This window comes from Streptomyces sp. NPDC025833 (assembly GCF_055558055.1).
On record NZ_JBVHNF010000021.1, the window covers coordinates 1 to 56943 of the forward strand.

At 74.9% G+C, this 56943-nt stretch carries 49 protein-coding genes and 1 pseudogene (1 of these 50 only partly in view); 21 read left to right on the top strand and 29 right to left on the bottom strand.

Going from position 1 to position 56943, the window contains the following annotated elements:
* The 3 genes and pseudogenes from ACZ4K2_RS31255 to ACZ4K2_RS31265 all read right to left on the bottom strand — a co-directional run.
* Positions 1–91 (bottom strand): annotated as a pseudogene (locus tag ACZ4K2_RS31255) (electron transfer flavoprotein subunit beta); the annotation flags it as partial.
* A 217-nt stretch (positions 92–308) separates the two neighbouring features.
* Positions 309–818, bottom strand: a complete 510-nt coding sequence (locus tag ACZ4K2_RS31260; protein WP_467478295.1) for a flavin reductase family protein — start codon at positions 816–818, stop codon at positions 309–311.
* Positions 819–1026: 208 nt separating this feature from the next.
* Complete coding sequence (locus tag ACZ4K2_RS31265) at positions 1027–1353, bottom strand: thioredoxin family protein (protein WP_467478298.1); 327 nt, start codon at positions 1351–1353, stop codon at positions 1027–1029.
* A 326-nt stretch (positions 1354–1679) separates the two neighbouring features.
* Here ACZ4K2_RS31265 and ACZ4K2_RS31270 point away from each other — a divergent pair, with 326 nt between their 5' ends.
* Positions 1680–2408, top strand: coding sequence for a lysophospholipid acyltransferase family protein (locus tag ACZ4K2_RS31270; protein WP_467478301.1), 729 nt, complete (start codon positions 1680–1682; stop codon positions 2406–2408).
* Between the two features lie 43 nt (positions 2409–2451).
* Here ACZ4K2_RS31270 and ACZ4K2_RS31275 read toward each other — a convergent pair whose 3' ends face one another.
* From ACZ4K2_RS31275 to ACZ4K2_RS31290, 4 genes are all read right to left on the bottom strand, one after another.
* Complete coding sequence (locus ACZ4K2_RS31275) at positions 2452–3042, bottom strand: transglutaminase-like domain-containing protein (RefSeq protein WP_467478303.1); 591 nt, start codon at positions 3040–3042, stop codon at positions 2452–2454.
* A 78-nt stretch (positions 3043–3120) separates the two neighbouring features.
* A complete protein-coding gene (locus tag ACZ4K2_RS31280) occupies positions 3121–4191 on the bottom strand; it encodes a threonine aldolase family protein (protein ID WP_467478305.1) in 1071 nt (356 codons plus the stop codon).
* The gene (locus tag ACZ4K2_RS31285) at positions 4188–4934 is read right to left on the bottom strand and encodes an SDR family NAD(P)-dependent oxidoreductase (RefSeq protein WP_467478567.1); all 747 of its coding nucleotides are present in this window, start codon (positions 4932–4934) and stop codon (positions 4188–4190) included. Before ACZ4K2_RS31285 ends, ACZ4K2_RS31280 begins: the two co-directional genes overlap by 4 nt.
* Before the next feature lie 56 nt (positions 4935–4990).
* Positions 4991–6388: a DUF6421 family protein gene (locus tag ACZ4K2_RS31290; RefSeq protein WP_467478308.1), complete on the bottom strand. Its 1398-nt coding sequence runs from the start codon at positions 6386–6388 to the stop codon at positions 4991–4993.
* 439 nt (positions 6389–6827) lie between these two features.
* Here ACZ4K2_RS31290 and ACZ4K2_RS31295 point away from each other — a divergent pair, with 439 nt between their 5' ends.
* The gene (locus tag ACZ4K2_RS31295) at positions 6828–7511 is read left to right on the top strand and encodes a glycerophosphodiester phosphodiesterase (RefSeq protein WP_467478311.1); all 684 of its coding nucleotides are present in this window, start codon (positions 6828–6830) and stop codon (positions 7509–7511) included.
* Positions 7512–7576: 65 nt separating this feature from the next.
* Here ACZ4K2_RS31295 and ACZ4K2_RS31300 read toward each other — a convergent pair whose 3' ends face one another.
* Positions 7577–8116 (bottom strand): GNAT family N-acetyltransferase, encoded by a 540-nt coding sequence (locus tag ACZ4K2_RS31300; RefSeq protein ID WP_467478313.1) that lies wholly within the window; start codon positions 8114–8116, stop codon positions 7577–7579.
* Positions 8117–8186: 70 nt separating this feature from the next.
* Between ACZ4K2_RS31300 and ACZ4K2_RS31305 the strand changes: the two genes are divergently transcribed.
* Positions 8187–8579 carry a VOC family protein gene (locus ACZ4K2_RS31305; protein WP_467478316.1) on the top strand — a complete coding sequence of 131 codons (393 nt, stop codon included), beginning with the start codon at positions 8187–8189 and terminating at the stop codon, positions 8577–8579.
* A gap of 360 nt (positions 8580–8939) precedes the next feature.
* Here the strand turns inward: ACZ4K2_RS31305 and ACZ4K2_RS31310 are convergent, their stop codons facing one another.
* The 3 genes from ACZ4K2_RS31310 to ACZ4K2_RS31320 all read right to left on the bottom strand — a co-directional run bounded on the left by ACZ4K2_RS31310 (position 8940) and on the right by ACZ4K2_RS31320 (position 13307).
* Positions 8940–10241 (bottom strand): cation:proton antiporter, encoded by a 1302-nt coding sequence (locus ACZ4K2_RS31310; RefSeq protein ID WP_467478320.1) that lies wholly within the window; start codon positions 10239–10241, stop codon positions 8940–8942.
* Between the two features lie 817 nt (positions 10242–11058).
* Positions 11059–11640: a MarR family winged helix-turn-helix transcriptional regulator gene (locus ACZ4K2_RS31315; protein ID WP_467478322.1), complete on the bottom strand. Its 582-nt coding sequence runs from the start codon at positions 11638–11640 to the stop codon at positions 11059–11061.
* Positions 11637–13307, bottom strand: a complete 1671-nt coding sequence (locus ACZ4K2_RS31320) for an FUSC family protein (RefSeq protein ID WP_467478325.1) — start codon at positions 13305–13307, stop codon at positions 11637–11639. The genes ACZ4K2_RS31315 and ACZ4K2_RS31320 overlap by 4 nt, the downstream gene beginning before the upstream one ends.
* 172 nt (positions 13308–13479) lie before the next feature.
* Here ACZ4K2_RS31320 and ACZ4K2_RS31325 point away from each other — a divergent pair, with 172 nt between their 5' ends.
* The 6 genes from ACZ4K2_RS31325 to ACZ4K2_RS31350 all read left to right on the top strand — a co-directional run bounded on the left by ACZ4K2_RS31325 (position 13480) and on the right by ACZ4K2_RS31350 (position 19094).
* A complete protein-coding gene (locus ACZ4K2_RS31325) occupies positions 13480–14034 on the top strand; it encodes a DUF5134 domain-containing protein (protein ID WP_467478327.1) in 555 nt (184 codons plus the stop codon).
* A 113-nt stretch (positions 14035–14147) separates the two neighbouring features.
* Entirely contained in the window at positions 14148–15083 is a 936-nt protein-coding gene (locus ACZ4K2_RS31330) for a M56 family metallopeptidase (protein ID WP_467478330.1), read from the top strand.
* 149 nt (positions 15084–15232) lie between these two features.
* The gene (locus ACZ4K2_RS31335; RefSeq protein WP_467478332.1) at positions 15233–15952 is read left to right on the top strand and encodes a phosphatase PAP2 family protein; all 720 of its coding nucleotides are present in this window, start codon (positions 15233–15235) and stop codon (positions 15950–15952) included.
* Positions 15953–15962: 10 nt separating this feature from the next.
* Entirely contained in the window at positions 15963–16652 is a 690-nt protein-coding gene (locus ACZ4K2_RS31340) for an HAD family hydrolase (protein WP_467478334.1), read from the top strand.
* Positions 16653–16811: 159 nt separating this feature from the next.
* Positions 16812–17480, top strand: a complete 669-nt coding sequence (locus tag ACZ4K2_RS31345; RefSeq protein ID WP_467478336.1) for a TetR/AcrR family transcriptional regulator — start codon at positions 16812–16814, stop codon at positions 17478–17480.
* A 279-nt stretch (positions 17481–17759) separates the two neighbouring features.
* Entirely contained in the window at positions 17760–19094 is a 1335-nt protein-coding gene (locus tag ACZ4K2_RS31350) for an FAD-dependent oxidoreductase (RefSeq protein WP_467478338.1), read from the top strand.
* A 100-nt stretch (positions 19095–19194) separates the two neighbouring features.
* Here ACZ4K2_RS31350 and ACZ4K2_RS31355 read toward each other — a convergent pair whose 3' ends face one another.
* Complete coding sequence (locus tag ACZ4K2_RS31355; protein ID WP_467478342.1) at positions 19195–19551, bottom strand: ArsR/SmtB family transcription factor; 357 nt, start codon at positions 19549–19551, stop codon at positions 19195–19197.
* 148 nt (positions 19552–19699) lie between these two features.
* On the opposite strand from ACZ4K2_RS31355, the gene ACZ4K2_RS31360 reads away from it, so the two are divergent.
* On the top strand, positions 19700–20779 hold the full coding sequence (locus ACZ4K2_RS31360; protein WP_467478344.1) for an NADH:flavin oxidoreductase/NADH oxidase: 1080 nt from the start codon (positions 19700–19702) through the stop codon (positions 20777–20779).
* A 65-nt stretch (positions 20780–20844) separates the two neighbouring features.
* On the opposite strand, the gene ACZ4K2_RS31365 is transcribed toward ACZ4K2_RS31360, so the two are convergent.
* The 8 genes from ACZ4K2_RS31365 to ACZ4K2_RS31400 all read right to left on the bottom strand — a co-directional run bounded on the left by ACZ4K2_RS31365 (position 20845) and on the right by ACZ4K2_RS31400 (position 33356).
* A complete protein-coding gene (locus tag ACZ4K2_RS31365; RefSeq protein ID WP_467478345.1) occupies positions 20845–25149 on the bottom strand; it encodes an HAD-IC family P-type ATPase in 4305 nt (1434 codons plus the stop codon).
* Positions 25150–25159: 10 nt separating this feature from the next.
* Complete coding sequence (locus ACZ4K2_RS31370) at positions 25160–25672, bottom strand: hypothetical protein (protein ID WP_467478348.1); 513 nt, start codon at positions 25670–25672, stop codon at positions 25160–25162.
* Positions 25673–25952: 280 nt separating this feature from the next.
* Positions 25953–27275 carry a benzoate/H(+) symporter BenE family transporter gene (locus ACZ4K2_RS31375; protein ID WP_467478351.1) on the bottom strand — a complete coding sequence of 441 codons (1323 nt, stop codon included), beginning with the start codon at positions 27273–27275 and terminating at the stop codon, positions 25953–25955.
* Positions 27272–28474 carry a trans-sulfuration enzyme family protein gene (locus ACZ4K2_RS31380; RefSeq protein ID WP_467478352.1) on the bottom strand — a complete coding sequence of 401 codons (1203 nt, stop codon included), beginning with the start codon at positions 28472–28474 and terminating at the stop codon, positions 27272–27274. The genes ACZ4K2_RS31375 and ACZ4K2_RS31380 overlap by 4 nt, the downstream gene beginning before the upstream one ends.
* A complete protein-coding gene (locus tag ACZ4K2_RS31385; protein ID WP_467478354.1) occupies positions 28471–30327 on the bottom strand; it encodes an FAD/NAD(P)-binding protein in 1857 nt (618 codons plus the stop codon). Before ACZ4K2_RS31385 ends, ACZ4K2_RS31380 begins: the two co-directional genes overlap by 4 nt.
* Positions 30321–31322, bottom strand: a complete 1002-nt coding sequence (sbnB, locus tag ACZ4K2_RS31390; RefSeq protein WP_467478357.1) for a 2,3-diaminopropionate biosynthesis protein SbnB — start codon at positions 31320–31322, stop codon at positions 30321–30323. The genes ACZ4K2_RS31385 and sbnB overlap by 7 nt, the downstream gene beginning before the upstream one ends.
* Before the next feature lie 59 nt (positions 31323–31381).
* A complete protein-coding gene (gene sbnA / locus ACZ4K2_RS31395; RefSeq protein ID WP_467478359.1) occupies positions 31382–32329 on the bottom strand; it encodes a 2,3-diaminopropionate biosynthesis protein SbnA in 948 nt (315 codons plus the stop codon).
* Between the two features lie 229 nt (positions 32330–32558).
* A complete protein-coding gene (locus ACZ4K2_RS31400) occupies positions 32559–33356 on the bottom strand; it encodes a PaaX family transcriptional regulator C-terminal domain-containing protein (RefSeq protein ID WP_467478362.1) in 798 nt (265 codons plus the stop codon).
* A 71-nt stretch (positions 33357–33427) separates the two neighbouring features.
* Here ACZ4K2_RS31400 and ACZ4K2_RS31405 point away from each other — a divergent pair, with 71 nt between their 5' ends.
* Both ACZ4K2_RS31405 and ACZ4K2_RS31410 read left to right on the top strand, forming a co-directional pair.
* On the top strand, positions 33428–35107 hold the full coding sequence (locus tag ACZ4K2_RS31405; protein WP_467478365.1) for an acyl-CoA dehydrogenase family protein: 1680 nt from the start codon (positions 33428–33430) through the stop codon (positions 35105–35107).
* A gap of 145 nt (positions 35108–35252) precedes the next feature.
* Positions 35253–37274, top strand: coding sequence for a HEAT repeat domain-containing protein (locus tag ACZ4K2_RS31410; protein WP_467478368.1), 2022 nt, complete (start codon positions 35253–35255; stop codon positions 37272–37274).
* Between the two features lie 190 nt (positions 37275–37464).
* Here the strand turns inward: ACZ4K2_RS31410 and ACZ4K2_RS31415 are convergent, their stop codons facing one another.
* Positions 37465–38049 (bottom strand): Rv1733c family protein, encoded by a 585-nt coding sequence (locus ACZ4K2_RS31415; RefSeq protein WP_467478370.1) that lies wholly within the window; start codon positions 38047–38049, stop codon positions 37465–37467.
* A 272-nt stretch (positions 38050–38321) separates the two neighbouring features.
* Here ACZ4K2_RS31415 and ACZ4K2_RS31420 point away from each other — a divergent pair, with 272 nt between their 5' ends.
* The 4 genes from ACZ4K2_RS31420 to ACZ4K2_RS31435 all read left to right on the top strand — a co-directional run bounded on the left by ACZ4K2_RS31420 (position 38322) and on the right by ACZ4K2_RS31435 (position 42252).
* Positions 38322–39410 carry a WD40/YVTN/BNR-like repeat-containing protein gene (locus ACZ4K2_RS31420; RefSeq protein WP_467478372.1) on the top strand — a complete coding sequence of 363 codons (1089 nt, stop codon included), beginning with the start codon at positions 38322–38324 and terminating at the stop codon, positions 39408–39410.
* A 126-nt stretch (positions 39411–39536) separates the two neighbouring features.
* On the top strand, positions 39537–40214 hold the full coding sequence (locus ACZ4K2_RS31425; protein ID WP_467478374.1) for a uracil-DNA glycosylase: 678 nt from the start codon (positions 39537–39539) through the stop codon (positions 40212–40214).
* Positions 40211–41185, top strand: a complete 975-nt coding sequence (locus ACZ4K2_RS31430) for an N-acetylglucosamine kinase (RefSeq protein WP_467478376.1) — start codon at positions 40211–40213, stop codon at positions 41183–41185. Before ACZ4K2_RS31425 ends, ACZ4K2_RS31430 begins: the two co-directional genes overlap by 4 nt.
* 143 nt (positions 41186–41328) lie before the next feature.
* Positions 41329–42252, top strand: coding sequence for a sirohydrochlorin chelatase (locus ACZ4K2_RS31435; RefSeq protein ID WP_467478378.1), 924 nt, complete (start codon positions 41329–41331; stop codon positions 42250–42252).
* 94 nt (positions 42253–42346) lie between these two features.
* On the opposite strand, the gene ACZ4K2_RS31440 is transcribed toward ACZ4K2_RS31435, so the two are convergent.
* Positions 42347–43384: a lactonase family protein gene (locus tag ACZ4K2_RS31440; protein ID WP_467478381.1), complete on the bottom strand. Its 1038-nt coding sequence runs from the start codon at positions 43382–43384 to the stop codon at positions 42347–42349.
* Positions 43385–43518: 134 nt separating this feature from the next.
* On the bottom strand, positions 43519–45009 hold the full coding sequence (locus ACZ4K2_RS31445; RefSeq protein WP_467478383.1) for an FUSC family protein: 1491 nt from the start codon (positions 45007–45009) through the stop codon (positions 43519–43521).
* A 228-nt stretch (positions 45010–45237) separates the two neighbouring features.
* Between ACZ4K2_RS31445 and ACZ4K2_RS31450 the strand changes: the two genes are divergently transcribed.
* Together ACZ4K2_RS31450 and ACZ4K2_RS31455 are read left to right on the top strand one after the other, a co-directional pair.
* Complete coding sequence (locus tag ACZ4K2_RS31450; RefSeq protein WP_467478385.1) at positions 45238–45714, top strand: Lrp/AsnC family transcriptional regulator; 477 nt, start codon at positions 45238–45240, stop codon at positions 45712–45714.
* 76 nt (positions 45715–45790) lie between these two features.
* Positions 45791–47290 (top strand): MFS transporter, encoded by a 1500-nt coding sequence (locus tag ACZ4K2_RS31455; protein WP_467478387.1) that lies wholly within the window; start codon positions 45791–45793, stop codon positions 47288–47290.
* A 23-nt stretch (positions 47291–47313) separates the two neighbouring features.
* Here ACZ4K2_RS31455 and ACZ4K2_RS31460 read toward each other — a convergent pair whose 3' ends face one another.
* Positions 47314–48099, bottom strand: a complete 786-nt coding sequence (locus tag ACZ4K2_RS31460) for a LysR family substrate-binding domain-containing protein (RefSeq protein ID WP_467478389.1) — start codon at positions 48097–48099, stop codon at positions 47314–47316.
* A gap of 82 nt (positions 48100–48181) precedes the next feature.
* Here ACZ4K2_RS31460 and ACZ4K2_RS31465 point away from each other — a divergent pair, with 82 nt between their 5' ends.
* Complete coding sequence (locus tag ACZ4K2_RS31465) at positions 48182–48583, top strand: DUF5997 family protein (RefSeq protein ID WP_467478391.1); 402 nt, start codon at positions 48182–48184, stop codon at positions 48581–48583.
* A gap of 96 nt (positions 48584–48679) precedes the next feature.
* Here ACZ4K2_RS31465 and ACZ4K2_RS31470 read toward each other — a convergent pair whose 3' ends face one another.
* From ACZ4K2_RS31470 to ACZ4K2_RS31480, 3 genes are read right to left on the bottom strand one after another with little or no spacing between them, the layout of a single operon-like run.
* On the bottom strand, positions 48680–50212 hold the full coding sequence (locus tag ACZ4K2_RS31470; protein WP_467478393.1) for a methylmalonyl-CoA mutase family protein: 1533 nt from the start codon (positions 50210–50212) through the stop codon (positions 48680–48682).
* Positions 50209–51210 (bottom strand): ROK family protein, encoded by a 1002-nt coding sequence (locus tag ACZ4K2_RS31475; RefSeq protein ID WP_467478569.1) that lies wholly within the window; start codon positions 51208–51210, stop codon positions 50209–50211. The genes ACZ4K2_RS31470 and ACZ4K2_RS31475 overlap by 4 nt, the downstream gene beginning before the upstream one ends.
* Positions 51211–51229: 19 nt before the next feature.
* A complete protein-coding gene (locus ACZ4K2_RS31480) occupies positions 51230–52546 on the bottom strand; it encodes an FAD-binding oxidoreductase (RefSeq protein WP_467478395.1) in 1317 nt (438 codons plus the stop codon).
* Between the two features lie 375 nt (positions 52547–52921).
* Here ACZ4K2_RS31480 and ACZ4K2_RS31485 point away from each other — a divergent pair, with 375 nt between their 5' ends.
* A complete protein-coding gene (locus ACZ4K2_RS31485; RefSeq protein ID WP_467478398.1) occupies positions 52922–53695 on the top strand; it encodes a thioesterase II family protein in 774 nt (257 codons plus the stop codon).
* Between the two features lie 90 nt (positions 53696–53785).
* Here the strand turns inward: ACZ4K2_RS31485 and ACZ4K2_RS31490 are convergent, their stop codons facing one another.
* Both ACZ4K2_RS31490 and ACZ4K2_RS31495 read right to left on the bottom strand, forming a co-directional pair.
* Complete coding sequence (locus tag ACZ4K2_RS31490; RefSeq protein WP_467478402.1) at positions 53786–55261, bottom strand: MFS transporter; 1476 nt, start codon at positions 55259–55261, stop codon at positions 53786–53788.
* Between the two features lie 110 nt (positions 55262–55371).
* Positions 55372–56544 carry a 3-deoxy-7-phosphoheptulonate synthase gene (locus ACZ4K2_RS31495; RefSeq protein WP_467478570.1) on the bottom strand — a complete coding sequence of 391 codons (1173 nt, stop codon included), beginning with the start codon at positions 56542–56544 and terminating at the stop codon, positions 55372–55374.
* 225 nt (positions 56545–56769) lie between these two features.
* Here ACZ4K2_RS31495 and ACZ4K2_RS31500 point away from each other — a divergent pair, with 225 nt between their 5' ends.
* A protein-coding gene (locus ACZ4K2_RS31500; RefSeq protein WP_467769987.1) for a hypothetical protein crosses the window boundary here: on the top strand, positions 56770–56943 show its beginning. The gene runs 606 nt beyond the window's last position; only the first 174 of its 780 coding nucleotides appear in the window; its start codon is at positions 56770–56772; the stop codon falls past the right edge of the window.

Below are 56943 nucleotides of genomic sequence, written 5' to 3' on the forward strand. Positions count from 1 at the left end.
CGTCGCGGTCGACGGTCAGGTCATCGGCGAAGTGCCGGTCGCCAGTGGCGTCGGGCACGTACTTCACAGTGACAACGATCCTCAAGCTCACGCCGGCTCTCCTACTGCATCGTCATTTCCGGGCTGCCTCTTGGAGGCAGCATAGGCGCCTCAAGCGGCCGATCCCGATCGGGGCGTCGGCGCGCTCCGACCGAGATATTACTCGCCAGTACACTCAGTTCCTGCCCGCTAAGCAAGCGCTTTGAACTGTGACCTTCGCAACGCAGCGTAACCGGAACCCGACGGCGACGCCGAGGCGGACGGCGGGCTCAGTCCCGCAGGCCGTTGAAGCGGCCCTCGTGGTACAGCAGCGGGCGCCCGGGGCCGCCGGGATCGCCGAGGAGCACCTCGGCGAGCACGATCCGGTGGTCGCCGGCCGGCACCCGCGCCACGATCCGGCAGACCAGCCAGGCCGGCACGTCGTCGAGCACCGGCACGCCCTCCGGACCGTCACGCCAGGAGGTCGGCGCGCCGAACCGGTCGGCGCCGCTGCGCGCGAAGACCGCGGCCAGGTCGCCCTGGTGCTCGCCGAGTATGTGCACGCCGACGTGGTCCGCCTCGGCCAGCACGGGCCAGCTGGAGGCGCCCGTGCCGACACCGAAGGAGATCATCGGCGGCTCGGCGGAGACCGAGGTGAGGGAGGTGGCGGTGAATCCGACGGGACCGGAGGCGCCGCGCGCGGTGATCACCGCGACACCGGCGGCGTGCCGGCGGAAGGTGGAGCGCAGCAGTTCGGGGGAGGCGAGCCGGGGGGTGCCGAGGCCGGGCGTTGCCGTCATGGAATTGTCCTTCTGCGAGGGGAGACGAGCGGGTCCGTGGCTTCTCAGCAGCCGGGACAACGCGCGCTCGCGGTGCGGGCCAGGTCGATGTGGACCCGCCCGTGGAGAAGGAGTTCGGTGGGCATACGGGCAGGTTGACGATAGGTGTGGCGTGCAGTCAAGCCGGTTCCGCGATCCGGAAGATGCCGCACTGTCCGCTGAGGCATGCTCAGACCGCCTCCCCCAGGGCCGCGATGACGTCGGCCTTGCGGGGCAGGCCGGTGGCGCGCCGGACGACCCGCCCGCCGGCGTCCAGGACGAGGACGGTGGGCGTCTTCAGGATCTCCAGCTCGCGCACGAGGTCCAGGTGGGCCTCCGCGTCGATCTCCACGTGCACCACGCCCGGGACCATGGCGGCGACCTCGCCGAGCACGCGCCGGGTGGCCCGGCAGGGCGCGCAGAAGGCGCTGGAGAACTGCACGAGCGTGGCCCGGTCCCCCGGTTCACGGCCGAGTTCGGCCGCCCTGATCCGCCTGCCGTCGTCGCGCCCGCGCACCCGCGCTCCCCCGTTCCGCCGCCCGTGCGGCTCGTCGCGGCCGAGGCCCGCGCGGGGCCGTCGCCGTTTCCGGTCGTTCCCCACTGGAGCGCGCGCACGGCCGCGGTAATTCCCGGCGCCGGCCACCGCCGGGCAAAGGAAACACAAAGATCCGAGGTGGGGTGTAGGCCGACGTGACGAGGATCTCGCCGTGGCGGGGCACGAGGACTGGCTAGCCGTCCGTTCTTCGGGCACGATCTGCGATACGCCGTAAACCTACGGCTGCGTAACTTTCCCGCCGGGAGCCCTCCCTTTCCCGAGCAGAGCAGAAAGGGTCCACCCCGCCCATGGCAGAGCTGGTCTACCGTCCCGTCATCGGTTTCGCCAAGACGATGTTCAAGGTCTGGGACCTGAAGATCGACTGCAAGGGGTCGGAGAACATCCCGCGCTCGGGCGGCGCCGTGCTGGTGAGCAATCACATCAGCTACCTGGACTTCATCTTCAACGGCCTGGCCGCGCTGCCGCAGAAGCGCCTGGTGCGTTTCATGGCCAAGGAATCCGTCTTCCGCCACCGGATCTCCGGGCCGCTGATGCGCGGGATGAAGCACATTCCGGTGGACCGCGACCAGGGAGAGGCGGCGTTCGCGCACGCGCTGGACTCGCTGCGTTCCGGTGAGGTCATCGGCGTCTTCCCGGAGGCGACGATCTCGCAGTCGTTCACGCTCAAGAGCTTCAAGTCCGGTGCGGCCCGGCTGGCCCAGGAGGCCGGCGTCCCGCTGGTCCCGATGGCGGTGTGGGGCACGCAGCGGCTGTGGACCAAGGGGCACCCCCGCAACTTCAGGCGGGAGCACCTGCCGGTCACCATCCGTGTCGGCGAGGCGGTGGAGGCGCCCCGCGACCAGTACGCCGGCGCCCTCACCCGCCGGCTGCGCGAACGCGTCCAGGAGCTCCTGGAGGCCGCCCAGCGCGCCTACCCGGGCCGCCCGCGGGGCGCCGAGGACTCGTGGTGGCTGCCGACGCACCTGGGCGGCACGGCACCGACGGTGGAGTCACTGCGCGCGGCCGAGGCGCACTGACCCCGCGGCGCTCGAGAGCGGGCCGCACGGGCCCCGGGGCCGGTCAGAGGGCGTCGGGGAGCGCCTTCCACAGGGCCGGCCGGTCGGGCGCGGCCCGCAGGGAGGCCAGGACCGCCGGGTGCGGCTCGGCGTACAGGTGCGGATAGTCCACCTCGCCGGCGGCCGGGTCCACGGGCCAGGCGAGCCGCTCCCCCGCCAGGGAGAACCGGGCGTCGACGCCCGGCTTGTTGCCGCGCGGGTCCTGCCGGTGCCAGGCGCCGGCGAGGCGGACCGCGACCAGACCGTGGACGGCGTGGCCGCCCTCGTCGTCGGACAGGCGCTGGTAGCACAGGGCGGTGGGGATGTCCTCCGCCCGCAGCAGGGCGGCCAGGGCGTGGGACTTGGCGTAGCAGATGCCGGTGCCCAGGGCCAGCACGTCGGAGGCGCGCCACGTGACGCGGAGGTCGCCGGAGTCCTGGGAGTGCGGGATGGCGTCCCGGACGTATTCGAAAGCGGCGCGCGCATACTCATACGAGTCCGCGACGTCCGCGGCCAGGCGCGCGGAGGTCGCCCGCACCACCGGGTGGTGGTGGTCGATGACCTCGTCATCCGCCAAGTAGGCGGACAGATCGGGTGTGTTCTGGATCAGCTCCATGCCCGCAGAGCATAGGAATGCGACCACCCGAGAGTCAATGACTTTTCAGGTGGTCGCATAATTATGCGGACCATGCGGTCAGCGGGCCATCTCCTCCTTGACGGCGGCGACGAACGCGTCGACGTCGTCCTCCGTGGTGTCGAAGGAGCACATCCAGCGCACCACCCCGGCGGCCTCGTCCCAGAAGTAGAAGCGGAACCGCCGCTGGAGCCGCTCGCTCACGTCGTGCGGGAGCCGGGCGAAGACGCCGTTGGCCTGCACCGGGTAGAGGATCTCCACGCCGTGCACCGCCCGGACGCCCTCGGCGAGCCGCTGGGCCATCTCGTTGGCGTGGCGGGCGTTGCGCAGCCAGAGGTCCTTCGCGAGCAGGGCCTCCAGTTGCACGGAGACGAAGCGCATCTTGGAGGCGAGCTGCATCGACATCTTGCGCAGGTGCTTCATCCGCGGCACCGCGCCGCGGTCGAGGACCACGACCGCCTCGCCGAACAGCGCGCCGTTCTTCGTGCCGCCCAGCGAGAGGATGTCGACGCCGACCGCGTTGGTGAACGTGCGCATCGGCACGTCCAGGGAGGCGGCGGCGTTCGCTATCCGGGAGCCGTCCAGGTGCACCTTCATGCCGTGCGCGTGGGCGTGCTCGCAGATCGCGCGGATCTCCGCGGGCGTGTAGAGGGTGCCCAGCTCGGTGCTCTGGGTGATCGAGACGACCTGCGGCATCGCGCGGTGCTCGTCCTCCCAGCCCCAGGCCTGGCGGTCGATCAGCTCGGGCGTGAGCTTGCCGTCGGGCGTGGGCACGGTGAGCAGCTTCAGGCCGCCCATCCGCTCCGGCGCGCCGCCCTCGTCCACGTTGATGTGCGCGCTCTCGGCGCAGATCACCGCGCCCCAGCGGTCGGTGACCGCCTGGAGCGCGACCACGTTGGCGCCGGTGCCGTTGAAGACCGGGAAGGCCTCGGCGCCGGCCCCGAAGTGGCTGCGGATGATCCGCTGGAGGTTCCCGGTGTAGTCGTCCTCGCCGTAGGCCACCTGGTGGCCGCCGTTCGCGAGCGCGACGGCGGCCAGGATCTCCGGGTGGGCTCCCGCGTAGTTGTCACTGGCGAAACCGCGGACCTGCGGGTCGTGGTGGCGACGCGCGTCGGTCTTGGGAGGGTTCACGGCTTCTCGGTCAGCCACAGACGGTTTCCGTTCACTTCGGCGGCGGACCTGCTCCAGACGCCCTCGACGGCCTCGGCGAGGTCCTTGACGTCCGTGAAGCCCGCGAACTTCGCGTTGGGGCGTTCGACGCGCATCGCGTCGTGCACCAGCGCCTTCACCACCAGGATGGCAGCCGCCGAGCGCGGGCCCTCCTCGCCCCCGGCCTTGCGGAAGCCGTCGGCCATCGCGAGCGTCCACGCCTCGGCCGCGGCCTTGGCCGCGGCGTACGCCGCGTTGCCGGCCGTCGGCTTCTGCGCGCCGGCGGCGCTGGTGAGGACGTACCGGCCGCGGTCACTGCGCTGGAGGGCGTCGAAGAAGGCGAGCGAGGTGTGCTGCACGGTGCGGACGAGCAGCTTCTCCAGCAGGTCCCAGTCCGCCAGGTCCGTCTCGGCGAAGTTGGCGCTGCCGCGCCAGCCGCCGACGAGGTGGACCAGGCCGTCGACCCGGCCGTGGTCCTTCTCGATGCGCGCGGCCCAGTCCCGGGTGGACCGCAGGTCGAGCAGGTCGACGGTCTCGCCGGTGACCGTGGCGCCGCCCCGGGCGTAACGGGCCGCGTCGACGGCCTCGGCCAGCCGCTCCGGGTTGTTGTCGGCACCGACGACGACCGCGCCCGCCTCGGCGAGCCGGACCAGCGTCGCGTGCCCGGCGGGACCGCCCGCGCCGGCCACCGCGATCACCGCACCACTGAGAGACCCGTTCCCCACCATGTTCTTCCCCTCTTGAGCCGTGTTCTCCTGAGCCCTGCCCCGCAGGCGGTCGCTCACGCGGCGAGCCGCTCGGCGCCGTCCGCCGTGATGCCCTTCGTGGAGGCGATCACCTTCTTGAGCTTCTTGGACAGGGCCTCATAGAACATGCTCAGCGGAAACTCGTCCGGAAGCACGTCGTCCACGAGCTTGCGGGGCGGCAGGCCGAGGTCGAGGGCGTCCGGCCCCTTGGCCCACTTCGAGCCGGGGTGCGGGGCCAGGTAGGTGGAGACCAGTTCGTAGCCGGCGAACCAGTGCACCAGCTTGGGGCGGTCGATGCCGTCCTTGTAGAGCTTCTCGATCTCGGCGCACAGCTGGTTGGTGACCCGCGGGGCGCGCTCCCAGTCGATGGAGAGCTTGTTGTCGGTCCAGCGGACGACGTCGTGCTTGTGCAGGTAGGCGAAGAGGAGCTGGCCGCCGAGGCCGTCGTAGTTCCGGTCGCGGTCGCCGGTGACGGGGAAGCGGAACATCCGGTCGAAGAGCACCGCGTACTGCACGTCACGGGCCTGCGCGACACCGTCCGCCTCGAGTTTCACGGCCTCCTTGAAGGCGGTGAGGTCGCAGCGCAGCTCCTCCAGGCCGTACATCCAGAACGGCTGGCGCTGCTTGATCATGAACGGGTCGAACGGCAGGTCGCCGTGGCTGTGCGTGCGGTCGTGGACCATGTCCCAGAGCACGAAGGCCTCTTCACAGCGCTTCTGGTCGTGGACCAGCGCGGCGATGTCCTCGGGCAGCTCCAGGCCGAGGGTCTCGACGGCGGCCTCGGTGACACGGCGGAAGCGGGCGGCCTCGCGGTCGCAGAAGATGCCGCCCCAGGAGAATCGTTCCGGCGCCTCGCGCACGGCGATGGTCTCGGGGAAGAGCACGGCGGAGTTGGTGTCGTACCCCGCGGTGAAGTCCTCGAAGGTGATGCCGCAGAACAGCGGGTTGTCGTAGCGCGTGCGCTCCAGCTCGGCCAGCCACTGCGGCCAGACCATGCGCAGCACGACCGCCTCCAGGTTGCGGTCCGGGTTGCCGTTCTGCGTGTACATCGGGAAGACGACCAGGTGCTGGAGGCCGTCCGCACGGGTCGCGGCCGGCTGGAAGGCCAGCAGGGAGTCCAGGAAGTCCGGCACCGCGAAGCCGCCCTCGGCCCAGCGGCGCAGGTCCCGCACGAGGGCCTGGTGGTAGTCGGTGTCGTGCGGGAGCAGCGGGGAGAGCCGCTCGACCGCGTCGGCGACACGCTCGACGGCGGCGACGGCGTCGGCCCGCCGCGGGGCGCCCTCGGCCTCGAAGTCGATCGACCCGTCCGTCGACTGCCATGGCCGGATCCGCTCCACGGCATCCTTGAGCACGGGCCAGGCCGGGTGCTCGATCACCCTGGTCGACGAAGGAACCCGCTCCTCCGTACCCGCCTGCACAAGAATTTCCGTCATGTCCCATCCTCCACGGGAGAACCTCGCGTATGGATACCGTATGCATACCCTGTTTCTTCCAGCAAGACCGGGTGCGGGAAAATATTCTGCGCGACCCCTTGGTCACCGATGTTTTTCCTGTGGTAAACCGTGAGGACGCTCACTTGCGTCAACGGCGCCCGGCGCCACCGCCACCTCGGCCGGACCGGGCGGCGCGGGGCCGGCCCGACCGCTCCCCGACCGGTCAAGGACGCGCGGGACTCGCCCACGCACGGGTGATGGCCTGGGCGGATACCGGCCAACTGGCGCCTGTCCCGGGGCCCGAATGCCCGGCGCAGCCGCGGGTTCAACGCCCGGTCCGGCCATTAGGCTGCGACCCTGCCGCGTGGACGACGACGTCCAGGACGCCTCCGTCGGTCCGCGCGTCGCCGAGCCGCCGTCGACGGAAGCGAGTTGAACCTTGAACTTCCTTACCATCGGTCACCGCGGGGTCATGGGCGTCGAGCCCGAGAACACCCTCCGCTCCTTCGTCGCCGCGCAGCAAGCCGGCCTGGACCTCATCGAACTCGACCTGCACCTGAGCAAGGACGGCGCCCTGGTCGTCATGCACGACGCGGAGGTGGACCGCACGACCGACGGCTCCGGGCGGATCGCCGACAAGACGCTGGCGGAGCTGCGCGCCCTGGACGCGGGCCGCGGGGAGCGGGTCCCGGTGTTCGAGGAGGTCCTGGAGACGGTGCGGGCGCCCTTGCAGGCCGAGATCAAGGACGTGGCGGCCGCGCGGGCGCTGGCCGAGGTGATGCGGGCGCGGGACCTCACCGCGCGGGTGGAGGTCTCCTCGTTCCACGACGAGGCGGTCGCCGAGATCGGGCGGCTGGTGCCGGGCGCGCGCACCGCGCTGGTCGCGAGCCGCTACGGCACCGACGTGGTGGACCGCGCGGTGGCCGTGGGCGCGGCGACCCTGTGCCTCAACGTCCGCCGGCTCACCCTGGAGGTCGTCGAGCACGCGCGCGCGTCCGGGCTGCGGATCATCGGCTGGGTGGTCAACACGCAGGAGCACCTGCGGCTGGTGCGCGCGCTGGAGCTGGACGGGGCCACGACGGACTACCCGGAGATCAAGCGGACGGGGCGCTTCACGGCGTAGCGGCCGCGGCGGCGCCCGGGCGCCCCGCTCCGTGCGGAGCGCGGCGCCGGGTCACGGCGGACCGGTCAGACGAGTTCCTTGACCAGCAGCTCGAACCGGAGGTCGTCGCGCTGCGGGATGCCGAAGCGCTCGTCGCCGTACGGGAACGGGGACGTCCTTCCCGTACGGCGGTAGCCCCGGCGCTCGTACCAGGCGATCAGGTCCTCCCGCACGGTGATCACCGTCATGTGCATCTCCGCGACGCCCCACATCTCCCGGGACCGGCGCTCCGCCTCCGCCATGACCGCCTTGCCGACGCCCGCGCCCTGCAGGGCGGGGCTCACCGCGAACATGCCGAAGTAGGCGTGATCGCCGCGGTGCTCCAGGTGGCAGCAGGCGACGATCCGGCCGTCCTGCTCGACGGTGAGCAGCCGGCCGTCCGGCGACTTGATCACTTCGAGCACGCCCTCGGGGTCGGTGCGCTGGCCCTCCAGGATGTCCGCCTCGGTGGTCCAGCCGGCCCGGCTGCTGTCGCCCCGGTACGCCGACTCGACCAGGGCGACGAGGGCGTCGACGTCGGCGTCGGTGGCGTCCCGGAAGGTGAGTCCGGCGGCGGGGCTGTCCATGGCGGGGATCTCCGTTCTCGGCGTGGCTGAGCCACGGATGAGAGTAACGCCGCCGCTAGGCTCCGCCCGCATGGTGCATGTACTCAGCAGCCGGATCCTGATCCGGCCCACCGATCCCGAACGGTCCCGCACGTTCTACGGCGAGCGGCTCGGGCTGTCCGTCCACCGCGAGTTCGGGACCGGACCCGAGCGGGGCACGGTCTACTTCCTCGGCGGCGGGTTCCTGGAGCTCTCCGGCCGGTCCGACGGCCCGTCCCCGCCGGCGGCACGGCTGTGGCTCCAGGTCGAGGACGTGACGGCCGCGGGCGAGGAACTGCGGGCCCGGGGCGTCGAGATCGTCCGGCCCCCGGTGAAGGAGCCGTGGGGTCTGGTGGAGATGTGGATCGCCGACCCGGACGGCACCCCGATCGTCCTCGTGGAGATCCCGCCCGACCATCCGCTGCGCTACCGGCCCGGGATCTAGACGTCGCTCGGGCCGGGGCTCTGTGTGCGGGGTCTCTGTGTGCCTAGGGGCTGTGAACTTGGGCCCTGTGTGCCTGGGGGCTGTGTACTTGGGCCCCATGTGCGGGGACTCTACGTGCGGGACCCTCTGTGCGCGAGCCTTATGTGGCGGGTGCCTACGTGCGGGGGCCCTGTGTGCGGGGGCTCTGTGTGCGGGGGCTCTGTGTGCGGGGGCTCTGTGTGCGCGAACTCTACGTGCCGGGGCCCTGTGTAGCGGACGGGGCCCTACGTGCCTGCCGGGGGGCGTCGCACGGACGCGCTCCCTCCCCTGCCGCCGGGGCGGTGTGTCCGCCCGGCGCCGGCCGGCGGACACACCGCGCGGCTACGCGGCGGGACCCGTCGCGCGCTCGGCGGAGCCGGCCCGGCCGGCGGCCCCGGCCGGTTCGTCGGTGCCGGTCGCGCTCCCGGTGGCGTCCTCACCGGTGGGCCGGCCGAGGAGCAGCGTCAGCAGAGGGCCCGCCATCGCGGTCGTCACCACGGCCATGACGACCATGAGCGAGTAGAGCTCCTGCTGGAGGAAGCCCAGTTGCAGGCCCACGTTCAGGACGATGAGTTCGGTCAGGCCGCGGGTGTTCATCAGGGTGGCCAGCGCCGCGGACTGCCGGAGCGGCATCCTGTTCGCGCGGGCGGCGGCGAACGCGCCGACGAACTTGCCGCCCACGGCCACCAGCAGGATGAGTCCGAGCGCTCCGAGCCCGCTCGCGTCGATCCCGGACAGGTCCACCTTGAGGCCGGCGACCAGGAAGAACACCGGCAGCAGCAGGGTGTTGCTCATGTGGGCGAGGCGCTCGTGCACGTCACGGCGGAGCCGGTCGGTGCCGGAGCGCGGGAGGACCACGCCGAAGAGGAAGGCGCCGAAGATGTAGTGCAGGCCGAGCCACTCGGTGGCGGCGGCGGAGAGCAGCAGGCCCGCGAGGACGCCGGCGAAGACGGCCGGGCTGAGCCGGAGCGCAGGCCTGCGGTCCGCCAGGCGGCGCAGCACGGGGCGCACCAGGAAGAGCATGCCGAGCAGGTACGGGACGGCGAGCAGTATCCGCCACTGGTCGGGGCCGGCCGAGCCGCTGATCGCGACGACGGCGGCGAGCAGGGACCAGGCGAGGACGTCGTCGATGGAGGCGCAGGCCAGCGCGACGGCGCCCAGGGGGGTGCCCGCCATGTTCCGGTCGGTCAGGATGCGGGCCAGCACCGGGAACGCGGTGATCGACATGGCGATGCCCATGAAGAGCATGAACGCCGTCCTGTCGCCGGTGCCGTAGTCGTCCATCAGGTAGAGGCCGAGGCCGGCGCCGAGGCCGAAGGGCAGCAGGATGGAGCTGAGCGAGACGCTGGGGGCGATGGCCCCGCTGCCCCGGATGAGGGCCGCGTCCCACTCCAGCCCGACGATGAACATGAAGACGGCCACACCGACCGCGGCCAGCGCGCTGAGCAGGGGCCGTGTGTCCGCGGGCAGGAGGGTGTCGGAGATCGCCCCGTGGAAGAGCGTCGGGCCCAGTGCGATGCCCGCCAGGACTTCGCCGATCACCGCCGGCTGTCCCAGCCGCCGGGCCAGTGCGCCGAGCAGCCGCGCGAGGACGACCATGGCGGCGAGGCCGATGAGGAGTGAGGTGGTCTGTTCGGTGGTCATGCGGTCTGTCTCCGTCCGGTGCGCTCCGGTCCGCACCTGCTGTGCCGACGACGGAGCGGGGTGGGCAGGTAGACGTTCTGGGCGGTGCCGGGCGGACTTGACCGATTCGGATCACGGCGCCGGCCATGAATATGACAGGCCGGTCTGGTCGTTCTCTGGAGGAATTCTGGCCGAATGCGGGCGCCCGAACCGACCGTTCCGGACAGGGACGGACGACCTGGCGGCGGTCGTGGTGGACACCGCGTCCCCGGCCGTCGACAATGACCGCCCGCCGTGCACCGGGGCGTCCGGCCGGTGACGGATGCGGTGCGGGGCGCGTTCTCCGCCGTACGGCAACGGCCGTCTCCCCGGTGCCGGGCGGCGGTCGGTTCCCGGCCCCGCGGAGGGCAACGCGGCTCGCCGCGGCCGGACGGCGCCGCTCACTCTGGCCGGAACCGGTCCCTGCCGCGCGGCGCGTTCCCGTCGCCGAGGGGTATCGATCTCGCCATCGGTGCCCTCCCCGGCGCCTCGCGGGCCCTCCGCACCCGGACGCCGCCGCGCGCAGCCCACCGCGTCCGCGGTCCGTGCTGGACCGTCTCCCGTGCTCTCCCCGGTGCGCGCCGGCACGGTCACGGCACCGGTCCGTCCCGGCCCGGGCGTCCTCGCGGAGCGGCGCGGAGAGCGCGGCGGTCTCCGGCCGGACGGTCCGCGTGCCCGGAGCCGAACGCACCGCCGCCCCGGCGGACTTCCCGCACGCCGACGACCACCACCGCTGCCACACCGCACACGGCGGTCACCCACCGGTCAGCCGCGTGAACCGCGCCTCGGGTCGACACGCCTAGGCGCGCAGGGTGCCGCCCAGGCTTTCCAGGCGGCTCAGCAGCTCGGCGAGCAGGCCGGAGAGTTCGCCCTGGCCGTCGGGGGCGAGGACGGACAGTACGGCCGTCTCGTAGGCGAGTTGCTCGGGGAGGATGCCGTCGACCAGGTCACGGCCGGCGTCGGTGAGGCGGACGTGGGCCACGCGGCGGTCGCGGGTGTCGCCGCGCCGCTCGACCAGCCCCCGCTCGGTGAGCTGCTTGAGCCGCTTGGTGACGGCGGCCCCGGAGGAGAAGGTCTCCCGGACCAGTTCGCCCGGGGTCAGCTCGTGGCCGGTGCGGCGCAGCGCGCCGAGCAGGTCGAACTCGGCACGGCTCAGCCCGGCCCGCCGCAGCGGCGCGTCCTCGGCCTGCTGGAGCAGCGCGGCGCAGCGGTTGATCCGGCCGATGACCTCCATCGGCCCGGTGTCCAGCCGCGGGTGCACGGCCCGCCACTGGCGGACGACGGCCGAGACGGTGTCCGTCCGCGCGGGCCCGGTACCGGCCCCGGGCCGGGCACCGGTCGCGTCGCCTCCGGCCGTCGGTCCGCCGTTCGTCGCCGTCATGGCCGCATGTCCTCCGTCGTCCTGTCCGGCCCCTGGTCCCGGGACCGGTCCCGCGGTACGAGCCCCTGCCGCCGTACCGTCGCCGCGAGCGTACGGTGTCCGGACTGCTCGGTGAGCACGACCCTCTCCTCGGGCAGGGCGCGCTGCCACCACTCGCCCGCGGCGGCGTCGGCCGTGGCCCGCAGGTCGGCCAGGGCGGCGGCGAGGGCACGGCGGGCGGACTCCAGGGCGCCCGGCGCAGGGTGCGGCTCGGCCAAGAGGCGGGCGGCGCTCTCCCGGGCCCGCTCGGCCGTGGTCAGCGCGTGTTCCAGGCGGTCGCCCGCGCGCCGGTTGGTGACGGCGACGGCGGCGACGAAGCCCACCAGCGCGCCGACGAGGGTGTCCACGACCCGGTCGGTGATCAGCCCGGCCGGGTCCTGGGTGCGGGCGAACTCGGTGATCAGCAGGGCCATGGGGGTGACGCAGACGCTGCCCAGCCAGTAGTTGCGGCCGATGAGCGCCTCGGCGCCGAAGTTCAGCGCGACGCAGAGCAGCACCAGGACGGCCGGGTGCAGGTGGGCCAGCGGGGCGAGCGCGGCGAAGGCGAGGACCCCGACGAGGTTGCCGACGACCCGCTGGACGCCCCGGTTCCAGGTGAGCGTGACGTTGGCCTGGTAGAGGGAGGCCGCGGTGACCAGCGCCCAGTACGGGCGGCCCACGCCCAGGGCGAGGGCGGCGTATCCGGCGAGGGCGCAGCCGAGCGCGGTGCGTACGGCGATCGGCGCGAAGTGGGCCGGGCGGTGCCAGGGCGACCGGCGCGGCGCGGTGCGCTCGGCGGCCACGCCGAGGAGTTCGTCGGCGGCTTCGCGGGGCTGCTCGACGCGCGGGACGCGGCCGGTGCCGCGCAGCTCGCGAGCCCAGGCGCGCAGCCGTGCGGGATCGCTGTCGGCGGGCGCGGCGAGCGCGACCTCGGCGCGGACGAGGAGCTGTTCCAGGGCGTGCCGGGTGGGGTCGGGACGGGCGGCGAGCAGCGACTGCCAGGCGGCGTGGACGGCGGCGGCGGTCGCGGCGCGGGTCCGGGCGTGGCCGTCGGCGGTGCCGCGCGTGTCGGCGTACGCGGCGGCGGCGTTCAGGGCCTGGGCGGTGGCGCGGCGCTCGGGGCCGTGCGGGCGGAGCAGCCCGGGAGCCATGCCGACCAGCCAGGCCCAGACGCCCGCGGCCAGGGCCAGCCCGACGTGCCCGGGGATCTGGCCCGGGGTCTGCGGCACGAAGAGCGAGGCGGAGGTGATGAAGGCGAGGACCACGTTGCCGGGCGGGCCGACGCGGGTGGCGTCGCACACCGCCTTCTGCGCCGCCGCCAGGACGGCGCCCACGGTGACGAGGACGACGGCGTCGCTGGTGAGGGCCGCGGCGAGCAGTGCCGCGGCGAGGCCGCCGACCATGCCGAGCACCACCCAGGCCAGGACCCGGGCGCGGGCGGCGTAGGGCCGGTTGTGGCCGTACAGCGCGCACAGCGAGCCGGCCATGGTGTACATGGCGAGATCGAGGCGGCCCAGCGCGAGCAGGGTGAGGTTGGGCGGGGCGACCGAGGCGACCACGCTCAGGGCCGGTTTGAACCAGATGTCGGAGGGGCGTCCGAGGCGGAGGGTTCCGGCCAGGGGAAGACGGTGGGGGGTGGCACTGCTCATGCGTATCAATTTAACATATGTTTTACTCGTAAATTAGTTACCCGGGGCCGGATGCGCCGACAGTGACCGTCCGTGCTCCTCCACGTGCTCCCCGTGTACGCCCGTGCGCTTGCGTGCGCGCCGCCGCCTCCGGGCATCGCATCCCTCGACGTCCGTCGAGCGGGAGGTGCGTGTGCACGGACCGGTGTCGACAGCCTGGCTGCTGGTCGCGCTGTGCGCGGCGACCGGCGCCTACTGCCTGCTACGCATGCGCAGCGGTGTCGAGGAGCAGCGCCGGGCCGCGGGCGGCGAGGCGCTGATGGGTTTCGGGATGGCGGTGATGGCCGTGCCGGCGACCGCGTTCACGCCGCCGGGCTGGGCGTGGCCGGTGTACGCGGCCGTGTTCGGCGCGGCGGCCCTGCGCGCCCTGTGGGCCGTCCGCGGCGACCGGCACCACCTGCACCACCTGGTGGGGAGCGCCGCGATGGTCTACATGGCGGTGGCGATGGCGGCGGCCCCCCGCGCCGCCGGCCACCACGCGCACGGCGGTACGGGCCTGCCGGTGGTGACCGGCGTGCTCCTGCTGTACTTCGCCGGCTACGTGCTGCTCTCCGGCGCCCGTCTGGTGCCCGCCGCCGTCCCGGTGGCCGGGTCCGGGCCGGCCGGCTGGGGCGACCGGCCGGAGCTGGCCCGGGCGTGCCGGCTGTCCATGGGGATCGGGATGCTGGCGATGCTGCTGGCGATGTGAGCGCCGGACCGCGGACGAGCGGGCGGGACCGCCGCCGAACTCCCGCGTTGTGTACGTCACTTGCCGCCGGGGGCCGTACCGCCGAGCGGCCCCGCGCTCATAGGGTGCTGTCCATGATGGTCCCCGTCGCCCTGCTGCTGCTCGGCGCCCTGACCGCCGTCGCCGGACCGCGGCTGCTCGCCCGGGCCGACTGGCCGGACCGCGAGCCGGTCGTCGCCCTCTGGGTGTGGCAGTGCGTCGTGGCGGCCGTCCTGCTGTGCTGCGCGCTGTCGATGACGCTCAGCGCGGCGGCGGCCTGGCAGGCGGTGCGCTGGCACGTCTTCGCCACCGCGCCGCGCGCGGTCGTGGACGCGTACGCCCTCGGCACCGCCGGCCCCTGGGCCGCGCCCACCGCCGTGCTGCTCGCCTGCGGCGGCCTGTGGAGTCTGGGGATGCTGCTCCGCGAGGTGGCGCGGGCCCGGGCGCGGCGGCGGGCACGACGGGCCGAACTGCTGGTGCGCGCACCGCTGTTGCCCGGCGAGAAGCCGGGCGGCGACCGGCTGGTGGTACTGGAGGGCGACCGTCCCGGCGCCTGGTGGCTGCCCGGCCCCGCGCCCCGGATGGTCGTCACGACGGCCGCGCTGCGCCGGCTGGGGGGACGGCGGCTGGACGCGCTCCTCGCGCACGAGCAGGGGCACGCGCAGGCCCGGCACGACTGGCTGCTGCACTGCTCGGCCGCGCTGGCGGGCGGGTTCCCCCGGGTGCCGGTGTTCGCCGCGTTCCGCGCCGAGATGCACCGGCTGGTCGAGCTGGCCGCCGACGACGTGGCGTCCCGGCGCTTCGGCCGGCTGACGACGGCCCTGGCCCTGGTCGAACTCAACGAGGAGCGGGGCGTGTTCGGGCCCGCCCCGGCGCCCCAGGCGCACGTGCCGCAGCGCGTGCACCGGCTGCTGACCGCGCCGGACCGCCTCCCGGCGCCGCGCCGGCTGCGCCTGGCGGCGGTCGCCGCACTGGTGCCGGTCGCGCCGGTACTGGTGACGCTGATCCCCGGACTGCGGGCCCTGGGCTGACCCGGCTCCGGCGGACCGGGCCGGACACCCCCCACCCCACACCCCCGGGAGGTCGCGGTACGGCGATCGGCCCGTGCCCCGGGCAGGTCCGGCCCGGTTCCGGCCATGCCGGTCTTGGCCACAGCCGTCCGATCAACAAAGATCGCGTCATGCACCGTCCCCCCACCGCTCCCCCGCCGCCCGCTTCCCCCCGCCCCCCGGCGCCGTCCCGCGCGGCCGCCCGCACCGCCGCCGTACTCGCCTGCTGCTCCGCCCTGCTGCTCGCCCTCGTCGCGGCGCGCTGGCACCCGCTGCTCGCCGTGGACGGCGAGGTCTCCCGCGCCGCCCACCGCGCGGCCGTCCGCGAGCACGGGGTGACCGCGGCCTTCCGGGTGCTGACCGACTGGGTGTGGGACCCGCTCACCATGCGGCTGCTGGCCGCCGCCGCGGCGGTGTGGCTCATCCGGCGCCGGGCGGCCTGGTGGACGGCGCTGTGGCTGGTAGTCACCTGCGCGGTGGCCGCGCTCGCGCAGCAGGCGGTGAAGGCCGCCGTCGACCGTCCCCGCCCGGTGTGGCGCGACCCCGTGGACACCGCCCACTACGCCGCCTTCCCCTCCGGGCACGCGATGACCGCCACCGTGGTCTGCGGCCTGCTGCTGTGGCTGCTGCACCGCCACCGCCCGGGCCGCGCGCTGTGGCGCGCGGCGGTCGCGGTGGCGCTCGTCTCCGTGGCCGGCGTGGGCGCGACCCGGGTGTGGCTGGGTGTGCACTGGCCCTCGGACGTGCTCGGCGGCTGGCTGTTCGGGGCGCTGCTCGTGGCCCTGGCGGTGCTGGTGCACGAGTGGCCGCCGAAGCGCCGGCCGGGCACGGCGGTGCGCCGGCGCGGGTAGAGTCCCGCGCATGGCTGCCGTGTTGTTCGACTTCTCCGGGACGCTGTTCCGCATCGAGTCCACCGAGTCCTGGCTGCGCGCGGTGCTGCCAGGGGCCGGTCACCCCCTGCCGGAGCCCGAACTGCTCGCCGTCGCCCGGGCCCTGGAGGAGGCCGGGGCGCTCGCGGGCGGTGCCCCGCCGGTGGAGGTGCCGCCGGACCTCGCGGACCTGTGGGCGGTCCGGGACGAGAGCGCGGAGCTGCACCGGGCCGCGTACACGGCCCTGTCCCGCCGGGTGGCGCTGCCGGACCCCGGACTGCACGACGTCCTGTACGACCGACACATGTCCCCCGCCGCGTGGTCCCCCTACCCCGACGCCGCCGAGGTGCTGCGCACCCTGCGCGAGCGCGGGATCGGCGTCGGCGTGGTCAGCAACATCGGCTGGGACCTGCGCCCGGTGTTCCGCGAGCACGGGCTGGACGCCTACGTGGACACCTATGTGCTGTCGTACGAGCACGGAGTGCAGAAGCCGGACGCGCGGCTGTTCTCGGTCGCCTGCGAGGCGCTCGGCGCGGATCCGCGGCAGGTCCTGATGGTCGGCGACAACAAGGAGGCCGACGGCGGCGCCGCGGCCCTCGGCTGCCGCGTGCACTTCGTGGACCACCTGCCGGCGGCCCGGCGTCCCGACGCGCTGCGGCCGGTGCTGGACCTGGTCGGCTGAACGGCTCGGCGGCCGCTTCCGGGCATGCGGAACCGTCCGTCTGAGACGATCCCCCGCGTCGCCTCAGACGGACGGCCTGCCGGGCACGTCCCAACCACCGGACGGGCCCGCTGCGTTGAGTATAGTTGGCTGGCAGCCAGTCAACGCAGGAGTTACAGGATGTCCCCGCGAAGCGCCTCGGTCAATGAAGAACTGCGGCGGCGTTCCCGGGAACGGCTGCTTCAGGCGGCCCTGGAAGTGGTCGCCGAGCGCGGGTTCGAGGCCACGACGCTGGGGGACATCGCGGACCGGGCGGGTTCGGCGCGCGGCCTGGTGTCGTACTACTTCCCCGGCAAGCGCCAGTTGGTGCAGTCCGCAGTGCACCGCCTGATGCACCGCACGCTGGAGGAGGCGCTGGAGCGGGAGCCGCGCACCGAGGACGGGCGGGAGCGGCTGGCCCGGGCCGTCGACGCGATCCTCGGCCTCGCCCGGGACCGGCCGGTGCTGATGCGCCAGCACATGGCGGGCCTGTTGCAGGCGGAGGGTTTCGTGCAGTGCCCGGAGCAGCGGCGGCTCGCGGAACTCCTCGGCGACACGGTCGCCCGGTGCGGCGCCCCGGACGCGGCGGCCGAATACCCCATGCTGCGCGCCCTGTTGATGGGCGCGGTGTACGCGGCGCTGGTCCCGGGCGTGCCGATGCCCGTACCGACACTGCGGGCCGAGCTGTTCCGGCGGTACGGGCTGGCCTGGGAGATGGGCCTGCCCCCGGAGAACGCCCCGGACGACCGGGAGCCCGACGCGGACCTGTCCCGCTTCTTCGCAACGGAGCGGCGGCGGAACGAGCCCTGACGGCAGCGGAGGTGGCGGGCGGCCGGGCCACCCGGCCGCCGTCCGGCCGTCGTCGGCCGGCGCCGGGACGCCGGGGCGCCGGCGGGGCCGCAACCAGTGATCCACCGCGGGTGCACCGCCTCCGGCCCCGACGATCCACCGGCACACCGTCGGTCACCGGCCGCTCACCGGGGCACGCGCCGCGCGGCCGGGTCACTCCACCGGCCCCTGCCCGCCGGTCGCCGGGGCTGCCATGCTGGAAGTGTCCGCACGCCCCTCCTTCGGGCAAGGAGTACCGCTGTGCTGCGTGTCGCCGTCGTCGGTTCCGGACCGAGCGGGTGCTACACCGCCCAGAGCCTGGTCCAGGGGGATCCCGGGGTCCACGTGGACGTACTGGACCGGCTGCCGTGCCCGTACGGGCTGGTCCGCTACGGCGTCGCCCCCGACCACGAGAAGATCAAGTCCCTCCAGGGCAGCCTGCGCACGGTGCTGGAGCACGATCGGGTCCGGTTCCTCGGCGGTGTCCGGGTGGGCGGCCCCGGCGGCCTGCCGGTGGAGCGGCTGCGGGAGCTGTACCACGCGGTGGTGTACTGCGTGGGCGCCGCCACCGACCGGCGGCTCGGCATTCCCGGCGAGGACCTGCCGGGGAGCTGGTCGGCGACCGAGTTCGTGTCCTGGTACAGCGCGCACCCGGACGCGGCCGACGCGGGCTTCCTGCGCGGGGTGCGGTCGGCGGTGGTCATCGGGGTGGGCAACGTCGCGGTGGACGTCGCCCGGATGCTGGTGCGCGGGGTGGCGGAGCTGCGCCCCACCGACATCCCGCAGGCCGTGCTGGACACACTGGCGGCGAGCGGGCTCACCGAGGTGCACGTGGTGGGCCGGCGCGGCCCCGCGCAGGCCCGCTTCACCACCAAGGAGCTGCGCGAGCTGGGCGCCCTGCCCGGCACCGCGGTGACCGTGGACAAGACCGACCTCGCCCTCGATCCGGGCGATCCCGGCGCGCTGCCGGCCGCGCAGCGGCGCAACGTCGAGGTGCTGCGCGACTGGGCCGCGCGGTCCTCCGCAGCGGCGGCCCGGCGGATCAGGCTGCGCTTCTTCCTGCGCCCGGTCGAGCTGCTCGGCGTCGGCGGCCGGGTGGGCGCGGTCCGCTTCGAGCGGACGGAGCCCGACGACCGGGGCGGCGTGACCGGCACGGGCCGGTACGAGGACCTGCCCGCGCAACTGGTGCTGCGCTCGGTGGGCTACCGCGGGGTGCCGCCGGCCGGGCTGCCGTTCGACCCGGCGAGCGGCACGGTCCCGCACCGGGAGGGCCGCGTCCTGCGGGACGGCGCGCCCTCCCCCGGCGAGTACGTCGCCGGATGGATCAAGCGCGGTCCGACCGGGGTCATCGGCACCAACCGGCCCTGCGCCAAGGAGACGGCGGCCTCGCTGCTCGCGGACGCTCCCGCCCTCGCCCTGGCGGACGTGCCGGCGGACCCGGTCGCGGGGCTGCGGGCGGCGGGCGTCGATCCCGTGCCCTGGGACGGCTGGCTGGCGATCGAGCGGGCCGAGGCCGAGCTGGGTGCGCGGCTGGGGCGGGGCGTGGTCAAGCTGTCCGACTGGGACGCGCTGCTCGGGGCGGCCGGGGTGGCGTAGCCCGCGGTCGTGCGCCCGCGGTCCCGCACGGCGCCCCCGCTGCCCGGCCGCCTCCGGTCGGGGGCGTCCCCGCCGCAGCCGGTTCAGGCGCCGAGCCGGTTCAGGCGCCGTCGCCGGGCCGGGCGGCCTGCCGGTCCGCGGCGGCGAGGAGGCTGTCGAGGAGCCCCGGGAAGAGCGCTTCGAGATCGTCCCGGCGCAGCCCGTTCATCTTGGCCGTGCCCCGGTAGACCTGCCGGACGACCCCGCTCTCGCGCAGGACGCGGAAGTGGTGCGTGGTGGTGGACTTGGTCACCGGAAGGTCGAACTGAGAGCAGGACAACTCCGCTTCGTCGGCGGCGAGTTCGCGGACGATCCGGAGCCGCATCGGATCGGCGAGGGCGTGCAGCACCGACTCCAGCCGGATCTGCGCCCGCTCCGGGTGCGGCAGCACGCGCCCGGTGGTGGCGGTGTCGGTCACGGCGGCTGCCCCTTCGTCGCGGGAGGCCCTCGGCACGGCGTCCCCTCACTGACGGACATTGTACGAGGAGCATCGTAGTTTGACATCTCTCGTAGTACGAGGAGTACCGTACGAATCCATCAGTGGTCCGTGACGAATGGAGTCCGTCGTGAGCGCGCTCTTCGAGCCCATCACCCTGCGCGAAGTGACCGTCCCGAACCGGGTCTGGATGGCCCCGATGTGCCAGTACTCGGCCGAGCCGGAGGGCCCGCTCGCGGGAGCCCCGCACGACTGGCACTTCGCGCACTACGCGGCGCGCGCCACCGGAGGCACCGGCCTGATCCTCGTGGAGGCCACCGCGGTGGCGCCCGAGGGCCGGATCTCCCCGTACGACCTCGGGCTGTGGAACGACACCCAGATGGAGGCCTTCCGCCGGATCACCCGCTTCCTCACCGCGCAGGGCACCGTGCCGGGGATCCAGCTCGGCCACGGCGGCCGCAAGGCGTCCACCGAGCGGCCGTGGAAGGGCGGCGCGCCCGTCGGACCCGACGCGCACGGCTGGCAGCCGCTCGCCCCGAGCGCGGTCGCGTTCGACGAACGCCACCCCGTGCCCACCGAGCTGACCACCGATCAGATGGCGGACATCGTGCGGCAGTTCGCCGACGCCGCGGGCCGGGCGCTCGCCGCGGGCTTCGAGGTCGTCGAGATCCACGGCGCCCACGGCTACCTCGTCAACGAGTTCCTCTCCCCGCACTCCAACCGGCGCACCGACGCCTACGGCGGGTCGTACGAGAACCGCACCCGGTTCGCCCTGGAGATCGTGGACGCGGTCCGCGAGGTGTGGCCCGCGGACAAGCCGGTGTTCTTCCGCGTCTCCGCCACCGACTGGCTCCCGGAGAACGGCTGGACCCCGGACGACACGGTCCGCCTCGCCCGGGACCTGCACGCCCACGGCGTGGACCTGCTCGACGTCTCCACCGGCGGCAACGCCTCCGGCGTCGGCATCCCGACCGGGCCGGGGTACCAGGTTCCGTTCGCCGCCCGGGTGAAGGCGCAGACCCCGCTGCCGGTCGCGGCCGTCGGCCTGATCACCGACCCCGCGCAGGCGCAGAAGATCCTGGCCAACGGCGAGGCCGACGCGGTGCTGCTCGGCCGGGAACTGCTGCGCAGCCCGTCCTGGGCCCGGCAGGCCGCCCGGGAGCTGGGCGCGGAGGTCCGGGTCCCGGACCAGTACCACCGGTCGGTCTGAGCCCCGCCTCCCGGCGTGGCCGGCGGGCGCCGCCCGGCGGAGGACGGCCCGGCGGCGCCCGCCGGTCACGCCGGGAGCAGCCGGCCGATCGTCTCCTCCAGACGGGGCAGGGTCCGCTGGCCCGCCAGCGCCAGCGCGATCGCCGCCACGACACCGGCCCAGGCGACCGGTCCGAGCGGGGTGCAGCCGAACAGCCGGCTGACGCCCGGGGTCTGCACCAACGCGACCAGGGCCGCGGCGGAGCCGAGGGACGTGACCTGCACCAGCCGGCTGTCGCGCCGGTCGAGCAGGGTCTGCGCGAGCTGGGTGCCGACCACCCCGCACAGCGCCATGGTGCTGGAGCGGCGGGCGGTGCCCGGGGTGAAGCGGCCGATCAGCCAGGCGGTGAGCGCGCCGAGGCAGGTGGTCAGCGCGCGGTGCCGGATCTGCCGCAGCAGCGGCTCGCCCAGCACCCCGGCGGCCTCCTCCACCTTGGTGAGGTCCGCCTCGCCCTCCTTCTCGGTCACCGCCACCGCCATCGACGGGAACAGGTCGGTGAACAGGTTCACCATGAGCATCTGCCGGGTGGACAGCGGCGCCCGCCCGGACAGCAGCGTGCCGAGGATGCCGAAGCCGATCTCGCCCGCGTTGCCGCCGATCAGGATGGCGATCGCGTCGGCCACGCTGTGCCACAGGGCGCGGCCCTCGCCGACCGCGTCGATCAGCACCGTCAGGTCGTCGTCGGTCAGCACGATGTCCGCGGCGTTGCGCGCGGCGGCCGAGCCCCGCGCGTTGATGCCGACGCCGATGTCGGCGGCGCGGATCGCCGCCGCGTCGTTGGCGCCGTCGCCGACCATGCCGACCACCCGGCCCGCGTCCCGCAGCGCCTCCACCACCTGGAGCTTCTGCTCGGGCGCCACCCGGGCGACCACCCCCGCGTCGCGCAGCATCCGGGCCCGGGTCGCCCGGTCCGCCGCGGCCAGCTCGTCGCCCGTGACCACCACGGTGTCCGCGGGCCAGCCCAGGTCGGCGGCGATGGACCGCGCCGTCTGCGGATGGTCGCCGGTCAGCATGACCGGCCGTACGCCGGCCCCGTTCAGCCCCGCCACCAGCGCCGTGGACGTCTCGCGCGGTACGTCGGACAGCGCCAGCAGACCCGTGTACTCCAGGTTCTCCAGCGGCCGGTCCAGGACCTCGGACGCCCGCTCGTCCGCGCCGAGCCGCCGTTCGGCCACCGCCAGCATCCGCAGGCCGTCCCCGGCCAGCGCGTGCGCGGCGTCGGAGGCGTGCCCCGGCAGCCCGGCGCAGGCGGGCAGCACCGTCTCCGGCGCGCCCTTGACCACGAGCACGGCCGGGCCGTCCCCGCTGCGGCCGACGGCGGCGGCGTAGCCGCGCGCGGCCTCGAACGGCAGCCCGGCCAGCTGGGTCCAGTCCGGATCGGGGGCCGCGGCGGTCAGCACGGCCTCGTCGGTGGCGTGCACGGGGTGCTCGGAGCCGCCGTTCAGCCGCGGGCAGGCCCGTGCGGCGGACCGCAGCGTCCGCTCGGAACCGGGGTCGTCCACCGCGTGGACCGTGCTCTCGGCGTCGGTGGTGCGCACCAGCCGCAGCCGGTTCTCGGTGAGCGTGCCGGTCTTGTCGAAGCAGATGGTGTCCATGCGGCCCAGCGCCTCCAGCGTGCGCGGTGTGCGCACCAGGACGCCGCCCCGGCTCAGCCGCCGGGCCGCGGCAAGCTGTGCCACCGTCGCGACCAGCGGCAGCCCCTCCGGTACGGCCGCCACGGCCACCGCCACACCGCCGCTGACCGCCTCGCGGATCGGCGTCCCGCGCAGCAGGGCCAGGCCGGTCACCGCGGCACCGCCGGCCAGGGTCAGCGGCAGCGCCTTGCGGGTGAGTTCCTGGAGCCTGACCTGCACACCGCCCGCCGGGGGCGTGCGGGCGGCGAGGTGGACGGCGCGCGCGGCCTCGGTGCGGTCCCCGATGTCGACGACGACGGCCCGGGCCTCCCCCGCCACCACGGTGGTGCCCTCGAAGACCATGCAGCTCCGGTCCGCGACCGGGGCGTGCGGGGTCGGGTCCGTCTGCTTCTCCACCGGCAGCGACTCGCCGGTCAGGGCGGACTCGTCGACCTCCAGACCGTCCTGCCACAGCAGCCGGGCGTCGGCGGGCACCACGTCGTCCCCCTGGAGCCGGATCACGTGGCCCGGCCGGAGCCGGCCCGCCTCCACGGTCCGGGTGCCGCCGGCCGGGGCGTCGCCCTCGGGGTCCTCGGAGTCCTCGGACGGCACCAGGCGCGCCTTCTGCTCCTGCTCGGCGACCAGCCCGGACAGCGCCCGCTCGGCCCGCAGCCGCTGGACGCCGCCGACCATGGCGTTGAGGTCGAGGGCGCCGACGACGAGCAGCGCGTCCACCACGGAGCCGAGGATCGCCGACGCCGCCGAGCCGACCGCCAGCACGGGGGTGAGCGGGTCCTGGAGCTCCTCCCGGACGGCCCGGCCGAACCGGTAGGTCCAGCGGGCGGGCGCGGCGGCCGGATGCCGGACGACGCCGTCGGCCGCCTTGCGCATCCGGGTGGTCAGCGTGTCCGGGCCGGTGCTGGCCGCCGGTTCCCGGGCGAGTCGCTCCCGGGCCTGGTCCGGGTCCAGTTCGTGCCAGTGCACCCGGGGGCGGGGGTGCGGGGCGCCGGCCGTCGCGACGCCGAGCGCGGCACGGATGCCGGACACCAGCGCGGAGGCGGCACCGGCGTCGACCGGCGCGTGCCGGAGTCCGGGCAGCACGGCCCGGCGCCCGCGCCCGCCGCCGGACTCGCCGACGGCGACGAGCAGGCCGGAGAGGGCGGCGCCGGAGCGGGCCAGGGTCTGGGCGCGGCGGCCGACGGTGCGGGCGGCCGGGATCGCGGTCAGCACCCGCCACACGTCGGGCAGGCCGTGCAGGGCGAGGAGGTCGGCGCCCCAGACGACCGCGCCGTCCCGGTCGGTCAGGGCGACGGCGACGTCGGCGGCGTTCAGCGCGGCCAGGACGTCGTGGTCGCCGGCCCCGCCGACCCGGGCGACCACCAGGACGGCCCCCTCCTCGCCGCGCGCCTCGTGCACGACGTCGTCCAGGGGCCGGCGGGCGTCGACCACCTGGTCGGCGAGGCCCGTGAAGTCCTCCAGGGCCGGGTCGTCCACGAGGACGACCCGGAGCCCGGCCCGGCGGGCCGCGTCGAGCACCGGTTCCGCCCAGGCGTCGGGCTCGCCGTCCGCGGTGCGCAGCGCGCCGGGGTGCAGGACGACCGTACCGGTCATCTCCAGTTGGCGCAGCCGCTCCGGGGCGCGCACGAGCACGCCGGTGCGGGACAGCGCGGCGCCGAGCACGGCGTGGAAGGCGGCGGGGCCGTACCGGGCGGCCTTCGGGGAGCCGGCCAGCACCGCTTCCGCCGCCTCGGCGGCGTCGTGCTTGACCAGCAGGGTGGCCGCCGCGCCCAGCACGCTGCCGGCGGAGGCGTGGGCCGCGTACTCCTGGGCCGGCGGGACGCGCAGCGGCGGCCGCGGGGTGCCCTCCGGGGCGAGGCTGACCCGGTCCGGGGCGCACAACTGGTCGTGCACCGTGTCGAAGGCGGCCGAGCGGGCCACCGTCTCGGCCACCTGGCAGGCGCGCAGGACGCCGTCGAGGACCAGCGAGGCGGGGCTCTGGCCGGCGCCGTGCACGGCGGCGTTGGCGCACGCGAGGGCGAGGTCCATCCGGGTGTCGCCGAGGCGGCCGCGCAGCCAGGACCGGAAGCGCGGGTTCTCGCGCAGCAGGGTCACGACCGCGGTCACCATCCGGGGCGAGGGCGGCAGCCGCAGCGAGTAGGCGGTGAGGGCGACGGCGATGCCGACCCCGTCGGCGGCGAGCGTGGCCGCGGCGGCGCGCACCCCGGCCGGGTCGGCCGGGTGGGTGGTCTCCTCCACGTCCGCGGCGGACAGCACCAGGCCGTGCCGCTCCGCCAGTTCGGCGGCGTGGTCCATGACCCGGTCGGCGGCCTCCTCGCCGGTCGCGGTCACCACGAGGCGGGCCAGGCCCTGGTCCCAGTAGGCGAAGAGCACGTCGGGGTGGTCCTCCAGCGCCTCGGCCACCCGGCGCGCCAGGTGGCCGGTGCCGCCCGCGCGTCGCGCCACCGCCTGCTCGGCGGGGCGCACGGCCAGGTGGGCGCGGGCGCCGGAGCGCCAGTGGTCGCCGGCGCCGGGCAGCGCGTTGCGGGCCACCCGCGCGATCCGGGTGGCCGCGTCCGCGCCGCGCACGCCCGCGCGCACCGTTCCGGCGGCGGCACCGGCGGCCAGTCCGGCCGCCGGTGCCGCGGCTCGCGCGAGCAGCCGGGGCGCCGAGGGCAGCAGGCGGGCGGCGGCCGACGGCACCGTCAGCAGTCCGGGCAACGTGGCCTCCTCAGAGCGTGGTGCGGTCGGGCCGTGCGGTGGGCCCGAGGGGACCGGAGGACGGCTTGGCCGCCGACGCCCTGGTGCCGTGGGCGGGGCCGGCTGCCTCCGTGCGGCCGGGCGGCGCGGCCTCGGCCGTCGTACCGTGCCCGGGGTGCGGGGTGCCCGCGTTCCCGGCGGGGCCGTGGCCCGTTCCCGCGGACCGCAGGGCGGCGGTGCCCAGGTCGTGGGCGGGCTCGGGCTCCGGCGGGCCCGCGTCCGCCGGCCGGTCCGGGCGGGGCTGGGTGAGCCAGGCCACCGCCGCGCCGGTGACCGCCACGGGCCACTCCACCACTCCGGCGACGCCGAGCACCCCGGCCCCGGCGTACACCGCCATGCGCCGCCCGCGGGGGGAGACGGCGCCGACCTTGTCCAGTGTTTCCTCCGCGGCCCTGGTCACCGTTGTGGCGCCGGGCACCCTGCGCAGTACCGAGGCGGCGCCGCGCAGGGGCGCCGTGAGGACCGACGACTTCTGCTCAGCCATGACTCTCCTCGGGTGAGATCGCCTTCGTGGCCCACCGAGTTCCCGCGCCCGCGCCTGTCACCCGCTTTCTTCCGGGGACGCCCGCAGTCACCAGGGAACGTCACGCCGCACCCGCGCGCCACCGGCCCCACGCGCCGCACCGGCCGCCCGGGGCGCGGGCGGCCGGTGCGGACCGCGGTCGGCGGCATGGCGAAGGCGGGGTCCGGCGCGCGCCGGATCCCCGCCTGTACGAGCGGGCGCCGGGCCGGGCCGCCCGCGGGCGGCCCGGCCCGGTGCCCGGTCAGGCCGCGGCCGTCCGCCGGCGCCACCGGCCCGACAGGACGAGGTGGGCGGCGACCCCGAGGACCAGGCCCCAGAACGCGGAGCCGATGCCGAACAGGGTGACACCGGAGGCGGTGGCCAGGAACGTGATCAGCGCGGCCTCCCGGTCCTTCTCCTCCTTGACCGCGCCCGTCAGGCCGCCCGCGAGCGCCCCGAACAGGGCGACACCGGCGATGGCGGCGACCAGTTCCCCGGGCAGCCCGGCGAAGAAGGCCACCAGGGTGGAGCCGAAGGCGCCGATCAGCAGGTAGAAGGCCCCGCACGAGACACCGGCCACGTAGCGCCGCCGCGGGTCGGGGTGTGCCTCGGGACCGGTGCAGATCGCCGCCGTGATCGCGGCCAGATTGATCGCGTGGCTGCCGAAGGGGGCCAGGGCGGTGGACACCAGGCCGGTGCTGCCGATCAGCAGCCGGTCCTCCGGCTCGTAGCCGGAGGCGGAGAGCACGGCCATGCCCGGGGCGTTCTGCGAGGCCAGTGTGGCCAGGATCAGCGGCACCGCGATGCCGACGAGCGAGGCGACGGAGAACTCCGGGGCCGTGAGCACCGGCCGGGCCAGCTCGATCGAGTCCACGTGGACGTGCAGCCGCGAGCCGGCCGCACTGGCGGCGACCCCGACGGCGAGGGCGATCAGCACCGCGTACCGCGGCAGCAGCCGCTTGGCCACCAGATAGGCGACCAGCACGGAACCCGCGATGAGCGGCGCCGTCTTCAGCGAGGTGAAGACGTGGGTGCCGAAGCCGAACAGGATGCCCGCCAGCATCGCCGAGACGACCGCCGTCGGCACCTGGCGCATCAGCCACCCGAACACCCCGGTCAGGCCGATCAGGGTGATGACGGCGCCGGTGACGAGGAACGCGCCGACGGCCTCGGCGTAGGAGTACGCGCCGAGGCTCGTGACCAGCAGGGCGGCGCCCGGTGTCGACCAGGCGGTGATGACCGGCATGCGGGTGCGCAGGCTCAGCACGATGCAGGTCAGGCCGCTGCCGATGGAGATGGCCCACACCCAGGAGCTGGTCTGCGCGCTGTCGAGGTGGCCGGCCGAGGCCGCCGAGAGCACGATGACCAGCGGTCCGGAGTAGGACACGACGACGGCCACGAAACCCGCCAGTACGGCGGACAGCGACGCGTCGCGCAGCAGCCGGGGCCGGTCGTCCGGGCCGGGTGCGCCGGCCGGCCGCGGTTCCCCGGGCCGCCGGGGTGTGCGGCGGCCCGGGCCGGAGGGCGGCGCGGCGGTGTGCGCGGCGCCCGGGGTGGTGTCTGTGTCGGGGGACTCGGGGCTCAACTGTCTTCCTTCGCAGCCCTTTCCAGGGCCTGTTCCAGATCGGCGACGAGATCGTCCGGGCTCTCCAGGCCGATGGAGAGGCGGATCATGTCCTTCGGTGCGGTGCTGCCCGGCCCCTCGAAGGTGTAGCGGTGTTCGACGAGGCTTTCCACACCGCCGAGCGAGGTGGCGCGGATGAACAGCCGGCAGTGCCGGGCGACGCCCAGCGAGCGCTGCCAGTCCCCGGCGACGTGCAGGGAGAGCATGCCGCTGAAGCCGCCGGTCATCTGGCGGGCGGCGACCTCGTGCCCGGGGTCCGCGGGCAGGCCCGGATAGGCGACCCGGCTCACCAGGGGGTGCTCGGCGAAGTGCGTGGCGAGCGCGAGGGCGGTGGCCGATGTCTGCCGCATGCGCGGGAACAGCGTGCGTATGCCGCGCATCAGCAGGTACGTCTCCAGCGGGCCGAGGATCGGGCCGGTCAGCCTGCGGTGCAGCCGGAGCCGCTCCCACAGCGTCTCGCGGGCCTCGGTCCGCTCCGGCGCCAGCACGAGGAAGCCGGCGACGACGTCGGTGTGCCCGTTGAGGTACTTGGTGCCCGAGTGCATGACCACGTCGGCGCCGAGGCCGAACGGCCGGCTGTGCACCGGGGTCGGGACCGTGTTGTCGACGCCGAACAGGGCGCCCGCGCGGTGGGCGATCTCGCCGACGGCCGCGATGTCGGTGACCGTCCAGGTGGGGTTGGCCGGGCTCTCCGCCCACACCAGGGCGGTGGGGGCGGCGGAGACGGCCGCGGCGACGGCCGCCAGGTCGTCCATGGGCACCCGGACGACCTCCAGGCCGCGCGAGGGACCGAACTCGGTCAGCCACTTGGTCAGCCCGAAGTACATGGTCCTCGGCACCACCACCCGGGAGCCGCCGGGCAGCACCTGGAAGACCGCGGTGGCCGCCGCCATGCCGGAGGAGAACACGAGGGCCTCGGAGCCGCCCTCCAGGCCCGCGACGACGTTCTCGACCTGCTCGTAGCCGGGGTTGCCCTGGTCCCGCAGGTACGCCAGGTCACCGGGGAGGCGGTACCCGGTGTCCCGGGCGAAGGTCGCGGCGAGGCTGACGGGCGGCGGTACGGCGCCGGTCGCCGGGTCGCGCCAGCCGTCGCCCTGCGCGGCCCGGGTCTCGGCCCGGTACTCCGTCGTCCAGGGCGTGAACTTCTCGCTGTTGGTCATCGCTTCCTCGTGATCACTGACGGCAGGGAGGTGCTCAGGGCGAGTTCCGCGTCCCTCAGGGCGCGGGACGGCAGGCCCGGAGAGGGGACGTAGTGGTTGTAGTAGCTGGATCCCTCGGTGTGCGGGCCCAGGAAGAACAGCCGCGGCTGGACGGTCCCGGCGCGGTCGACGCCCCGGCCCTCCCGGGTGACGTCCAGTCCGTGGGCGGGACCGCCGCGGGAGCCGAGGGTGCGGATCCGGCCGGCCGCGGCGAGGGTGTGGAGCAGGGACCCGGGGACGCGTTCGGGGGCGGGCTCGCCGATGTGCGCGTGCACCACGTGGTCGACCTCGACGGAGGTGTGCCGCAGCAGACCGGTGGATTCGAGGATCCAGGGTCCGTGCCCGGCCGGGGCGACGACCTTGGGCCGGGGTCCGGGGCCGAGCCGGACGACGCCCGCCCCGACGAGGGCGAGCAGTTCGGCCGAGCGGTCCAGTTGCGGGCCGATGACCAGCCGGTTGACGGTGGCGTCGAACTCGCCGAAGAACCCGGCCAGGGAGGCGTCGTCGAGGCCGGGCGCGTCGACGGCCGTCCGCAGGACGTCGCGGTGGTCCCGCAGGACCTCCAGTGCCTCCTTCAGGGGGCTGACGCCCAGTCCGGCCCGGGCCTCCGCCAGGTCCGCGGCCACCTCGCCGGTGAACCAGCGGGCGTACGCGTCGTGGTCCGCCCACCGCCGGGCGGCCGGGGAGAGGACGCCGGCCAGCGGGCTCGGCCCCCGGCGGGCCCGGCATTCGCGCAGCACCGCCTCGTGCCCGCGCTCCCGGACCCGGTCGGCGAACTCGCGGCCCGCCTCCGCCGCGTCGCCGCACTCCCGGGCCCGCAGGGTGCGGTGGTAGGCCAGTTCCATCTCGGCCTCGACCAGCGGCAGCACGTCCTCGGTGAAGGCGAGGCGGCCGTCGGCGCGCCGCTCGCGCAGCCGTGCGACCGCGTCGGCCGTCAGGGCGAGCGGCGCGTGCCGCACCCGGTCCGGGGCCAGGTACGGCCGGCTGCGCGAGGGCAGGCCCGAACGGTTGGCCAGGACGAGCACGGGTTCCCGCCCGCTCGGCACGTAGCGCGTCCCCGGGCCGTGCGGCTCGTGCCGGCCGCCGCGGCCCAGGGTCAGGCTCGCGATGACGTCCATCGCGGTCAGTCCCATGCCGAGCACGGCGACGCGCTCGCCCGGCGCGATGGCGTCGAGCGCCCCGGGCAGCGGGTAGGGGCGGGTGACCAGCCGGGGTTCGGCGGCCGGTGCGGCCGGGCGGTACAGCGAGTGGTGGCCGACGGTGACGAACACGGCGTCGGCGTCGACGCGGGCGCCGTCGGCGAGTTCGACCACCTCCGTCCCGGCGGCCCCGGGCCGCACGTCGACCGCCTCGCACCGGTGCCGCACCACCGTCAGGCAGTCGGGCGCGGCGGCGGCGATCTCGCCGGCGGCCCAGGCGAGGTACTCGCCGAGCAGCCTGCGGGGCAGGAAGTCGTTCGCGCGGACCGGCCGGCCCTCGCCGGGGCGGACGGTGCAGCCGTCGTCGGCGAGGCGCAGGTCCCGCTGCCGGCACCACTCGGCGAGCGAGGGCCCGGACAGCGGCGCGGGGCCCTCGACCATCCGCTCGTCGGCGAAGGCCGTCAGCTGGGAGCAGACGGTGTTGAGCAGCAGGTGGTCGGGCTGGTCGCCCAGGTGGAAGCCGGGTCCGCAGGGCCGCGGGTCCACCAGGTGGACGGTCACCGGAGCGGGCCGGGTGAGGCAGTGGGCGACCAGGCGTTCCAGCAGGCCGAGGCCGCGGGAGCCCATGCCGATGATCGCCACGGTGGCCGTGGCGGGCCGTGCCGGGGTCACCATCGGCGCGTCTCCCCGAAGAAGTCGGGGATCTCGACCGTCGTGCCGTCGCGGCGGGCCTGCTCCAGGACGAAGGCGCCGACGGCGAGGTCCAGCACGCCGAGGCCGAACGGCGAGAAGACCACGGGCCGTGCGGCGTCCACGGCCACCTCCGCGTCGAGTACGCCGGCGAGCGTGCCGGTGACGAAGTCCCGGGATCCGGTGGCTTGTTCGGCGAGGTGCGGCGAGGTGTCGGCCTTCAGGCAGTGGTCGACGTCGTCCAGGATGTTCTGCGCCGCCAGCACCACCTCGGGCGCGAGGTCGCGCAGGGAGATGTTCAGCACGAGCTGGCCGGGCGCGAACGGCTCGGTGACGTACGGCTCGAGCGCCGTGGTGGCGAACACGACGGTGTCGGCGGCGAGGGCCTCGGCGAGGTCCGGGGTGACGGAGGCCGGCACGCCCTGGGTGGTGCGCACGTGCTCGGCGAGGGCCCGGCCGGAGGGCTCGTCCGGGTCGTGGACGAGGTAGGCGTCCGGGACGCAGCCCGCGGCGTGCAGGTAGTCGCAGATGTTGCGGGCGATGACCCCGGCGCCGACGACGGCGGTCGTGGTGCCCCGGTGGCCCTCGGGGCGCAGCGCGGTGGCGGCCACCGCGGCGGAGGCGGCGGTGCGGGCGGAGCTGATGGCGGCGGCCTCCAGGCAGGCCACGGGGTAGCCCGTCGCGTAGTCGTTCAGGACGAGGACCGCGGAGGCGCGGGGCGTGCCCGCCCGGGTGTTCTCCGGGAAGCTCGCGATCCACTTGATGCCGGCGACACCGGACTCGGGACCGAGGAAGGCGGGCAGGGCGATGATGCGGGAGTCCGGCTTCTCGGGGAAGCGCAGGAAATGGCTGTCGGGATTGACGGTCCGGCCGGCCCCGTGACTGCGATAGGTGCGGGCGACCAGATCGAGGACTTCGCGGCGGCGTTCTCGCAGCACGGTGCGCACGGTGCCACCCGCGACTATTTCGAATGTGAACACTTTGCGTTTCCCCCGGCCCGGGACGGCGCCCGGGCATTGTTTTCTCTGCCGATGGTCTTTCAGAGGCGTCCGGGCCAGCGCTCGGCCACCCAGGAATCGTCGTAGATCGTTTCGAGATAGCGGTCGCCGAAGTCGGGTGAGATCGCCACGACGACACTGCCGTCCGGAATGCTCTTGGCCGCGCTCTGCACCGCGCTGAGCACCGTTCCGGTCGATCCGCCGAACAGCAGGCCGCGTTCCCTGGCGAGCGCGCGGCACATCTCCACGGTTTCCGCCTCGGGTACCAGGACGACTTCGTCGACCAGGCTCTCGGTGAGTATCTCCGGCCGCCGGCTGGTGCCGAGGCCGGGAATGTGGCGGCGGCCGGCCGGTCCCCCGAAAGTCACCGAACCCACGCTGTCCACGGCGATGATCCGGGTGCCGGGGCTGTGGCTGCGGAAGAACTCCGCGCACCCCATCAGCGTCCCCGTGGTGCCGGCGCCGGCGAACACGTAGTCCACCCGGCCCAGTGCCTCGAAGATGGACCGCCCGGTCCGCTGCCGGTGCGCCCGCGGCCCCGCCGGGTTGGCGTACTGGTTGAGCCAGTACAGGTCGGGCTCCCGGCCCAGGCGCTCCTGGATGTAGTCGATGCGGGACTGCAGGTAGCCGCTGTTGCCGTCCCTGACGGTCACCACCACGACCTCGGCGCCGAGGGCCTCCATCAGGCGGACCGTCTGCGGGTTGGCGTTGGGGTCGGTGACGCAGGTGAGGGGGTAGCCCTTGGCGGCGCAGACCATCGCCAGGGCGACTCCCAGGTTTCCCGAGGTCGATTCGATGAGCCGGGTCCGCGGAAAGCGGCGCCCGGACGCCTCGGCATCCGCCACGAGGGCCACCGCGGTCTTGAGTTTCACCGAACCCGCGGGATTGAGGCCCTCGATCTTCAGGAAGACGGAACTTCCCGGAACCAGTTGGTGGAGCTGGACGAACAAGTCGTCCAGCACAAGGTCGTACACTTCTTCCGCTATCACCAGATTCCAAACCGTAGAACTGGGCACGCACGGCGGGGTCGGCGCCGTTACAGGCAGTGCCCATCGGGCTTGATGGTCGGTGCGCAACATCCGGCGCACGCTACGCAGAAGGGACTTCTTTCCCCCGTCCCCCGTGTATCGCTGTTTCCCCCAGTCATTCGTCGCGATGACGCCACTCTGGCACGGTGCGACTTCCAAGACAAGCAAAGACTTGTCAACAAACCCTGTTCTACGGGGGGTTGTGCCCTTCGGGCTGCGCATTCGACGGCAGGCCCCCTTCCGGCGACCCGCCCAGGGCCGCGGCCAGTTCCCGCCGGTAGTCCGCGTACGCCGCCCGCAGGGCCTCCCCCGGCCAGTCGGGCGGCAGCAGCGCGGGCGGCAGGACGGGGTCGGCGAGCAGGTGGCGGACGGCCGCGGCGTGGCCGGCGAGCCGTTCGGCCGGACGGCCGGCGCCGGCCGCGCCGGCGAGCAGGTGCCGGGCGGTGGCCGCCCAGTCCGCCGGCCGCCAGAGCCGGGCGGCCAGTTCGCGCGGCGGCTCGTCGGGGCGGGCCGTACCCGTCAGGGCCAGCGTCTCCAGGGCCGGGGGCAGCGGACGGTCGAGGTTGGCCGGGCGCAGCCACACGCCCTCCCGGAGTTCGGCCAGGCGCAGCGCGGTCAACCGGGCCCGCAGATCGGCGCGTTCGGCGGGACCGCGGCCGGTCGCCGTGATCACCACCAGCTCCCAGTCGCCGTCCCACGCGCGCGTGCGCGGGTGCACGGCGTCGTCCTGGCGGCGCTGCCGGGCCAGCAGCCGGTCGCTGAGCCGGTAGACGCCCTCGGCGCGCCGCAGGTCCCCGGCGGACACCATCCGGCTCAGCGCCGCCCGCAGCGTGGAGCCGCCGACCCCGAACGGCTCCACGAGCCGGACCAGGTCCCTCACCGGGAGCTGCGGCGGGTGCACGCCGAGGAGCAGGCTCAGCACGACGGACCGGGCGGACAGCGGTCGCAGGCCGGCCGTGCCGGGCTCCGCCGGAACGTTCATGCGCATGGCCCCGTACTGTACGTGCGCCTCCTTGTTGCGTCATTGCTACAGCCGCAGGAAAGGTGCAACATGCTGTCATGGCCTCCCTCCCCGCGCAGTCGCCCCCGCCGGTGCCGCCCCGGCGGCCGTACGCCACCCACGACGTCACCAACCAGGCGCCCCCGCTCGCCCCCTACGACGCCTCCGACGACGCGGCCCTGCTGGAGGGGCTGAGCCGGGAGGGCGCCGGGTGGGCCGCGGACGGCATCCGCCGGCTGGGGGCGCGTGCCGGCAGCGCGGAGGCCCAGGAGTGGGCCGAGCAGGCCAACCGGCACGAACCCGTGCTGCGCACCCACGACCGCTACGGCCACCGGATCGACGAGGTGGACTTCCACCCGAGCTGGCACCACCTGCTGCGGACCGCGATCGCCGAGGGGCTGGCCGGCGCCGCGTGGGCGGACGGCCGGCCGGGCGCGCACGTGGCCCGCGTCGCGGGCGGCCTGGTGTGGGGGCACACGGACGAGGGGCACGGCTGCCCGACGTCGATGACCTACGCCGCCGTGCCCACCCTGCGCGCACAGCCGGATCTGGCCAAGGTCTACGAGCCGCTGCTCACCAGCCGGGAGTACGACCCCGTGCTGCGCGTCCCGGCCGAGAAGCCCGGGCTGCTCGCCGGGATGGGCATGACCGAGAAGCAGGGCGGCTCCGACGTCCGGACGAACACCACCACGGCCACGCCCACCGGCGAACCGGGCGTGTACACGCTGCGCGGGCACAAGTGGTTCACGTCGGCGCCGATGTGCGACGTCTTCCTGGTGCTCGCGCAGGCCCCGGGCGGGCTGTCCTGCTTCCTGGTGCCGCGCGTCCTGCCGGACGGCAGCCGCAACACCTTCCGCATCCAGCGCCTGAAGGACAAGCTGGGCAACCGGTCCAACGCCTCGTCGGAGCCGGAGTTCGACCGGACCGTGGCGTGGCTGGTGGGGCCGGAGGGGCGGGGCGTGAAGACCATCATCGAGATGGTCAACTGCACCCGGCTGGACTGCGTGATGTCCTCGGCGACCCTGATGCGCAAGACGCTGGTCGAGGCGGGGCACCACGCCCGGAACCGCAGCGCGTTCGGCGCGCGCCTGGTCGACCAGCCGCTGATGCGCAACGTCCTGGCCGATCTCGCGCTGGAGTCCGAGGCGGCGACGACGCTCACGCTGCGGCTGGCCGGCGCGGCGGACCGCGCCGTGCGCGGGGACGCCGGGGAGCGGGCCTTCCGCCGCATCGCCACCGCCGTCGGCAAGTACTGGGTCACCAAGCGGGGCCCGGCCTTCACCGCCGAGGCCCTGGAGTGCCTGGGCGGCAACGGGTACGTCGAGGACTCCGGCATGCCCCGGCACTATCGCGAGGCCCCGCTGCTGTCGATCTGGGAGGGCTCCGGGAACGTCAACGCGCTCGACGTACTGCGCGCCCTCGGCCGCGAACCGGACGGCGCCGAGGCCCTGTTCGCCGAACTCGCCCTCGCCCGCGGGGCCGACACCCGCCTCGACACCGCCGTGGCCGCGCTCGCGGACCAGTGGGCCGGAACCGAACCGGCGGGCGCCCGCCGGCTGGTCGAGCGGACAGCGCTCGCGCTCCAGGCGTCCCTGCTCGTACGGCACGCCCCGCACCCGGTAGCGGACGCCTTCTGCGCGAGCCGGCTGGGCGGCGACTGGGGCCACGCGTTCGGCACCCTGCCCGCCGAGGCCGCCTTCGACGCCATCCTGGCGCGCGCCCTGCCCGGCCTGAACTGACCCCTGCCGCGCTTGCGGAGGGGAGCGGTCCGCGGATGGCCGGTGACCGCCGACGGATCGCACACAGTCAGCGGATGCATGCGGTCCGTCGCCACCGCCGTGGTGCACACTCGCGGTCCGGTGGCACTCTCCTGGGGAGGACAACGTGTTCACGGGGATCGACGAGGTCGACTGGGGATCGCTGCGGCACGCGCACGGCAGCGCGGAGGACGTGCCCGGCTGGCTGCGGGCCCTGGCGTCCGCGGACTGCGCCGAGCGGGCGACCGCCCTGGACGGGATGTACGGCGCGGTGCACCACCAGGGAAGGGTGTACGACTCGACGCTGGCCTGCGTCCCCTTCCTGTACGCTCTGGCGGCCCGCGAGGAGGTGCCGGAACGCGGCTGCATCGTGGAACTGCTGGTCAGCATCGGCGGGGAGAGCACCGGGGGTACCGCGTGGGACGGGCGGGCGCGGGCGGCGGTACGGGCCGGTGCCGAGAATTTCGCGGCGCTCGCCGGGGACCCCGACCCGGCCGTCCGCCGGGCCGCGGCCGGCGCCCTGGTGCGCTTCCTGGACCAGCCGATCCGGGTCCTGGAGGTGCTGCGGCGGCGGCTGCGGGCCGAGCGGGACGACTGGGTCCTGCCGGCCCTCGCCGAGGCGCTCGGGCTGTTCGCGCACCGCCACCCCGCGCACGCCGACGACGCGGTGGAACTCCTGGCCGAACAGAGCGCGCCGCCCTACGCGCCGGGCCCGCGGCTCGCCGCGCTCGGTCAGCTCGCGCTCCGCGCGCCCGGCAAGCTCCCCGCCGACCCGGTGCGGGCGGCGGTGGCCCTGCTGCGCCAGCGCTCCGCCCAGCGCCCGCCGGCCCGGGAGCCCTCCGGCACGGACACCCTGGTCCGCCGGATACGCCGGCTGCGCCCCTCCGACGAGCAGGGCGCCGCGCTGCTGCGCACCCTGCACGACGCGCTCGGCGACCGGGTGGCGGACCGGACCGCCCTGCTCGCGGGGCAGCTGACCAGTCCGGACCCGGTGGACCGGTGCAACGCCGTGTGGATGTCGGCGGTGCTGTTCCGCGGCTGGCGCGGCGCGTACGAGGAGCCCGTACGGCTGCTCGGCGCCCAACTGGGCAGTGACCAGGACCGGTTGCGGGACGCGGCCGTCTCCGTCCTCGCCGAGCTGTACGCCCTGGCGGTGCCCGCCGTCGGCGAGCTGCACGCGCTCGTGGCCACCCGGCCGGATCTGTGGACGCACCGCTGGGAGCGCTCCTCGCCCACCCTGGGCGGCCCGCTCAGGGCGCTGGCCAGGACCGGCGATCCGCGCGCGGTGCCGCCGCTGGCCCGGTTGCTGGCCGGCCCGGCGGCGCCGGCCGGACTGGGCTGCGAGGTCGTGTACCTCGGCCGGGCGGCGGCGCCCCTGGCCCCGGCGCTGCGCGACCGCCTCGGCCGGGTCCCGCTCGCCTCCCCCGCCACCGCCCGGCTCGCCGCCCCGCTGCTGACGGCGGTGAGGGCCATCGGCGACCGGGAGGCCGTCCCCGAGCTGCTGCGCCTCCTCACCGGCGCCCCCGGCGGCCCGGGGGCGCCCGACGACGTCGTCGGCCAGGTGATCGAGACGCTGGCGGAGCTGGGCGCCGCCGCGTACGCGGCCCCGCTCCTGCGCCCCCTGCTGCACACCCGGCACGCCGCCGGCGCGGCGGGCGCCCTGTGGTCGGCGGACCGTGACGCCTCCGCCGTACTCCCCGTCCTGCTCCGTGAGCTGGGGCAGGCCGACGCGGGCCTGCGCCGAGGCGCCGTCCGGCAGCTCGCCGTGCTGGGCCCCGCCGCGCGCACCGCGGTACCCGAACTGCGCCGGCTCACCCGCTCGGGGCCGGCGCGGGAGCGGGTACCGGCCGCGTGCGCGCTCTGGCGCATCACCGGGGACCCCGACCTGGTCCGGCCGGTGTTCCGGGAGGCGTGGGGCGCGGATCCGCACACCCGCGTCCCCGTCGCCCGCTGCCTGGCCACCATGGGCCCGGCCGCGGCGCCGCTGAGCGACCTGCTCACGGCCGAACTCGCCCGCCCGCGCCGCCACACGGCCCACGGGCGCGCGTTCGGCAGCCGCGACATCCCCGACGACGAGGAACTGCTGAGGAGGTGCCGGGAGGCGCTGAGGGGGCTCCGGGGCGCCGAGGGCGGCACGGAAGGGACGTGAGCCGGGGCGCCGCAGCAGACGCCGGGTGGCACCCGGTACGGCGGCCGGACCCGCGGTGCGGGTGACGTCCCTGGGGGGACGGATCGGCGCAGGGTGCGGAGGCGGGCCGGGGTGACGGAGGGGCGCGCGCTGCCCGTCGGAAGGTCCGGGGCGGCGCCGGGGCGTGCACCGGACCGGCTGCCGGCCGGTCTCAGACCGTGCGGCCCCACTGCGGGCCGAGGCGGGACCACTCCGCGTCCCAGGCGTCCAGCCGCCGGCGTTCCAGACGGCTCCGTACGGCCAGGCCGCCGACGAGCGGGACGGCGGCGGCGCCCATGCCGACCAGGATGCCGGCCAGGGTGGCCCGGAGACCGGCCTGGGAGGCGGTGCTGGGACGGGAGGCGAGCCGGCCCCCGGGGCCGGTCCAGACGGTGACCGGCGTGCCGGCCCCGCTCCCGGCGGGCACCCGGGCCCGGCCGGTGCGGTCCCTGCCGTCGGGCCCCGTCCAGTGGACCCTCGCCCAGACGCGGTCGGCGACGGTGGCGCGGCCGGTGGACGAGTCCGGCACCCGTGCGACCACCCGCGCCACCACGGGCCGCCGGCCGATCCGTTCCCGGGCGAGTGCGGCCTCCACCTCGCCTGTCGCCGCGAGGCCCGCCAGCACGCCGGCCACGGCCGTCAGCAGGAACGAGCCGAGCACGAGCCACGCCTCCGCCACGTCGGCCCGGCGCTTGAGCGGATTGCGCCGCCAGCGCCACAGCCACACCTTCGGACCACGGAACGCCTTCAAAGGCATCCTCCTCACGAGCGCACCCACGGCCGGACCGCCCTCCCGCACGGGAGGGACCGCTCCGCTGCTCACGGCGAACCGCCACCCCGACGGTCGCACGAGACCCCCCTTCCGCGCAGGCCCATGCCGGAGCGAGAACCGGCCGATCTTCGCCACGGCCGACGACACAGCCGGTGACCTGCACGAAGGCGCGATTCGTGGGGGATTGTCGGTGACCGGGTGCAGACTGGCCGGGATCTGACGACTACCCGGACGACGGCGTCCCGGAGGTGACCGGCATGGCCGAGGTACTGCTCGCGGTGGGCACCCGGAAGGGCCTGTTCATCGGGCGGCGACGGGGCGGCGGCCCCTGGGAGTTCGACGGGGGCCCCTGCTTCCCCACGCAGGCGGTCCACTCGGTCGCGATCGACACCCGGGGTGCCCGGCCCCGGCTGCTGGCGGGCGGCGACAGCGCGCACTGGGGCCCGTCGGTGTTCCACTCCGACGACCTCGGGCGCACCTGGGCGGAACCGGCCCGGCCCGCCGTGCGTTTCCCCGAGGACACCGGCGCCTCGCTGGAGCGTGTCTGGCAGCTGCACCCGGCCGCCGGCGAACCCGACGTGGTGTACGCGGGCACGGAGCCGGCCGCGCTGTACCGCTCGCGGGACCGCGGCGAGAGCTTCGAACTGGTCCGGCCGCTGTGGGAGCACCCGACCCGCGCCCGCTGGGTGCCGGGCGGCGGCGGTGAGGGCCTGCACACGGTGCTCACCGACGCGCGCGACCCGCGGTCCCTGACGGTGGCCGTCTCCGCGGCGGGGGTGTACCGCACCACGGACGGCGGCGCGAGCTGGTCGCCGTCCAACTCCGGTGTGTCCGCCGTGTTCCTGCCGGACCCCCACCCGGAGTTCGGGCAGTGCGTGCACAAGGTCGCCCGGGACGCGGCCGTCCCGGACCGGCTCTACCTCCAGAACCACTGGGGGGTGTACCGCAGCGACGACGCGGGCGGGCGGTGGACCGACATCGGCGCGGACCTGCCGACCACGTTCGGCTTCGCGGTGGCCGCGCACCCCCGCCGGGGCGGCACGGCGTACGTCTTCCCGATCAACGCCGACGCCGACCGGGTGCCCGCCGGGCGCCGCTGCCGGGTCTTCCGCACCTCGGACGCGGGCGCCACCTGGGAGCCGCTGACGGCGGGCCTGCCCGCGGAGGACCACTACGGCACGGTGCTGCGGGACGCCCTGTGCACGGACGACGCCGACCCCGCCGGGGTGTACTTCGGCAACCGCAACGGCGAGTTGTTCGCCTCGGCCGACGACGGCGACACCTGGCGGACCCTCGCCACGCACCTGCCGGACGTGCTGTGCGTGCGCGCGGCGGTGATCGGTTGACAACGGCCACCGGCGGCCGGACGGACGGGGACGGGCGGCGGACGGAACCGGGCGGCGAGCCGGCTCGGGGCGGTGCTCCGGCCATCGGTTGATCGCCGGCGGGCGCACGGCAGTAGGGTGACGCCCGTGGCACCACGACCCTTGCATGAAATCGTCGAACCGGGCTGGGCGAAGGCCCTGGAACCCGTCGCCGGACGGATCGCCGGGATGGGCGACTTCCTGCGCGCGGAGATCGCCGCGGGACGCACCTACCTGCCGGCCGGACCCAACGTCCTGCGGGCCTTCCAGCAACCCTTCGACGAGGTGAGGGTCCTGATCGTCGGTCAGGACCCGTACCCGACGCCGGGCCACGCGGTGGGCCTGTCGTTCTCCGTCGCGCCCGACGTGCGCCCGCTCCCGCCCAGCCTGATCAACATCTTCCGCGAGCTGAACGGCGACCTCGGGCTGCCCCAGCCGTCCACCGGTGACCTGACGCCGTGGACCCGGCAGGGCGTGCTGCTGCTCAACAAGGCGCTGACCACGGCGCCGCGCAGTCCGGGGGCGCACCGGGACAAGGGCTGGGAGGAGGTCACCGAGCAGGCCATCCGGGCCCTCGCGGCGCGGGGCAAGCCGCTGGTGTCCATCCTGTGGGGCCGCGACGCCCGCAACCTCCGTCCGCTGCTGGGCACCCTGCCGGCGGTCGAGTCCGCGCACCCCTCGCCCATGTCGGCCGATCGCGGCTTCTTCGGCTCCCGCCCCTTCAGCCGGGCCAACGACCTGCTGATGCAGCAGGGCGGACAGCCGGTGGACTGGCGCCTGCCGTGACCGTCGCGGGGTACCTCGCCGTGGACTCCGGTGGGTCCGGCCTCCGGATCGCCGTCGGGGTCCCGGGGCGGGCGCCCTCGGCGCGGCAGGAGACCCGGGAGCCGGTCCGCACGGGCGCGCGGGGCATCGACCCCGGTCACCTCATGGCCCAACTCGTCCCGGTGGCCCGCGCGCTGACCGCCCGCGCGGGACTGGCGGGGCTGGACACGGCCGCCGTCGGCGCCGCCGGGTTCGCCACCCTGGGCGACGCCCTGCGCGCCGAACTGCCCGGCGCGCTCGCCCGGGAACTGGGCGTGCGGACCGTGGCGCTCGCCGCCGACGCCGTCACCGCGTACGCCGGCGCCCTGGGCCCGCGGCCCGGCGCCGTCCTCGCCGCGGGCACCGGGCTGATCGCGATCGGCACGGACCTGACGGGCTGGCGGAGGGCCGACGGCTGGGGGCACCTGCTGGGCGACTGCGGCAGCGGCGCCTGGATCGGGCGGGCCGGCCTGGAGGCCGCGCTGCGCGCCCACGACGGCCGGGACGGCGCCTCCACGGCCCTGCTGACCTGTGCCGAGGAGCAGTTCGGCCCGGTGCGCGGGCTGCCCGGCCTGCTGTACCCGCGGACCGACCGGGCCGCCGTGCTGGCCTCGTTCGCGCCCCGGGTGGCCGCGTGCGCCGCGCGGGACCCGGTCGCCGCGGGCATCCTGCGCGCGGCGGCCCGCGACATGGCCGGCTCCGCGGCGGCCGTGTGCCCGGCGGACGGCGAGCCGGCGGTGGCGCTCACCGGGGGCCTGTTCGCGATGGGCGAGCCGCTCCTCGCGCCGCTGCGCGAGGAGCTGACGCGCAGGCTGCCGCACGTCCGGCAGGTGCCGGCGGAAGGGGACCCGCTGCACGGCGCGGTGCGGATCGCGACCGAGCTGGCCACCGGGCGGCTCGGCCTGCCGGACGACCCGGCACTGCTGTCCGTGGGCCCCGCCCGGGGTGTGTGAGAGGCCCCGCCGGGCCACGCGCCCGGCAGGTGCCGGAAACGTGCGTCATCGGGACGTAACTCATCCGACAAAACCGGACGGATACCACTCACCCGCACCCTCCCCGAACGGAGGAGCCCACCGAGCCAGTAACATGCGGCGCCATGAGCTCCCCCACTGGACCCGTGTCCGGCCTGCCCGTACGAATGCCGCGACCCCGCCAGCCCGGACGGCACCGCCGGCCGGAGCCGCTGGTGGCTCCCGAGGGCGCGCCCGCGCTCGTCCTGGCGGTGCCCGGCACGCCCGGAGCCGCCACGCGCGGCCTCGCCGAGGAGGTCGTGAGCATCGCCCGCTCCGAGCTGCCCGGCCTGGACGCCCGGATCGGGTACCTGGACGGGGACGACGCCGAGTTCCCCACGCTGCGCTCCGTGCTGGCCCGCGCCGCCGAGCAGCGCGCCGTCCGGCACGAGCAGGCCGTCGCCGCCGGGGTCGAGGGTGTCAGGGAGCCCGATGGCCCGGTCGCCGTGGTCGTCCCGCTGCTGGCCGGTCCCGACAACGCGCTGCTGCGCCGGATCCGCCGGTCCGTGATGGACAGCCGGGTCGCCGCCGACCTGACCGACGCGCTGGGCCCGCACCCGCTGCTCGCCGAGGCGCTGCACGTGCGCCTGTCGGAGGCGGGCCTGGCCCGCGCCGACCGCGCCCGGCTCTTCACCGTGGCCACCGCCGCCGACGGCATCGTACTGGCGTCCGTGGGCGGCGAGGAGGCCGTGCAGGCGGCCGGGATCACCGGCATGCTGCTGGCCGCGCGGCTGGCCGTGCCGGTGATGGCGGCGGCCCTGGACGAGGAGGGTTCCATCGTCTCCGTGGCCGAGCAGCTCCGGTCATCCGGCTCGCGGCAGCTCGCCCTGGCGCCGTACCTGATCGGTCCGGAGATCGACCCGGAGCTGCTGGCCGCCGCGGCCGAGGAGGCCGGCTGCGCCACGGCCGAGGCGCTGGGCGCGTACCCGGCGATCGGCAAGCTCGCGCTCGCCAAGTACACGACGGTGCTGGGCATCGCCCCGCAGCCGCAGGGCGCGCCGGTCCGCTGACACACCGGGCCGCCGGTGTCCGGCGGCCCCGTACGGCACGAGGGCCCGCACCCGTCCCGGGGCGGGCCCTCGGCCGTGCCCCGGGGGCGGGTGCTCAGCCGAAGACGACGCAGGAGGCGGCGGGGACGCGCACCGAGCCGTCGTAGCGGGGGGTGCCCGTCGCACGGTCGACGGCGAACCAGGTCACGTCGCCGGAGCGCTCGTTGGCCGCGTAGAGGTACCCGTCGTGCTCGGCCAGCGCGCGGGGCCAGTTCCCGCCGCAGGGCACCGTGCCGGTCAGCCTGAGCCCGTCCGGCTCGACCGCGAGGACCGACAGGACGTCCTCCCCGCGGGTCGCGGTCCACACGAAGCGGCCGTCGGGCGAGACGACGATCCCCGACGGGTAGGCGTCACCGGCCGGCGCGTCCCGCAGGACGGGGACCTCGGCGACCGGCTTCAGGGAGCCGCCCGAGGCGTCCCAGCGGCACACGGTGACCGTGGGGGTCAGTTCGTTGACCACGTAGGCGTGCTCGCCGTCCGGGTGGAAGGCCAGGTGGCGGGGGCCGGAGCCGGGGCGCAGGGCGATCTCCCGGTGCACGGCGGGGGCGCCGTCGACGAGGGTGCACACCCGGACCGAGTCCGTCCCGAGGTCGACGCTGACGGCCCACCGGCCGCTGGGGTCGGACTGCACCTGGTGGGCGTGCGGACCGCGCTGGCGGCGGTCGTGCGGTCCGGATCCGGTGTGCCGCAGCCGCCCCGAGGGCGCCCCGGCGAGCGTGCCGTCCGGGCGCAGGGGCACGGCGGTGACGCTGCCGCTGCCGTAGTTGGCGGTCAGCACGTGTCCGGCGTACAGGCCGAGGTGGGTGGGGCCGCTGCCGTCGACCGGCACCGGCGGACCGGCGGGTTCCGGCCGGCCGCCGTCGACGCGGTAGGCGGCGACGGCTCCCTCGGCCGTCTCGCTGACGGCGTAGAGCGTGCGCCCGTCCGGCGAGAGGGCCAGGTAGGAGGGGTCCGGCACGTCGTCGACGGCGGAGAGCAGGGTGAGGGCCCCGCCGTCCGGCGCGACCTCGGCGGCCACCACTCCCGGGCCGCCCGCGGCCGTGAACGATCCGATGAAGGCCCGGCGCCTGCCCGCGCCGCCGTCGTGTGCCACCGCTGTCCCCTCTCGGTCGAGCCGGTCGAACCGGTCCCGGGCAGACGGTAGCAGTCGATCAGTCGCGGTCTAGACCAAACGGGTGAGACGGCCGGGCCGTGTCCGCCGTGCGTCCCGCGGCGCGCCGCGGCCGCTCAGGCTCCGACCAGCCTCGATCCGGATGGTGTGCGCAGCGGCTCGGCGAGGTCGGCGAGCGCGCGCTCCAGGCCGTGCAGGTGGGCGAGGGCGGCCTCGACGGGTGCTTCGGCGGGGTGCTCCACGGGTTCGGCGCGGCCGGCGGTGAGTGCCTCGACGGCGGCCTCGACCCGCCAGCAGGCGGCGGCGAGCCGGGCGTCGTGGGAGGCCTCGGGGTCGGCCGCGACCGCGACCAGGCCCCGGACCTCGCGGGCGCAGTCGTCGAGGAGGGCGAGGACCCTGCGGGCCCGGGCCTTGCGCGCGGGCCCGAGGTGGAGCGGGTGCACGAGCGGGGCCACGGACAGCCGTACCCGGGCGAGCAGTTGCTCCAGCTCGGCGACGCGCGGGGCCGGATCGGCCGTGGCGGAGCCGGCGAGCCGGGCGGCGGCGTCGGCGGTGCAGGCGTGTACGCAGCGCAGGGCCCGCTGGATCCAGGCGTCGGTGGTGGCGTGGGTGGTGACCGGCAGGACGAACGCGACGGCGAGCGCGGCGCCGAGCGCGCCGACCGCCGTCTCGGTGAGGCGCAGCGCGAGCAGTCCGGGGCTGAGGACGCCGAGGAGCCCGTAGAGGGACTCGGCGAGCACGGTCACCCAGAGCATCATCCAGGTGTACGAGACGGCGGCCGTGTAGAAGATGCCGAAGACGGCGACCGCGACGAGCACGGCCGTCGGGACGGGAGCACCGTCCACGGGGACGGCGACGAGGAAGCCCAGGCAGATGCCGATCACCGTGCCGAGGACCCGGCGGAAGCCGCGGACCAGCGTCTCGCCGCGGGAGGTGGTGTTGACGAAGATCCACCAGGTGGCGCCGACGGCCCAGTACCAGCGCTGCCCCGACACCAGCTGGCCCACGACCAGCGCGAACCCGGCGCCCGCGGTCGCCTGCACGGCCTGCCGCGTGGTCACCCGCATCAGCCCCGACCCGGCGGGCGGGGCGGGTACGGGGGCCGGGGGCAGCCGGCGCTCGTAGCACCACACGCCGAAGCGCACGGCGGCCGCGGTGGGCACGGACAGCAGGACGGCGGCGTACAGCCCGGGGAGCTGGGCCGGGGTGGCGTGCAGGAACTGGGCCACGAAGAAGGTCATGAACGCGAACACGCCGAGGCTGTGCCCGCGCGGCCCCCACCGGCGGGCGTAGACGCCGGCGCCGACGACGGCGAGGAAGGTGAGGTCGCGGGCGACGGGGACGCCGTGCAGCCCGGCCGCGACGGCGAGCACCGGCAGGCCCACCGCGGGCAGCAGGGCCGTCGTGACCGCCTGGCGGCGCACGGTCGGATCGGCGACGGTGAACAGGGCGAGCAGCGCGGCGAGACCGCCGGTGACCACGCCGGCGAGGCTCTGCCCGGCCAGTCCGCAGACCGCGACGGCCCCTCCGATGCCGAGGACGGCCCGCGCGGCGAAGCGCAGCCGCGCCCGGCCCGGGTCCGGAGCCGCGAACATCCTCTTCAGCACTGCTGCCCTCCCCGGGAACACGGCACAGAAAAGGCGCCGCGGTGATCCGCAGCGCCATCGACGCCCCCATGAGAGCATCCCGGAGGTCACTGGCTCAAGTGTCACCCTAATCACTGGGCCAACGGCCCATCCGCCGCCGGTCGGTCCGGCCCACCGGAATGCCAACGGCCCAGGTCGGACGGCACACGCGGCGGCACGGCGGCTGAGCCATTGGTACAGTCGGACCTCATGGCCGTGGACGAACTCGACACCCGCATCCTGCGACTGCTCCTGGAGCAGCCGCGCACCAGCGTGCGCGAGTACGCGCGCGTCCTCGGCGTGGCCCGCGGCACGCTCCAGGCCCGGCTGGACCGGATGGAGCGGGACGGGGTGATCACCGGGACCGGCCCCTCCCTCTCCGCCCCCGCGCTGGGCCATCCGGTGCTGGCGTTCGTGCACATCGAGGTCACCCAGGGCCATCTGGACGACGTGGGGGACGCGCTGGCCGCCGTGCCGGAGATCGTGGAGGCCTTCTCCATCACCGGGGGCGGGGACCTGCTGGCCCGCGTGGTCGGCCGGGACAACGCGCACCTGGAGGACGTGATCCAGAAGCTGATCAGCATCCCGGGCGTGGTGCGCACCCGCACCGAGGTGGCGCTGCGCGAGCGCGTCCCGCACCGGATGCTGCCGCTGGTGGAGTCGATCGGGCAGGCGGCGCGCGCCTGACGCCGGGCGGTTCGCCACCCGGTTACGGCGTGTCGCTCCGCGTGCGCTATCCGTCACCGCTGCTTAGCGTGCTCCCATGAGCACAGTTCAGGCCCGGCCCGCCCCCGACGAGCGGCGGTGGAAGGCGCTCGGGGTCTGTCTGGCAGCGGGATTCATCTCGCTCCTCGACACCTCGATCGTGAATGTGGCGCTGCCCTCGCTGGAGCGCGGGCTGGGCGCCTCGGAGGCGGTCCAGTCATGGGTGGTGTCCGGGTACGCCCTGACGTTCGGGCTCGCGCTGGTGCCGGCCGGCCGGCTGGGTGACATACGGGGCCGGCGGCAGGTCTTCCTGATCGGGCTCGCCCTGTTCACGGTGGCCTCGCTGGCCTGCGGACTCGCGGCGAGCCCCGCCTGGCTGGTGTTCTTCCGGCTGCTCCAGGGCACGGCCGCGGGCATGGTCGCGCCGCAGACCTCGGGACTGATCCAGCAGATGTTCCAGGGTGCCGAACGGGCCAAGGCGTTCGGTGTCCTCGGCACGGTCATCGGCGTGTCGACGGCGGCGGGCCCGCTGGTCGGCGGTGTGCTGATCGACGCCGTCGGCACGGACGACGGCTGGCGCTGGGTGTTCTTCGTCAACCTGCCGATCGGACTGGCCGCCCTCGTCGCGGGGATCCGGCTGGTGCCCCACCTGCCCGTGGCGGGCCGGCACGAGGAGTTCGACCTGTTCGGGGTGCTGCTGCTCGGCACCGGCGTGACGGCCCTGATGCTGCCCCTGGTGCAGGAGCAGCAGTGGACCGGACGGGAGAAGTGGGCGCTGGTGCCGGTGGCCCTGGCGCTGCTGGGCGGATTCTGGGTCTGGGAGAGACGGCAGGGGGCGCTCGGCCGCGCCCCCCTGGTGGACCTGGCGCTGTTCTCGCTGCGCTCGTTCACCCTCGGCGCCCTGATCAGCCTCACCTACTTCGCGGGCTTCACCACCGTCTTCTTCCTTTACGCGCTGTACCTGCAGAACGGGGTGGGGTACAGCGCGCTGGCCTCGGGCCTCACGGTCCTGCCCTTCGCGGTGGCTTCCGCCGTCGGGGCCGCCGTCGGGGGCCGGCTGGTGGTGCGCCACGGCCGCAGGCTCGTCGTCATCGGCCTGGCCTGCGTCGCGGTGGGCCTGCTCGGCGTGGTCGTGGCGGTGGAACTGGTGCCCGGACGGAACCTGGGCTGGGCGTCGGCGCTGCCGCTGTTCGTCGGGGGCATCGGGTCCGGCATGACGGTCTCCCCCAACACCACCCTCACCCTCACCCGGGTGCCCGTGAACCGGGCGGGCGCGGCCGGCGGGATCCTCCAGACGGGCCAGCGCGTCGGCTCGGCGGCCGGGATCGCGGTGGTGGGCTCGGTGTACTTCGCCCACCTCGCCAACCACGGCCGCACCGACACGGCGATGCAGCTCGGGCTGGTCTCGGCCGTGGGGATCATCCTGGTGGCGCTCGTGCTGGCGATCGCCGATCTGCGTGACCGCGAAGGACTCTTCGACCTCGACCGGCCCGCGGAGACGGTCGGCCGGGGCCGGGGCGGGGAAGGTGTCGCGGAAGGGGTGCGGCCCGGCCCGTGAGCGTCGCCGGGCGGCCCCCGGTCTCACGACCTGCGGCGCGGCTTGCCCCGCTTGGCCGGCTTGCCGCCGCCCGACCGGGCGCGTGCCGTGCGGCCCGACGACTTGGCGGACGAGGCGCCCTTGGGCGCGGCCGCGGTCCGGCGGCTGCCGCCCTGGCCGGAGCGCGTGCTCCGGTCGTCGGCCGGTGCCGGGGACGCCGTGCGGCCCCGCGTGCTGTTGACCGTGCGTCCGCGGACGATGCCGATGAAGTCCTCGACCAGCTCGGTGGTGGCCTCCTCCGGCCAGGACAGGGCGACACCGGACCGCGGCGCGTCGGTCACCGGACGGTAGGTGAGGTCCTTGCGGTGGTACAGGCGGGCCAGCGACTGGGGGACGACGAGCAGCCCGACGTTCGCCGCCACCAGCTCGACGGCGTCCTGTGTGGTGGCGGGGCGCTCGAAGGCCGGTTCGCCCGGCGGGGCGTCCCAGTCGAAGACGTCGTCCAGGGGGTGGAAGAGCACCTCGTCGGCGAGGTCGGCCAGGGTCACCTCGTCCGCGGCCGTGATCAGGTGGTCCTTGGGCACCACGACGACCGAGGTCTCGGTGTACAGCGGGATCGCGCTGAAGAACGTGCGGTCGACCGGCAGCCGGACCAGGCCCGCGTCGGCGCCGCCCGCCCGCAGCAGTTCCGGCGCCTCGCCGGCGGGCACCTGGACGAGGGTGAGCGGGATGCCGGGCAGGCGCTCGTTCCAGACCCTCACCCACTTGGCGGGGGTCACCCCGGGAACGTACGCGAGCCGGAACGACGGTGATTCCTCCGAGCCTGTCACCAGGCCAGATTACCGGCAGCGGACGGGCCCCCGGCACCGGCCGCGGTCGGGGGCCCCGCGCACGGCCGATACCCTTGGCCTCATGAAGTCGCAGCAGAACACCCAGACGATGAAGCCCGCGACCGCGGCGAAGAAGCTGGGTGTGTACCTCCCCGCCACCCCCGCCTCCTTCCAGGAGGGCACGGTCACGCGCGCCGAGCTCGGCGCGCTCCAGGCCGAGCCGCCGCAGTGGCTGCGCGAGCTGCGGGAGAACGGCCCCCACCCGCGTCCGGTGGTGGCCGCCAAGCTCGGCGTGTCCATCGCCGGTCTCGCCCGGGGCGGCGTCACCGAGGCGCTGACCACCGAGCAGATCGAGGCGCTCAAGCAGGAGCGGCCCGAGTGGCTGGAGAAGGAGCGCGCCACCCAGGCCGAGGTCCGCAAGGAGAACGCGCGGCTCAAGAGCCTGAACAAGGAGAAGCAGGAGGACGGCGCCGCGCGCGGCTGATCCGCCCCCTCGGCCCGGGGGACCACCCCGGGCGGCGTCCTCCGGGAGGTCCGCCCTGCCCGGTCCCGCGCCGCGACGGTGACCGCCGTCGCGGCCCTACGGCGCGCCGTGCGTGCCCCACACCTCGCGCAGGGCGTCGCAGACCTCGCCCACCGTGGCGTTCGCGGCCAGGGCGTCCCGCATGGGCGGGAGCACGTTGGTGTCACCGCCGGCGGCCGCCCTGAGCCCGTCGAGCGCACGGCGGACCCGCGTCTCCTCGCGCCATGCCCGCAGCTTGGCGATGCGCTCGGCCTGCCGGACCTCGATGGCGGGGCCGCCGCGGTGGAGCTCGTACTCCTCGAACTCCCCGTGCTCTCCCCGCTCGTCCGGCCGGTACGGGTCGACGCGGTGGGAGCCGCGCGCGATCTCGGCCCGCTGGAAGCCCTGCCGGACGGCGCCGACCGCGCCACCGAGGTCCTCGACCCTCCGCATCAGCTCCAGGGCGGCGGCCTCCAGGTCGTCGGTCGCCCTCTCCATGGCGCGGGCAGCCGCGAACGGGTCCGTCCCGGCCGCCCCGTCCGTCTCGTGGGCCGGCACCCGCGGTGTGCGCGGCGCCGGGCGGACGGACTTCTGCGCGGGCAGCGCCATGGCCTCGTCGAAGGAGGCTGAGTGCCCGGAGCGGGTGCCGCCGGGAACGGGCGCGCGGCCCCGCACCGCGGACCGCACCGGGTCCGCCTCCGGGAGCCGTACCGCGAGCGGGGCTCCGGTTCTGCGGACGTGGAGGCGCGGCACCCGCGAACGCGGGTCCTCGGCGCCGAACTCCTCGCGCATCACCCGCGCCCAGATGCGCCGCGCGGCACGGAACTTGGCGACCTCCTCGGGGGCCGCCGGGCGTGCCACGAAGGAGAAGGACAGCCGGGGCGCGAAGTCGTCGACGTCCAGGCCGGCCGCGAGCGCGGCGCGCACGTAGGCGACGCCGTTGGCGAGGGTGAAGGCGATCTCCTGCACGGGGCAGGCGCCCGCCTCGGCCATGCGGTGGCCCGAGACCGAGACCGGGCCCCAGCCCGGGATCTCGGCCCGGCAGTACGCGAAGACGTCCGCCGCCAGCCTGAGCGACGGCCCGGGCGGGAAGACGGACGTCCCGCGCACGATGTACTCCTCCAGCACGTCGTTGCGGACCGTGCCGGACAGCTCGTGCGCGGCGACGCCCTGCTCCTCCGCCACCAGTTGGTACAGCAGCACGAACAGGGCCGCGGGCGCGTTGACCGCCATGGCGGTGTCCACGCTCTCCAGCGGGATGCCCCTGAAGAGAACGCGCATGTCGTCGATGGAGTCGATCGCCACGCCGGCCCTGCCGACCTCGCCGCGCGCGATCGGCGCGTCGGAGTCGTGGCCCATCTGGGTGGGCAGGTCGAAGGCGACCGACAGCCCGGTGGCGCCCTGCCCGATCAGTTGCCGGTAGCGCTCGTTGGACTCCGCCGCCGTGCCGGAGCCGGCGTACCGGCACGGCGTCCACAGCTCGTCCGGGCACATCGACGGGTACGCGCCGCGCGTGCGGGCGGGTGCGGGCGGCTCCCCCGGCTCCTTTGGCCCGTGGGCCGGCAGGACCAGTTGATCCGCCTCCGGGCGTCCGCCGTTCGGAGACGTCACGCGCCGTCCCCTCCCCCCACGTGGCCGCGGGTGGCCGGCGACGGCTCCGGCGGACGGCCGGACGCCGCCCGCACGGGTTCCGGGACTCCACCGGCCCGGTGTGCCGTCCCGAAGGTCTCCTCGGCGAGCAGGACGGCCCCGCGGAGCGAGGAGCGTCCGCCGAGGGCGGCCGGCCGGACCCGGACCTGCGGGACACCGGGCCGGGTCAGTTCCCGCACGTGCGCGGCGACCGCGTCCACCAGCCCGGGCAGGCCCGCGGCGAACCCACCGCCCACGCAGGTGATGTCGGGGTGGGCCAGCTCGCAGACGCCGACCACGGCACGGGCCAGGGCGGCGGCGGTCTCGTCCAGCGCCGCCACGGCCCACGGCTCGTGGGCGCCGACCGCCTCCACCAGTGCGGGATAGTCGGTATCCCGGCCGCGCAGTTCCGCGGCGCGCCGCAGGGTGGCGGGCCCGGAGGCGACCGCCTGCACACAGCCCCGGCGTCCGCAGTCGCACCGCGGTCCGGCGCGGTCGACGAGCAGGTGCCCGATCTCGCAGGAGCCGCGGGACGGCCCCGGCCAGGACCGCCCCTCGACGACCAGTCCGCCTCCGATGCCGGTGCCCACACCGAGGTAGAGCAGGTTCGCGCACCCCGCCGCCCTGGCCTCGGCCAGCGCCGCGAGGTCGCCGTCGTCCGCGGACACCGACGGAGTGCCCGGGAACACCCGGCCCAGGGCGGCCGTCAGGTCGAGACCGACCCAACTCGGCCGTCCGGGCCAGGTGAGCACCGTACCGTCGGTATCGCAGAGCGCCGGCACGGCCAGTCCCACGCCCCGAAGCGGTGCCGGGTCGCCGCGCAGCAGCGCCCGGACCCGTTCGGCGATCAGGTCCAGGTCCGCCGCCGCATCGCTGCCCGGGGGCCACCGGAACGTGTCCTCCAGCGCGTCGCCGCCCGCGCGGCCCTCGACGCGCAGGGCGACCTTCGTTCCGCCGATGTCGATACCGAGGTAACTGATGCCGCTTCCCTTCCTCGGGTCAGCTGCCCACGCTCTGACCGTGGTGGAACACGTTGGTGGGGTCGTACGACGTCTTGACCCGCAGCAGCCGGGCGTAGTTGTCGCCGTAGTACGCCCGCTTCCAGTCGGCGAGGTGCGGGTCGGGGAAGTTGACGTACGCCTCCCCCGTCGACGCCGGCTCCAGGGTGCGCGACGCCCGGTCCACCCACTCGGCCATGGCGGCTTCCTCGTCCGCGGGCGGCGCCGCGGACGGCGTCATCGCGGCGAAGCCGGTCATGAACTGGGCGGTGCGGTGCCAGTACGCGGTCTCGGTCCGGCTCACCTCGTTCGCCCGGCCACCGGTCGCGGTGAAGCTGAGCAGGCGGGTCTGACCGGGGTGCCGTTCCTGGTCGTACGCGGCCAGGGCGTCCGCCAGGACCGTTCCGGTCACCGGGCGGTCGAAGATCCGGGTGCGCTCGCGCAGCACGCCGTTGCGGGGCAGTTCGGCGTCCGGGTTCTGGCCGACGAGGTGGCACTCACTGGTGGTGAGCTGTCCGCAGCCGTACACGCGGCGCATCACGTCGCCGTAGGAGAGTTCCGCGACCTCCTTGGCGACCGGCGTGGTGCCGGCCTCGGCGGCCATGGCGTTCAGCTCGTTCTCCAGTGCGCTCTGCTGCCCCCAGTAGGCCCCGCTGATCAGGATCGTCGGGGCGTTGCCCGAAGCCGCGTCGGGCATGGTCACGAGCAGGGCGGACCCGAGGTCGTACGAGCCCGAGACGCTCCACTTCTGCCAGGCCTCCAGCACCTCCTGGGCCTTATCCCAGGACCACACGGTCTGGAAGAAGACCCCGCGCGGCTGCTCGATGGGGCGGACCTCGAAGTCCAGGACGATGCCGAAGTTGCCGCCGCCGCCGCCGCGCAGTGCCCAGAACAGTTCCGGCCGCTCGGTGGCCGACGCCGTGACCAGCCGGCCGTCGGCGAGCAGGACCCTGGCCGACACGAGCCGGTCGGAGGCGGTGCCGTACTTGCGCGTCTGGTGTCCGATGCCGCCGCCGGAGATGAAACCGCCGGGGCACACGGTCGGGCAGGTCCCGGTCACGATCTGGCGGTTGTACGGCGTCAGCGCGGTGAGGGCGTCGATGGCCTTGACGCCGGGACCGACGTGGACGGTGCGGCTGCCGACGTTGACCTGGTCGAAGGCCGAGAGGTCGATGACCAGGCCCTCGCCCGTCGACCAGCCCGCGAGGTTGTGGCCGCCGCTGCGGGTCCGCACCTCCACCCCGTGGCACTGCGCGAACTTCAGGCTCGTGCGGACGTCCGCCACCGTCCGGCAGTAGGCGACGCCCGCGGGATTCACGGCACTGTATTCGCCCAGATAAACGGCCTTGGCATTCTGGTAATTCGCGTCGGAAGGACGGACCAGTTCTCCGTCGAGCGCGTTCTCCAGGGCGTCCCAGTCGCTTCCGGTCGTGCTGCCCGAAACGGCGGAAGCGAAAGTCGAGGACGATATCGCTCCGGTTGTGGCGGCTACGGCCAGTCCGCTTGCGGCCCTGAGAAGAGTTCTCCTGCTTGGCATATTACCTGTCCCTTCGGTACCCCCGAACCGTAAGGACTGGGGAGCAGGTGAAGGAACCCCTATGAGACCCCTCAATCGGCTCACCGGCCGGAGCTTGCCGACTGCCCGGATACATGCGACGTTAGCCGCCGCGTGATGATTACCGGAAGGACTCGTATGCCTCTCTCTGCGACCGAAGCGAACGAATGGATACGCCGTTACCATCCGGCGCCGGAAAGCCGTGCAGGGCTTGTCTGCTTCCCCCATGCCGGCGGCTCCGCTCCCTATTTCTCCCCGGTGTCCACGGCCCTCTCCCCCATCTACGAGGTCACGGCCGTCCAGTACCCGGGCCGCCAGGAGCGCCGGCACACGCCCTGCGTCGACGACATCGGCGAGCTGGCCCGCCAGTCCCACGCCGCGCTGGCGGGCGCCGGGGTCATCGGGTCCGGGCGGCCGGTGGCCCTCTTCGGGCACAGCATGGGCGCCGTCGTGGCCTTCGAGGTGGCCCGGCTGATGGAACGGGACGGGGGTGCCGGGCCCGTGGTGCTGTTCGCGTCCGGCCGCCGCGCCCCGAGCCGCTTCCGGGATGACCGCGTCCACCTGCGGGACGACGACGGCATCATCGAGGACATCCGCGCCCTGGGCGGCACCGACTCCCGTGTCCTCGGGGACCGGGAGCTGCTCGACTTGATCCTGCCCGCGCTCCGCAGCGACTACCGCGCCGTCGAGCGGTACCGGCGCGGCACGGACGTCCGGATAGGTGCGCCGATCGCCGTCCTCGTGGGGGACAGCGACCCGCACACCACCCCGCAGGAGGCGCTCGCCTGGGGCGAGCACACCTCGGGCGGCTGCGCGGTGCACACCTTCCCCGGCGGCCACTTCTACCTGGAGGACCAGCAGGCGGCGGTCCTCCAGGCCGTCACCGGGGAGCTGGAGCGGCTGCTGCCCTGACGGGCGGGGAACGACGGAGGCCGGGACGGTGTCCCGGCCTCCGCCGTGTGCCGGCGGGCGGACGGGGGTGCCGCCCGCCGGTGGTCCCGGTCAGCCCGTGACGAGGTCCGACTCGGAGGTGTCGGCGGGGTCGCCGGCCGGCTGCTGCCGGTCCGGCTGCTTCCCGCCGAGCATGACGGCCCCGATGACCAGGGCCAGCAGCACGAACCCGGCCGCGAGCAGGAACGCCGCGTGGTAACCGCCGAGCAGCGCCTCGGCCTCGCTCTTGCCCGAGGCCGTGAGGTCGTCCGTGCGGGCGCTGACCACCGCGCTCAGCACCGCGAGTCCGATGGCGCCGCCGACCTGCTGGGTGGTGTTGAACAGACCGGACGCGATGCCCGACTCCGCGGGCGTGACGGAGGACATGCCGAGCCCCATCATCGCCGGGGCGGCCAGTCCGAAGCCGGCGCCCATGAGGAGGCTCGCCGGCATGAAGTCCGCCACGTACGTGCCGTCGACCCGGGCGAACGAGAGCAGCACGAAGGCACCGATGATGAGGACCAGGCCCGTGAACAGCATCGTGCGCTGTCCGAACTTCGTGATCAGCCGGGCGGACAGCCCCAGGGAGATGGCCGCGATCACGACGGCGATCGGCACGAAGCCCAGGCCCGCCTTCAGCGAGCTGTACCCGAGCACCCGCTGGACGTACAGGGTGCCGAAGAAGAGCAGGCCGAACATGCCCGCGATCATCATGAACTGCACGATGTTCGCCGCGGTCAGGCTGCGGGCGCGGAAGATGCTCAGCGGCAGCAGCGGCTGCGCGGCGGTGGCCTGGCGCACGACGAAGCCGACGAGCAGCAGGATCGACAGCAGGCCCAGCACCAGCGTCTGGACCGAGGCCCAGCCCGCCTGTTCGGCGTCCACGATCGTGTAGACGAGGAGCGTCATGCCCGCGGTCACCAGCACGGCGCCGAGGAAGTCGGTTCCCTTGCTCAGTCCCTGGCCCGGGTCGCGCTCGATCCGGCCGATGCCGGTCAGGATGAGGACGGCGCCGATCGGGGCGTTGATGAAGAAGATCCAGTGCCAGTTCAGCAGATCGGTGAGGACACCGCCGAGCAGCGGTCCGACCGCGCCGCCGCCCGCCGAGGCGAAGCTGTAGGCGCCGATCGCCTGCGCGACCTTGCGCGGCTCGGAGAAGGTGGTCGCGACCATGCCGAGAATGCAGGCGGAGGCGACCGCGCCGCCGATGCCCTGGATGAACCGGAAGATGATCATCGTCGCCTCGCTGTTCGCGAACCCGCACAGCAGCGAGGCGAGACTGAACAGCCCGATACCGGTGAGGAAGACGACTTTACGGCCGATCAGGTCACCGAGTCGTCCCGCCAGGAGGAGCAGACCGCCGAACGGGATGACATAGGCGTTGACGACCCAGACGAGATTGTCCGAGGAAAAGCCGATTCCCCGCTGTACCGCAGGAAGTGCCACGTTCACGATGTTCTGATCGAGGACGATCATCATCTGGCCGAGGCACAACACGCTGATCGTCAGCCAGGGCGATTTACTCTTCTGCTGGGCAGGCTGGCCCATCTCCGGTCGCCTCCAATAGTGCACCGTTTGTTACAGCAGACATGATGCGTGCCGATGGCGAGGAGCGGAAGAAGGCACTTCTCTGTGCCACAGACACATCGGTGTGCCTTTTACGCCCGGCTCTTCGACAGCGCCGCCACACGGTGGGCCAGTTCCATCGCCTGGCCGGCGTTGAGCCGGGGATCGCACAGGCTCTCGTAGCGTCCGGTGAGTCCGTAGGCGGTGATACCCCGGGTGCCGCCGAGGCACTCGGTCACGTCGTCACCGGTGAGTTCGAGGTGCACCCCGCCCGGGTGGGTGCCGAGCGCGCGGTGCACCGCGAAGAAGCCGTCGATCTCGTCGGCGATGTCGTCGAGGTGCCGGGTCTTGTACCCGATCGCCGACTCGTGGGTGTTGCCGTGCATGGGATCGCACTGCCAGACGACCTGGCGTCCGGTCGCGGCGACCCGTTCGACGAGGGACGGGAGCACGTCCCGGACCCGGGCGCTGCCCATCCGGCTGATCAGGGTGAGCCGTCCGGGCTCGTTGTCGGGGTCGAGCCGCTCGACGTACTCGGCGGCCTGCTCGGGCCGGGTGCCCGGGCCGATCTTCACGCCCACCGGGTTGGCGAGCAGCGCGGCGAACGCGAGGTGCGCGCCGTCGGGCTGGCGGGTGCGCTCGCCGATCCACAGGAAGTGCGCCGACCCGGCGTACGGCCGCGCGGGCTCGTCCGGGTCCGTCACCAGCAGGGCGCGCTCGTAGTCGAGGAGCAGGGCCTCGTGGCTGGTGTAGACGTCGGCGGGGTGTCCCGAGCGCAGCATGCCGAGGGTGGAGCGGGCGTTGCGGTAGCCCTCGATCATCCGCACCGGGTCCGGGACGCGCGACCGCGCGTCGGGGGCCGCCGCGTTGACGATGTCGCCGCGGTAGACGGGCAGCCCCAGCGCGTCGACGGCCTGCGAGCGCGGCTTGGCGTACTGCCCGGCCAGCCGGCCGACCGTGACCACGGGCAGACCCGCCTCGTCCGCCAGTACCGCGGCCATCCGCCACAGGGTCGCGACGGTGCCCCGGACGTGTTCCGGGGTGTTCCCGGCGAAGGTTTCGGCGCAGTCCCCGCCCTGGAGCAGGAACGCCTCGCCGCGGGCGACCCGCGCCAGGTCCGCGCGCAGCGCCCGGACCCGGTCCGGGGTGACGAGCGGGGGCAGCGTCGCCAGGAACGCGGAGACCGAGCGCACCTGCCCGGCGTCGGGCCACGGGGGCTGCTGCGCGGCCGGCCGGCCCAGGGCCTCGGAAATCCGGTCGCGCATTTCTCGGGAAAGGCCGGTATACCCCTCGGCCGCATTGTCCGTCTCAGCAGTCGGATGCATGGGGCCATTGAAACGGCAGGGGCGAACCCCTAGCAGTACCCCTAACCACTCCCTCACTTTCTCCGGCACGGCTGCGGGGGGCTTCGGCAATTGCCGCCGGGTGACCGTGATCCCTAGGATCGGCGGCGTCCAGGACCGGCCCCGCGAAGATCGAGGTGGATCGTTTTGGCGCGTCAATGGCTCTTCGTGCGCCTGTATGGCGCCACAGGCACGACCACGCCCCTGCCCCCCGTACTGCCGCGCCTGGCGCGGTACCTCCGGTCGGCGGACCCCGGAGCCTGTTTCTTCTTCTCCCGCTCCGGCGACCCGGCGGGCCCGTCGGTCGACGTCTGGGTGGAC

Coding starts and splice junctions, on each gene's coding strand:
- ACZ4K2_RS31400 (WP_467478362.1), bottom strand. CDS start 33,356: ATGCGCATGAACGTTCCGGCGGAGCCCGGCACGGCCGGCCTGCGACCG.
- ACZ4K2_RS31290 (WP_467478308.1), bottom strand. CDS start 6,388: ATGACGGAAATTCTTGTGCAGGCGGGTACGGAGGAGCGGGTTCCTTCG.
- ACZ4K2_RS31420 (WP_467478372.1), top strand. CDS start 38,322: ATGGCCGAGGTACTGCTCGCGGTGGGCACCCGGAAGGGCCTGTTCATC.
- ACZ4K2_RS31415 (WP_467478370.1), bottom strand. CDS start 38,049: ATGCCTTTGAAGGCGTTCCGTGGTCCGAAGGTGTGGCTGTGGCGCTGG.
- ACZ4K2_RS31320 (WP_467478325.1), bottom strand. CDS start 13,307: ATGAGCAGTGCCACCCCCCACCGTCTTCCCCTGGCCGGAACCCTCCGC.
- ACZ4K2_RS31435 (WP_467478378.1), top strand. CDS start 41,329: ATGAGCTCCCCCACTGGACCCGTGTCCGGCCTGCCCGTACGAATGCCG.
- ACZ4K2_RS31330 (WP_467478330.1), top strand. CDS start 14,148: ATGATGGTCCCCGTCGCCCTGCTGCTGCTCGGCGCCCTGACCGCCGTC.
- ACZ4K2_RS31340 (WP_467478334.1), top strand. CDS start 15,963: ATGGCTGCCGTGTTGTTCGACTTCTCCGGGACGCTGTTCCGCATCGAG.
- ACZ4K2_RS31335 (WP_467478332.1), top strand. CDS start 15,233: ATGCACCGTCCCCCCACCGCTCCCCCGCCGCCCGCTTCCCCCCGCCCC.
- ACZ4K2_RS31450 (WP_467478385.1), top strand. CDS start 45,238: ATGGCCGTGGACGAACTCGACACCCGCATCCTGCGACTGCTCCTGGAG.
- ACZ4K2_RS31490 (WP_467478402.1), bottom strand. CDS start 55,261: ATGGGCCAGCCTGCCCAGCAGAAGAGTAAATCGCCCTGGCTGACGATC.
- ACZ4K2_RS31465 (WP_467478391.1), top strand. CDS start 48,182: ATGAAGTCGCAGCAGAACACCCAGACGATGAAGCCCGCGACCGCGGCG.
- ACZ4K2_RS31310 (WP_467478320.1), bottom strand. CDS start 10,241: ATGACCACCGAACAGACCACCTCACTCCTCATCGGCCTCGCCGCCATG.
- ACZ4K2_RS31380 (WP_467478352.1), bottom strand. CDS start 28,474: ATGACCAACAGCGAGAAGTTCACGCCCTGGACGACGGAGTACCGGGCC.
- ACZ4K2_RS31275 (WP_467478303.1), bottom strand. CDS start 3,042: ATGGAGCTGATCCAGAACACACCCGATCTGTCCGCCTACTTGGCGGAT.
- ACZ4K2_RS31495 (WP_467478570.1), bottom strand. CDS start 56,544: ATGCGCGACCGGATTTCCGAGGCCCTGGGCCGGCCGGCCGCGCAGCAG.
- ACZ4K2_RS31345 (WP_467478336.1), top strand. CDS start 16,812: ATGTCCCCGCGAAGCGCCTCGGTCAATGAAGAACTGCGGCGGCGTTCC.
- ACZ4K2_RS31305 (WP_467478316.1), top strand. CDS start 8,187: ATGGTGCATGTACTCAGCAGCCGGATCCTGATCCGGCCCACCGATCCC.
- ACZ4K2_RS31300 (WP_467478313.1), bottom strand. CDS start 8,116: ATGGACAGCCCCGCCGCCGGACTCACCTTCCGGGACGCCACCGACGCC.
- ACZ4K2_RS31270 (WP_467478301.1), top strand. CDS start 1,680: ATGGCAGAGCTGGTCTACCGTCCCGTCATCGGTTTCGCCAAGACGATG.
- ACZ4K2_RS31405 (WP_467478365.1), top strand. CDS start 33,428: ATGGCCTCCCTCCCCGCGCAGTCGCCCCCGCCGGTGCCGCCCCGGCGG.
- ACZ4K2_RS31485 (WP_467478398.1), top strand. CDS start 52,922: ATGCCTCTCTCTGCGACCGAAGCGAACGAATGGATACGCCGTTACCAT.
- ACZ4K2_RS31385 (WP_467478354.1), bottom strand. CDS start 30,327: ATGGTGACCCCGGCACGGCCCGCCACGGCCACCGTGGCGATCATCGGC.
- ACZ4K2_RS31260 (WP_467478295.1), bottom strand. CDS start 818: ATGACGGCAACGCCCGGCCTCGGCACCCCCCGGCTCGCCTCCCCCGAA.
- ACZ4K2_RS31455 (WP_467478387.1), top strand. CDS start 45,791: ATGAGCACAGTTCAGGCCCGGCCCGCCCCCGACGAGCGGCGGTGGAAG.
- ACZ4K2_RS31370 (WP_467478348.1), bottom strand. CDS start 25,672: ATGGCTGAGCAGAAGTCGTCGGTCCTCACGGCGCCCCTGCGCGGCGCC.
- ACZ4K2_RS31315 (WP_467478322.1), bottom strand. CDS start 11,640: ATGACGGCGACGAACGGCGGACCGACGGCCGGAGGCGACGCGACCGGT.